Genomic DNA, 55,244 nt, shown 5'->3' with positions numbered 1-55,244 from the left:
TGGAGACCGTCTTCGCCTGGCCCGGTGTGGGCCGGCTGATGACCGACGCGATCGCCGCCCGGGACTACTCCGTCGTGCAGGCCTGCGTGATCACGGTCGCGGCCATCTTCATCGTCATCAACCTCGTGGTCGATCTGCTGTACGTCCGGCTGGACCCCCGGGTCCGCGAGAGCGTCTGAGGAGATGGTCGACATGACCGGCGCCGTCCCCGGCACCCCGCTGCCCGACGTGGCGCCCGCAGCGGCGGAGGCCACCCCGACCGGCACGCCGCCCCCCGCCCGTCGCCGCCGGCTGCGGCTCTGGATCCCGCTGGGCGTCATCGCGGCGTACCTCGTCGCCGGGGTGTTCGGGCCGATGGTCGCGCGGTACGACCCGATCGCCACCTCGGTCACCGACCGGCTGCTGCCGCCGGGCAGCCGGCTCGCCGACGGCGGCCTCGCCCTGCTCGGCACCGACCAGGTCGGCCGGGACCTGCTCGCCCAGATCATGCAGGGCGCCCGGGTGTCCATGCTGGTCGGCGCGGCCACCCTGCTGATCGCCGGCACGATCGGTTCCGCGCTGGGCGTGCTCTGCGGCTACCGGGGCGGCGTGGTCGACACGGTGGTGATGCGGCTGGCCGACATCCAGCTCGCCTTCCCCTCCATCCTGCTCGCCGTCTTCGTCGCCGGTGTGCTCGGCGCCAGTGTCACCAACGTGGTGCTCACCCTCTCCATCACCACCTGGCCGGTCTTCGCCCGGGTGGCGCGGGCGCAGACCCTCGCCACCCGGTCCCGCGACTTCGCCAACGCCGCGCGCACGCTCGGCGCCGGGCCGTGGCACGTCGTGCGCCACTGCGTGCTGCCGGCGGTGCTCAGCCCGGTGCTCGTCGTGGCCACCGTCCAGCTGGGCTTCGTCATCGTCGCCGAGGCGTCGCTGAGCTTCCTGTCGCTCGGCATCCCGCCCGGCACCCCGAGCTGGGGCACCACCATCGCCAACGGTCGGGACCACCTGGCCGGCGCCTGGTGGATCGCCACCCTGCCCGGTCTGGTCCTCGCGCTCTTCGTGGTCTGCGCGGGCGTGCTCGGCGACGAACTGCGGGACCGCTCCGACCCGAACCTCTCCACCCGGTAATCCCCCTCGCCAGCGGAACGGACGACACATGAGAAACCCGAAGACCCGCCTCGGCGCGCTGGCCCTCGCCAGCGTCCTCGCCCTCACCGCCTGCTCCTTCGACAGCGACACCGGCGGCGACACCACCGCCGGCCGGACCACCCTGCGGGTGGCCAACCCGACCCCGGTGGTCTCGCTCAACCCGTACGCCGCGAACTCGGCCGACCAGCCCACCCTCACCGTCGTGCAGGAGGCCTTCGAGACCCTGGTGTCCCGCCGCGACGGTGAGATCGTGCCGAACCTCGCCGAGAAGTGGACCAACCCGGACCCGCTGACCTGGCAGTTCACCCTGCGCAGCGGCGTCACCTTCGCCGACGGCACCCCACTGACCAGCGCCGACGCCAAGGCGTCCGTGCAGGCCCTGATCGACGGCAAGGGACCGCTGGCCGGACTCTGGGCCGCCGTCGCCGCGATCGAGACCCCGGACGAGCGCACCCTGACCATCCGCACCAGCGAGGCGCTCGGCACCGTGCTGAGCAACCTCACCCTGGTCTGGATCGCCCCGGCGGCCAAGCTCGGCGACCAGAGCTTCTTCACCGCCCCGTACGGCACCGGCCCGTTCAAGGTCGCCTCGTTCACCGCCGGACAGAGCGTCGAGCTGGTGCGCAACGACGCGTACCGGGGCGAGCGTCCGAAGCTGGAGAAGATCTCCTACCGGTACATCCCGGAGATCTCCGGCCGGGTGACCGCGCTGGAGAACGACGAGATCGACGTCACCTGGGGGCTGCCGCCGGACCAGCTGACCGGGCTGCGCGACGACGACCGGCTCACCGTCACCTCGTTCCCCACGTACGCCAACTACTACATCTGGTTCAACAGCTCCCGGAAGCCGTTCACCGACCCCCGGGTCCGGCAGGCCATGTGGCACGCCCTGAACCTCGACACCATCAGGAAGTCCCTCTTCGACCAGGCCGGCACCCCCGCCGCCGGGCCGCTGCCCGAGGCGGTGTTCGGGGCGGCGAAGCAGAACCCGTACGGCTACGACCCGGCCCGGGCGAAGCAACTGCTCACCGAGGCCGGCTTCCCGAACGGTTTCACCACCACCATGATGTGGAGTACCGGCTGCTGCACCAACGGCAACTCCTTCGCCGACGCGATGATCAGCGACTGGGCCAAGGCCGGCATCGTGGTCAAGCCCCAGGAACTGGAGCGGGCCACCTGGCTCGACCGGCTGCTCAAGCTCGACTGGGACAGCACCATGACCACCGGCAGCACGGTCACCGGGGACGCCGACTTCACCCTGGCCCGGCTCTACCTCTCCACCGCCAAGCGCAACGGGTACGCCAACCCGGCGCTGGACAAGATCCTGCTGGAGGCCCGCCGGGAACTCGACCAGGACCGCCGCGCCGAGCTCTACGCCCAGGCCGGAAAGATCGTCTGGGCCGACGCGGTGGGCATCTTCCCGCTCGACCTCAGCGGCAACGTGGTGCTGCGCAAGGGCGTGCAGGGCTTCACCCCCACCCCGAACGACCTGCCCGACTTCGCCGGCGTCTCGCTCGGCTGACCCGCCCGGACCCGGAGGACCTGCGATGGTGGCACCACCACCCACCCGGCAACCGCTGTTGAGCGTCGACGACCTCGTCGTCTCCTTCGACGGCCCGCTCGGCACCCACCCGGTGCTCAACGGCGTCTCGTTCCACGTGGACGCCGGGGAGACCCTGGCCATCCTGGGTGAGTCCGGGTCCGGCAAGTCGGTCACCGTCCGCGCGGTGATGGCGCTGCTGCCCCGGCACAGCGCCACCATCGCCCGCGGCACCATCCACTACGACGGCGAGGAGCTGACCGCCCGGCCGGTACGGCGCACCCGCCAGCTGTGCAGCACCGAGTTCGCCATGGTCTTCCAGGACTCGCTGAGCGCGCTCAACCCGGTGGTGCGGGTCGGCGAGCAGATCGCCGAGCTGTTCCGGGTACGGCGCGGCGTGTCCCGCCGCGAGGCGTGGGCCCGGGCGGTCGCCGGCCTGGAACAGGTCGGCATCCCGCACGCCGCCCAGCGCGCCCGGGACTACCCGCACCAGTTCTCCGGCGGGATGCGCCAGCGCGTGGTGATCGCCATGGCGCTCGCCCTCGGTCCCCGGCTGCTGATCGCCGACGAGCCGACCACCGCCCTGGACGTGACGGTGCAGGCGCAGATCATGGACCTGCTGCGCGACCTGCGCCGGGCCCACGGGATGGCGATGATCCTGATCACCCACGACCTCGGCGTGGTGGCCGACGTGGCCGACCGGGTCGCGGTCATGTACGCCGGTTCCGTCGTCGAGACGGGCCCGCTGCGTACCGTCTACGACACCCCCGCCCACCCCTACACCCGGGGGTTGATGAATTCGATCCCCACCCCGGAACACCCCGGTGCCCGGCTGACCCCGATCGAGGGCATGCCCCCCGCGCCGCACCGGATGCCCGCCGGGTGCGCCTTCCATCCCCGCTGCCCGCTGGCCCGGCCCCGGTGCCGCACCGACCGGCCGGCGCTGCGGGAGATCACCCCCGGCCAGCTCTCCGCCTGCCACTACGCCGAGGAGGTGGTGACCGGTGTCCGTACCCCAGACGCGGCTTGAGGTCCGGCAACTGCGGGTCGCCTACCCCGGCGGCCGGCGCGGGCTGCTGCACAAGGCCCCGCCGATCGGTGCCGTCGAGAGCCTCGACCTGACCGTGACCACCGGCCGCACCCTGGGGCTGGTCGGGGAGTCCGGCTGCGGGAAGTCCAGCCTGGCCCGCACGATCGTCGGCCTGCGTCGCCCCAGCGGCGGCGAGATCTGGTACGGCGGTGAACGCATCGACACTGCCGACACGACGCGGCGTCGCCGCCTCACCCGCGAGATCCAGATGGTCTACCAGGACCCGTACTCCTCGCTGAACCCCCGCAAGACGGTCGACTTCATCGTCAGCGAGGGCTGGCGGGCCCACCGGGGGCTGCTGCCCCGTGACCGGTGGGCCGAGCGCACGGCCGAACTCCTCGCCCGGGTGGGCCTCGCCGCCGAGCTGGGCGGCCGCTACCCGCACCAGCTCTCCGGCGGCCAGCGGCAACGGGTCGGCATCGCCCGGGCCCTGGCCCTGTCGCCGCGGATCGTGGTCTGCGACGAGCCGGTCAGCGCGCTGGACGTCTCGGTCCAGGCACAGACGCTCAACCTCCTGGCCGACCTCCGCGACGACCTCGGGCTGGGTTACCTGTTCATCGCGCACGACCTGTCGGTGGTGCGCCACGTCAGCGACGACGTCGCGGTGATGTACCTGGGGCGGATCGTGGAGACCGGACCGGCCGCCACCGTCTACGACGAACCGGCCCACCCGTACACCCGGGCGCTGATCTCGGCGGCCCCGGTGCCGCGCCCCTGGGCCGGCCCACCGACCGAACGCACCGTGCTGCGCGGAGAGGTGCCCTCACCGGCCGCCCCGCCGTCGGGATGCCGGTTCCGCACCCGGTGCCCGCTCGCCCAGCCGTACTGCGCCGAGGCCGTCCCCGAGCTGCGATCGGTCGCCGGACGGAAGGTCGCGTGCCATTTCGCCGAGGCGAGTCTGGCCGGTCGGACGGACGTCGCGCCGGAGCCGCCGCGGTGAGCGGCGCACCGGCCGTCCGGATCGGCGTCGACCTGGGGCAGGGCGGTTGCCGTGCCCTCGCCCGCCACGACGGGCGCAGTGGCCATGGCCGTACCCCCGGGTTCTGGTCGGGACAGCCCGCCGCACGGGTGGCCGACGCGGTCGGTGCGGCCCTGGCCGACCTCGGTCCGGTGCCCGACGGCCCGGTCGCGGTCGGGCTCGGCATGACCGGGCTCAACGGCCAGTCACCCCCGGTCGACGACCTCCGCGCCCGGCTCCGGGAGCGGGGACTGCGCGGGACGTTGGACGTCGCCGACGACAGCGTCACCGCCTACCTCGGCGCCCTCGGACCGGTGCCCGGCGCGGTGGTCGCGGCCGGCACCGGTGTGGTGGTGCTGGCCGCCGCGCCCGACGGGCGGACCGCCCGGGTCGACGGCTGGGGCGCCGCCCTGGGCGACCGGGGCTCCGGCCACTGGATCGGGCGGACCGCGCTCCGGTTGGCCCTGCGGCAACGGGACCGGGACCGCGCGGGAGCGCTGCTCGACGCGACCGTGGCCGCCTTCGGTCCGGTGGAGACCCTGCCGGCCCGCTGGCGGGAGCGCCCGCCCACCCCCGAGCGGCTCGCCGGGTTCGCCGGCACCGTGGCGGAGCTGGCCCGGGCCGGCGACCCGGACTCCCGGTCGGTCTGGCGGCGGGCCGGCGTGCTGCTGGCCGACTCGGCGGTGGCCGCGCTGCGCCAGGCCGGTCTGGCCGGCGCGGACGTGCCGGTGGCCGGAACCGGTGGCGTGTTCGCCGCCGCCGATCTGCTGCTGCCGACCTTCACCCGCGCGTTGCGCGTCGGAGCGCCGTGCGCCCGTCCGGTCGGCGCGGCGGCCGACCCGCTCGCGGGTGCCCTGGCGCTCTGCGCCGGCCCCGCCGGGCGGACGCTGTTCACCGGACTGGTCGTCCACTGTGATATCGAGGAAAGGGCAGGAAAGCGATGAACGTGGCCGAGGCCATCCGGGGACGGTTGGTCGTCTCGTGCCAGGCGCAGGACCCCCGGAGCCCGTTCCTGGACACCGCGCACATGATGGCGATGGCGAGCGCGGCGGTTCTCGGCGGCGCGGCCGGGCTGCGCGGTCAGGGGGTGGCGCACGTGCGGGGAATGGTCGCCCTCGGGGTGCCGGTCGTCGGGCTGGTCAAGCGGAAGGTCCCGGGCAGCCCGGTCTACATCACCCCGGGCCGGGCGGACGTGGTCGCGTTGACCGGGGCCGGCGCGCAGATCGTGGCCGCCGACGCCACCGGCCGGCCCCGGGCCGGTGGGGAGAGCCTTGCCGACCTGATCGCCGCCACCCACGCCGGTGGGGCGCTGTTCATGGCCGACGTGGACAGTGTGGACGCCGCCCTCGCCGCGGTCGACGCGGGAGCCGACCTCGTCGGGACCACCCTCGCCGGCTACACCGGCGCGACGGTCCCGGACGGTCCGGACGTCGACCTGGTCGCCGCGCTCAGCCGGCGGTGTCCGGTTCCGGTGATCGCCGAGGGACGGTACCGTACCCCTGCCCAGGTCGCGGCCGCCTTCGACGAGGGCGCGTGGGCCGTGGTCGTCGGCACCGCCATCTCCGACCCGGTGGACACCACCCGCCGGTTCGTGTCCGCATGCCCGCATGCCCCCGTGGAGTCACGATGACCACCAAACTGAGCCAGATCCGGACCGTGCTGCGCAGCCGGGTGGCGGACATGAAGGCCCACACCGCCCTGCCCCGGGAGCGGGACCTCGCCGAGGAACTCGGCGTCAGCCGGACCACGCTGCGACAGGCGCTGCGGGAACTCACCACCGACGGTCTGATCTACACGATCCGGGGCCAGGGCACCTTCGTCTCCGACACCCGCATCGCCAAGGGCACCAGCCTGAGCGGGTTCACCGAGGACATGCGGGCCCGGGGACTGACCCCGAGCAGCAAGATGCTCGACGCCGACGCGGTGGTTGCCCGGGACGCCCTCGCCAACGAGCTCGGCCTGCCGGAGGGCTCACTGCTCTACCGGGTCGAGCGGCTGCGGATGGCCGACGGCGCGCCGATGTGCCTGGAGGAGGTGCACCTGCCGGCGGACCTCTTCCCCGGCCTGCTGGTGGAGAACCTCGACGGCCCGCTCTACGAGACCATGCGCGACCGCTATAACGTCCAGGTCGTCGTCGCCCAGCAGATGATCGCCGCGGTGGTGCCCACCCCGCGCCAGTGCGAGCTGCTGGAGATCCCGCCGGTGGCCGCGTTGCTGGAGGTGCGGCGGATCGGGTTCGACGGGCGGGGGAGAGCGGTCGAGTTGGCGGTGTCGTACTACCGCGGCGACCGTTACCACTTCGCGCTGACCGCCCGGCGCGGGGACGACGGCTGATGACCGCGACGATCGTCCCGGCTCCCCGCCGGGCCCGCAGGACGACCGGGGAGACCACCGACGTGCTCGTCGTCGGCGGCGGTGTGGGCGGCATCGCCGCCGCGCTGGCCGCCTGCGAGGGGGGTGCCCGGGTGGTGGTGGTCGAGCCGTACCGGTGGATCGGCGGCCAGCTCACCTCACAGGCGGTGCCGCCGGACGAGCACCGGTGGATCGAGACCACCGGCTCGACGGCGACCTACCGGTGCTTCCGGCGCGGGGTACGCGGCTACTACCGCGACTGGTACGCGCTCGACCAGGCCGCCGACGGTGCCCTGCTCAACCCCGGCAACGGCTGGGTCAGCCCGCTCTGCCACGAACCGCGCGCCGCGCTGGCCGTGCTCCGGGCCATGATCGCCCCGTGGTGCGCGGCCGGCCGGCTGGTCGTGCACACCGAGGCCGAGTTGCTGGCCGCGCACACCGACGGCGACTCCGTCCGGGCGGTGAGCGTCCGACTGTCCGACGGCACGGTACGGGAGATCAGCGCCCGGTTGGTGCTGGAGGCGAGCGAGACCGGCGAGCTGCTGCCGCTCGCCGGGATCGAGTACCGCACCGGCACCGAGTCGCGGGACCAGACCGGTGAACCGAGCGCGCCCGAGCGGGCCGACCCGCTCAACATGCAGGCCGCCACGGTCTGCTTCGCGCTGGAGCACGTCGACGGGGACCACACCGTGGACCGGCCCGACGGCTACGGGCGGTGGCGGACGCTGACCCCGCCGGGCTGGCCGGACCGGCTGTTCAGCTGGAGCTACCCGGACCCGCGCACCGGCCGGCCGGTCACCGGCCGGTTCACCCCCAACCCGGAACAGGCGGCGGCGTCCATGGAGGAGGCGCTGCGGGCCCCGGAGCTGTGGACCTACCGGCGGATCCTCGACCGGCGGGCGTTCCGCCCGGGGCTGCTGCCCAGCGACGTGACCATCGTGAACTGGCCGATGACCGACTACCTGGACGGCCCGCTGTTCGACGTGCCGGACGCCGGGTGGCACCTGCGCCGGGCCCGGGAGTTCAGTCTCGCCTTCCTGTACTGGTTGCAGACCGAGGCGCCCCGGCCGGACGGCGGTCGCGGTTACCCGGGCCTGCGGCTGCGGCCCGACGTGACCGGCACGCCCGACGGCCTGGCGCAGGCGCCGTACATCCGGGAGGCCCGCCGGTTGTGCGCGGTGACCACCCCCACCGAGCAGGACCTGTCGGTGGCGGTGCGGGGCGCGGCCGGCGCGGTGCGGTACCCGGACACGGTCGGCACCGGCCACTACCGCATCGACCTGCACCCGAGCACCCGCGGGGACGGCTACCTGGACGTCGCGGCGCACCCGTTCGAGATCCCGCTGGGGGCGCTGCTGCCGCAGCGGGTGACCAACGTGGTGGCGGCGGGCAAGGCCCTGGGCACCACCCACGTCACGAACGGCTGCTACCGGGTGCACCCGGCCGAGTGGTCGACCGGTGAGGCGGCCGGGGCGCTCGCCGCGTTCTGCCTGACGACCGGGAGTGCCCCGCACGCGGTGCGGGAGCGGCCCGGGCTGTTGGCGGACTTCCAGGACGCGCTGGTCCGGCGGGGTGTCGACCTGCGCTGGCCGGAGGGGACCGCCCTGCCGGAGGAGTGCACCGGGACGCCTCGCGCCTGACCGGCGCCGCCGGTGGGCGGTGCCGGTCAGGCGCTGGCTGCCAGTGGCGGGGTGGTGGCCGGCGTCACGGACATCACCGGCCGGGCCCGGGCCGTCCGCACGGTCGTCCCCGGGGGCACCGCCGCGACCGGCGCGGAGGCTGCCGGTGCGGTTGTGCCGACCAGCCGGACCGGACGGGGTGTCTCGTCGGGGACGGGGATCGCCGACCGGCGGCAGAACTCGGCGCGCAGGGCCCTCGGCAGCCGCTCGTACGCTACCCGGGCCAGCGTCCGGTCCGCCACCTCGTACCCGTGTCGGGCGGAGCGCCACGCCAGCAGGCCCCGTTCCGCCAGGGCCCGCAGCACCGGCCGCAGTTGCTCCGGATCCCCGTCGAGCAGGTGGGCGAGCCGTTCGGCGGTGACCACCCCGAGCGCCGCGCCGGCCATCACCACCGCCCGTCCGGTCCCGTCGAGCCGGTCGAGGCGGGGGGCGACCATCCGGCGGACCGCCTCCGGCACCGGCGGCTCACCGGACGGGTGGCCGTCGTCACCGGCCTGTGCGGCGTACGCCCGGGCGTAGCCGGGGTTCCCCGCGACCAGGGGCAGCAGCCGGGTCACCGCCGCCGACTCACCGAGCAGGTAGCGCAGCAGCCGTCCGGTGTCGACCGTACCCAGGGGCGGCACGGTCAGCCGGTGCCGGCGGTCGGTCGGACCGAGGGGGAGCAGATCACCCCACTCCGGAGGGTGGGTGACCACCACGACCAGCGGCAGCGCCCGCGCGGTCGCCGCGGCGAAGAGCTCGTGCAGGAAGAGGAGCATCTCGGGGGCCGCCCGGTCCACGTCGTCCACCGCCACCACCAGCGGGGTCCGCTCGGCGACGGCGAGCAGCACCTCCCGCCACCGCCCCGCGGCCTTCCCGGCGTCGGCCGGGTCGTCGCCGGGGGTGATCCCGGTGTGGTCGCGCAGCAGCGCCGCGAGCGGAGCGGTCGGGACGTCCGGGTACGGCGGGCACTGCGCACCGCACCAGCGCACCGGCACCCCGTCGACCGGCCGTACGGTCCGGGCCAGTTCCGCCAGCAACCGGCTGCGGCCGATGCCGTCCGGGCCCACCACCGAGACCCAGCGCGCCGACCGCTCCCGCACCGCCCGGACGACCTGGTCCCGCAGGGCGGCCAGTTCCCGTCGCCGGCCGATGAACGGCAGGTCACCGCCGGTCGGCCGGGTCAGGGCGATGCCGTCGGCCCGCCAGACGGCGACCGGCAGCGGCTTGCCGGCCATCGTCGCCGGCGGCAGGTCCCGGTAGTCGATCAGGTCGGCGGTGGCCCGCCGGGTGGCCGCGCAGACGATCACCGTGCCCCGGGGAGCGTGTTCCTGGAGCCGGGCGGCCAGGGTGACCACCGCGCCGCTGACCGCGCCGTGGCCGGCGTCGCGCGCCGCGGCCAGGTCGACCACGGCCTCGCCGGTGGCGACGCCGACCCGCAGCCGCACCACCGTCCCGCCGGCCAGCGGACGCCCGTCCAGGACCCGCTGGATCTCCAGACCCGCGCGCACCGCCCGGTACGCGTCGAACCCGTCGGACTCGACGCCGCCGAACAACGCCATGACGGCGTCGCCGACGTACTTCTCGACCACCCCGTTCCACCGGCGCAGGACCGCCGCGACGGTGCCGAAGTACTCCTGTTGCAGGGCCCGGACGTCCTCCGGGTCGAGCCGGTCGACCAGCGCGGTCGAACCGACGATGTCGACGAAGAGGACGCTGACCGTACGCCGCTCCTCCGGTACCGGCCAGTGCCGCGTCGCGGCCATCGCCGATGCCGGCTGGGTGACTCTGCTGACCTGCATCGCGTTCACCTTTCCCCCGTGGTGCCGGACGACATCTCGGAGATTCGCACCACCGGACCGACGGCGGATCTGCCGAACGACGTATGTCGCCGTCCGGCAACTTTCCGTCGCCATCTCGACGCGAGGAGTACCACAGGACCGATTTACCCTTATGAACGCCCCAGCCGCCCCTATTAGGCTGCTTGCCATGGCCAGCGATGTGGACGCCGCCCCGCTGGTCGGCCGTGCCGACACGGTCGCGATGGTGCGCGCCGCCCTGCTCGACCGGGTTCCGCAGGGCCACACCGCCGCGGTCTTCGTCAACGGGGAGAGCGGGGTGGGCAAGAGCCGGCTGCTCGGCGAGGTGGCGGCCGGACTGCGCGCGACGGGAGCGGTCGTGCTCACCGGAAGCTGCCTCGACATCGGCGACGCCTCCCCACTGCACCCGCTGCTCCAGGCGCTGCGCCGCTTCGAGGCCGAGGCGTCCCACGCCCGCACCTGCTCGGCCGTGCGCAACCTGCTCAACATGTTCGCCGACGAGACCCCCGGCCGGGAGGGTGCCGGCACCCTGCTGGAGCGGGTCTCCCGGGGGTTGCACCTGATCGCCCAGGGCCGCCCGCTGGTGCTCGTCCTGGACGACCTCCAGTGGGTCGACCGCAGCACCCGGCAGCTCCTGCTCTACCTGCTGGCGGGGCTCGGTGACATGCAGCTCTCGGTGCTCGCCGCGATCCGGGCCGAAGCGTTGCAGGGCGCCCATCCGCTGCGTCGGGTCCTCACCGAACTGCGGCGGCTGCGGTCGGTGCGGGTGCTCGACCTCCCCCCGCTGGACCGCGCCGGGACCGACCAGCTCGCCACCGCGATCGTCGGACGGCCGCTGCCGCCGGAGGCCGCCGAGCAGCTCTGGAGACGCAGCGGCGGCAACCCGTTCGTGGTGGAGGAACTGGCCCGAGACCTGCGCGACGGGCGGGACGGGCTCTCCGACACCCTCCGGGAGATCTTCCTCGACCGGGTGGACGCGTTGCCCCCGCACGCCCACGAGGTCGTCCAGGCGATCGCCGTCGGGGTGGAACCGGTGGAGCACGACCTGCTCGCCCGGGTGGTCCGGCTCCCCGACGAGCAGCTGATCGAGGCGGTGCACGCGGCCATCGCGCACCGGCTGCTGGTCTGCACCGACAACGCGTACCACCTCCGGCACCGGCTGGTCGCCGAGGTGCTGGAGCACGAACTGCTCCCGGCCGAGCGGGGTGCCCTGCACCGGCGTTACGCCGACGCGCTCGGCGCCGAGCCGGCACCCCTGCGCCACGCCCGGTCGGCCCACCACTGGCGACTGGCCGGGGAGCCGGTGCGGGCGCTGCGGGCCGCGATGGCCGCGGCGGAGGAGGCCGAACGGCTGCACGGCTACGCCGAGGCGCACCGGCACTGGTCGCTCGCCCTGGCGGCGGCAGCCGACACCGGTCTCGGCGGGCCGGAGCGGGTGGCCCTGCTGGAGAAGGCGGCGGAGGCCGCCCACCACTGCGGCGAGCACGCGCGGGCCCTGGCCCTGCTCGAGGAGCAGGCCACCCTGGCTGGCGGCTCCACCTGCGCCCTGCACATCCGTCGGGCGCGATACCTCGCCCACGCGGGGCGCTCCGCCCTGGCGGAGGCGGAGTACCAGCACGCCCTGGCCGCCCCGGACTGCACCCCCCGCCAGCGGGCGACCGCCGCCGCACACCTGGCCGAGCTGCTGCTGCACCTCGGCCGGTACGCCGAGGCCGGCCGACGCGCACGGGAGGCGCTCGCGCGTTCGGCAGCGGTCGAGGGCTCCATCTCGGAGGTGGTGCTGGCCAGCGCCGCACTCGGTTTCAGCGAGGCGTACCTGGAGGACCCGGACGCCGGCCTGCCGGTGATGCGCGAGGCACTGGCGACCGCCGAGCGTTCCGGCCGGCCCGAGGACGTCGCCCTCGCCTACCTGCACCTCGCCGAGCTGCTGACCGGTCCGCTCAACATGATCGAGGAAGGCGTGGTGGTGGCCCGCCGGGGCGCCGAACGCGTCACCGAGCTGGGGCTGGGCCGGACGTTCGAGACCCGCCTGCTGGCCGTCGCCGCCAACGGGCTGTTCCGGGTGGGACAGTGGGCCGAGGCGGAGAAGGTCATCGCCGACGCGTTGCGGCACCGCCCCTCCGGTGCCGACGCCGCCGAGCTGCTGCTGGCCCGCTGCCGGCTCTCCGTCGCGTACGGGGAGGTCGGGGCCGCCGACCGGGACCTGGAGGCGGTGACCACCCTGCTGGCCGGTGGCGGTGCCCGGCACGTCCTGCCGTTGCTCACGCTCCGGGCAGGGCTGGCCATGTGGCAGGGCCGGCACGACGAAGCCCGCCAGGCCGTCGCGCACGGGCTGACCGAGACCCGCTCCGACGACCTGGTCCTGCTGGCCACCCTCGCCTGGCACGGGCTGCGCGCGGAGGCCGAGGCGTACGCCAGCCGCACCGGCCGGGTCGACCTGACGGCGGTGCGCCGGCTGCGTGAGGTCACCAACCGGGTCCGCCGCGCCAGCGTCCAGGCGGCCCGGCCGGTCCGGGACGTGGTGGACGCCTTCCTCGCCCTCTGCACCGCCGAGGTCGGGCGGCTCGACGGCCCCGGCGACCCGGTCCTCTGGGCCCGGGCGGCCGACGTCTGGGACCGGCGCAGGCATCCTTACCCGGCCGCCTACTCCCGGCTGCGGCAGGCCGAGGCGCTGCTCGCCCGGCGGGGCCGGGACGCCACCGCGGCCGCCCTGCTGCGCCAGGCGTACGAGACGGCGCAGGGGCTGGGGGCGCGGCCGTTGAGCGAGGAGATCGCCGCGCTGGCGGCCCGTGCCCGGGTGCCGGTGCCGGACGGGGCGTCCGACCAGGACGGCGGTCGCGCCGGGGAAGCCGGCGGAGCCCCTGACGAGCTGTCCGCGCTCACCCCGCGCGAGCGCGAGGTCCTGGCGCTGGTGGCCGAGGGGCTCACCAACCGGGAGATCGGTCAACGGCTGTTCATCAGCGAGCGGACCATCGGCGTGCACGTCTCGCACATCTTCGACAAGCTCCAGGTCCGTACCCGGGTCCAGGCCAGCGCGATCCACCTGCGGCACCGGCCCCGTTGAGGGGCGCGCCCAAGGTCCGGCGGCAGCGGGATACGTCGTTCTACTGATTTCCGGGCGCCCTCCGGCTGCCACGCTGTGCACCGGCGGCGACACGGGGCGCCGCCGGGACCACAGGGGAGGAAGACATGACCGAAGCGGTCTGGGGGCCCGTCCACCAGGACGTCGCCGATCTGCTCGCCCACCACCCCGCCGACGTGCCGGCGGTGGTCGACCACCTGACCAAGCTCCAGGACGTCCTGGTGCGGCTGCCGCCGTTGCAGGCCAGCTGCCCCCTGGCGGATTTCAACGGGCTCTACCTGACGATCACCGGGAAGGTGCTGGAGCGGCTCTACGACGGCCGCTTCGCCGACCCGGTGTTCCTGTCCCGGTTGGACGTGGAGTTCGCCGCCCGCTACTTCGACGCATTGCGGTTGTGGACCGAGTCGAGCCCGTGCACGCCCCAGGCCTGGGCGTGCATCTTCGAGCGGATGCAGGGGCCGGACGTCCGGCCGTTGCCGGCCGCGGCGGCGGGGGTGAACGCGCACATCAACTTCGACCTGCCGTTCGCCCTGGTGACCACCTTCGACCACCTGGAGTCCGAGCCGGTCGACGGCGGCGACCAGCACCGGGACTATCTCCAGATCAACGCCATCTTCGCCGAGTCGATCCCGACGTTGCGCCGGGGCTACCTGGACCGGTGGCAGCTGATCATCGACACGCTCAATGGTGACCTGGACGACTGGTACCAGGGCGAGCTGGTGGAGTACACCCGGGGCGTCGCCTGGCGCAACGCGCAGCGGATCTGGCGGGTGCGGCACGACACCCACGCCCGGGAGGGCGAGCGCGACCGGCTCGACGACACCGCCGCCCGGCTCGGCCGGCTGCTGCTCTCACCGCTGGGCGCGCTGCTCCAGTAAGCGCCAGTCCATCTTCCTAGGATGCCTTACGGAGTGTGCGCGAGCGCGGGATCGACAAGTTCGTCGAGCAGGCCCTGCGGAGCGGTCTCGCTGAAGGAGAGGGCGAGGTTCGTGGCGGCTTCCTGCGCGGCCCGCGCGCTGCGTGGGAACAGCGCCCTCTCGTACTCGGTGAGCGCGGTCTCGATGTCGCCGGGATGCTCGGCGATGGCCTTGCCCAGCTCGGCACCGTCGAGCATCGCGAGGTTGGCGCCTTCGCCGGCGAAGGGAGACATGACGTGTGCGGCGTCGCCGAGCAGTGTCACGCCGGGCACGCGGTTCCAACGGTGCTCGACCGGCAGGGCGTTGACGGTGCGGGGAGTCATCGCGCCGTCGGCTTCGGTGATCAAAGCCTTCAGCGGCGGCGCCCAGTCGGCGAACTGCTCGAGAAGGACCGCTTTGATCCTGTCGGTGTCGGTGAAGTCCAGTGCGGCAAGCCACCCGGGTGACGCGGTGATGGCTATGTACAGGTGCAGGCTGCCGTCGGGTTCGCGGTGTCCGAGGATTCCCTTGTCGGGCCCGAGCGCGAACAGCATGCCGCTGCCGACAACGGCAGCCGCGGCGGGGTGGCGTCGGTCGGCGTCGTGCAGGTCGGTCTCGACGAAGGAGATCCCGGAGTAGGCCGGTGTGGCGCCGGAGACCAGGGGCCGGATCTTGGACCATGCCCCGTCCGCGCCGACCAGTACCTGTGTGGTCACCGTGGTGGTGTCGGCGAAGACGAGTTCGTGTCGCCCGCCGCCGAGCGGGCGCGCCCGGGTGACCTTCACACCCCAGCGGATGGTGCCGTCGGGAAGCGAGTCGAGCAGGATCTGTCGCAGTTGCCCTCGTTCGACCTCCGGGCGAGCCCGGGTGCCGTCGTCGGTGTCCTCGTACAGCAGGGTGTTGTCCTTGTCGAGGACTCGGGTGGCCTCGCCCCCGGCGTGGACGATGGCGCGGAACCGGTCGTACAGGCCAGCCGCGTGTAGTGCCACCTGGCCGTTGTCCTCGTGGATGTCGAGCATGCCGCCCTGGGTGCGGGCGGACGGCGAGTCTTCGAGCTCGTAGACGGTGGCGGCGATGCCGTGCGTGTGCAGCACCCGGGCGAGGGTGAGGCCGCCCAGTCCGGCGCCCACGATGGCGATTGATGGCGTGGTCATGGCTTCTCCTGGAAGTAGGGGCTGGCGGGGGTCGAGGTCGCACCGTGTGGCGATTGCGTTCGTGACGAACGCGTTCCAGCCAGGTGCGAGGTGGCGGCGACAGTCTCGCGCGTGGTGTTCGTCGGCTCGCGGGATGCCCGGCTGAGGTTGCGCTGTCCGGCTTATTCGTTGGCGGTGAGGCCGTTGACTTCGTTGGCGGTGAGGCCGTTGACGATCTGGCGGAAGGCCCAGCGCATGCGCTCCAGGCCGGTGCCGGAGAACAGTTCGCCGCGGGCGCGGACGATGTGGGGGTAGTCGTCGGATGTCGCCTCGGCGACCACGGAGACGAGTTCCTCCTCTTCGCCCTGCGCTTCGACGGCCTCCTTGCGGCTGCCCTGTTCGGCGGCGGTCGCGGTGGCGTGCTGCAGCAGCAGGTCGACACCCCAGGCGGCCTGCCGGGTCGGGATGCCGGCACCGTGGAGCAGGCCGAGGATCGAGTCGATCAACCTCAGGTAGTGCGGCCCGCAGGGGCGCAGGGTGAGCACCGAGCGGGCCAGGCTCGGATAGGCGAACAGCAGCCTCGTGTAGGCGGTCATGAGATCGATCAGCTGCTCGCGCCAGGCGGCGCTCGCGTCGTCGGCGGGCAGCTCCAGGTCGGTGAGCAGCTCGTCCAGCAGCGCTCCGTGCAGTTCGGCGGTGTTGCGGACGTAGACGTACAGCGAGGCGGGGCCGGTGTCGAGCTCGGCCGCCAGCCGTCGCATGGTCACCCGCTCCAGGCCTTCCTCCCGCATGACGCGCAGGGCGGTCGCGACGACGCCGTCGCGGCTCAGCGGCGGTTTGGCCGGCCGGTCGCGACGACTGACGGGTACGCGGCGAGGAGTCATAACTCGATCGTAGCGAACGCGTTCGTCATCGGGTAGGGCGGGGACGGGTCTGTAACGAACGCGTTCGTGCCAGGTTGCCTCCCGGGTAGCTCGCCACCATGCCGGCCTACACGAGACCGTCCCCGGCGCCGGTCACATCACCACCCGCACCCACCCGAAAGAAACCTGAGCCGCATCGACGCGTTCCTCGCCTGACCTCGGTCTTTCGTCTCGACTCGCGGGTGTGTAGGCCAGGGGAGTGCATGGATCGACGTCTGCGGATCGCGTCGCCGACCGGTGGCCTGCCCCAGATCCGGGGCAGCTCGACAGCTTCGGAGAGGACCCTCCCACGGACGCGAATCGGCGCGTGGGTGTCGATGCCGAGGACGGTGCCGGACGGTTCTCCGCCCTGCCCGCGGTGTGCGGTATGGCGTGCACTCGAAGCCGGGGTGCGCCGACACGACGGGCCCGCGTCCACCGGAGACGGTGGGCGCGGGCCGGAGCGGGAGAGCGGGGCCTACTCCGACGGCTGGGGTAGTTCGCAGTCGACCTTCGGGTTGGCGCCCACGTAGTTGAGCGGCCCGGCCACGACGGTGACCAGGATGGTGCCGGCCTCGGCGCAGTTGGTGTCGTCCCCCTTGAAGTAACCGCGCTGCGCCGCGGCGATCGCGCCGATGATGAGCCAGATCACCACGAGAACTCCGAATATCGACGGGCCACGCCGCATGGCTGCCTCCCTGGTAACGGTGGGTCGAGTGAGGCGAGTTGTACCCAGACGCGGCGAACGGCTAACCGCGCCGGGGCGTGACGGCGAGACCGCCGGCGGCCGCCGCGCGCACCGGTCCGCGTCCCTCGCGGACCGGTGACGACGAGGGACGCGACGGGGACCGGACGCCACAGCGGCCCGACCGGTGGGCGCGGCGGTGGGGCGGTAGCGGGTCAGGCGGTGGGGGCGGGGAAGACCTTGTCGGCCTCGGCCGGAGCGTCGGCGAGGATTCGGGCCTGCTGGGGCCAGCTCGCCAGGCCCGGGGCGGAGCGCAGGCCCGCGCCCCGGATCACCTCGCGCAGCCCCGCCTCGTCCCGCTCGGCCAGCTGCCGGTAGGTGCGGATGCCGGCGGCCTGGAGGGCGGCGGCGATCTTCGGCCCGATGCCCTGGATCCGCCGGAAGTCGTCGTCAGCGGGAACGTCGTCGGCGTCCCGCGGCGCGGGCACCGCCGTGACGTTCTCCTCGGCTACGGCCGGCCCGGTGCCCCCGGTCGGCTCGACCGTCGTCGGCTCGATCTCGGCCGGCTCGACAGTCGTCGGCTCGACTTCGACCGGCGGGATCTCGGCCGGCTCGACAGTCGTCGGCTCGACTTCGACCGGCGCGTTCTCGGCCGCGTCGGGCTCGATGCTGGTCGCCCGGGCCTGTGCGGCCTCCGCCACCGGCGCGGGCAGGGGCTGGGTCTGCTGCGTGGTCGACCGCGGGACCGGGGTCAGCTCCGGCTCGGCGGGTTCCGGCTGCGGGGTCACCGGCTCGGTCTGCTCCTCGACGGGTTCGAGCTGCGCGTCCACCGGCTCGACCTGCAGCCCCGCCGGCGGGGCCGGCGGCTCGACCGGGACCGTCACCGGTTCGGCCTGGGCGTCCACCGGCTCCAGTTGAGCGTCCACCGGTTCGGCGTGCGCGGCAGGGGGCGGCGTGGGACCGGCCGGAACCGGCTCCGTGGCGAGGTAGCGGTCCGGCGTGTCGTCGGACCGGCCGGGCGTCGCGGGTACGTCGACCGTCTCCGATTCGACGGCGGGGTCCGTGCGGCGGTCAGCGGTGTCGGGCGTCGGGGCGGTGCGGGTGACGGTGGCCGGCCGGACCGGGTCCACCCGGGACGCCGGGCGTCCGGGGGCCCGGCGGCCGCGCAGCGCCCATCCGGCGGCCACGCCGCCCGCCACCGCCAGGATGAGTAACAACGAGTGTCCGAACGTCCACGCCACGGCGTACCTCCCAGTGCGTACGGCGAAAGTGCGAGAAAAGTCCGCCGCAGCTTCGCATACGCGTGTCTCTGGCCTCAGCCTGGCCGGGAGGGATCCCGTCGCCGCCGGTCGGAGCGGGCGGCTCGGGTATGGGTCGACGTGGGGTGTCGGGGCGGTTCGTGGCGCACCGTGACGGCGGCGCCGCCGGGGGAGGGGACTCAGTCCTCCGCGCCCCGGTAGGCGTAGAGGTCGTCGACGAACTTGCGGCGCAGCTTCGGTACCCGGCTGGTCACTCCGAAGTAGCCGCGGGCACCGAGCAGCGCCAGCCGTCCGACGACGGGGCGGTAGAGCGGGTCGTCGCCGTTGGTGCCGTTGTTCTTCAGCGAGTCGGCCACCCGGGCGAAGCCGTACGGCAGCATCTGCGCCTCGTAGTCGCCGACCGCCTCCAGCAGCGGCTTGTCGCCAGCCACTGCGGCGGTGAGCTGCCGGCGGAGCAGGGCGGCGTCGCGCAGCGCGGTGTTCGCACCGACCCCCCGTCCCGGGGTCATGGTGTGGATGGCGTCGCCGAGCAGGGTGACGGTGCTGGGCTTCCACGGCGGGACCGGCTCGGAGGTGGCGACCTTGATCGGCAGGCAGCTGCCCGGGTCACTCCGTGCGAGCAGTTCGCGCAGGTTGGGGTGCCAGCCCCGGGTCAGCTCCAGGGCGAGGCGGACGAGGTCGTCGCCGCGCCGCCGCATCACGTCGGCCGGGAACCGGCGGGCGGTGCTCCAGACGATGATGTTGATGTAGTCGCGGGTGTTGTCGTAGAGCAGGCCGGGCCAGCGTTCCAGCAGGTCGGCGTCGGCGCCGCCGACACCGGACTTGAGCCCGCCACCGCTGTCCCACTTGAACTCCATCACGTGGAGGATGCCCATCATCCCGCGGGTGCCGAAGATGAGGGAGATGCCCTCGAGGACGCGTGGCGGCAACAGGCTGCGGGTGTGCTCGGTGAGCGGGATCTTCACCGCGATGTTGATGCTGCCGGCGTCCCGGGTCACCGCGTGCGGCAGGTACTGCCGGCGTACGGCGGAGTGGGTGCCGTCGGCGGCCACCAGCAGGTCCCCCAGGGCGGAGCTGCCGTCGGCGAAGTGGGCGGTGACCGTGCCGTCGTCGTGCTGCTCGTACCGGGTGAAGGTCCTGTCGAAGTGGACGACGTCCTCCATGCCGGTGAGCAGGACCTGCCGCAGGGTCATCCGGGAGACCGAGCGGTCGGTGTTCACCGGGTCGGTGTCGGGCCGCAGCTCGAAGGAGGCGGTCTGGCGCAGCCGCTGGGTGATGACGTTGAAGTAGCGCGGGGAGCGGGCGCAGGTGGCGACGAAGGTGTCGAACAGTTCCGGCGACAGGCATTCGCGCAGCGCCCGGCTGCCGGTCGGCCCGATGCCGACCCGGTAGCCGAGCAGTCCGTCGGTACGGGTGCGGTGGCGTTCGTAGACGGCGACGCTGATCCCGGCCCGGCGCAGGCCATGGGCCAGGCACATCCCGCCGGTGCCGGCACCGATCACCAGGACGTGTGGGCGGCTGGAGGACATCACGGCTCCTTGCGCGGGTCAGTCGACGGTGCCGGCGGCCGGGGCGGTGGCGGCGTCCCAGCGGTAGAAGCAGCCGGCGATCGCGTCCCGGGGCGAGCGCCAGTTCGGCAGGTACGGGGAGGTGTGCGTGGCCAGCCGCTCGTTGACCCGCAGGTAGAGCGGGTGGGTGCGGGCAGCGGCGACCGCACCGGGGTCCACGTCGGTCTCCATCAGGTGGATGCAGAGGTCGTGCAGGCAGTACAGGGAGCGGTGCCGGACGCCGGTCATGGCGGGCAGTTCGGTGGCGTCGGACTCGGCGAAGATCTCCGCCACCTGCTCCTCCGTGCCCGGGACGATCCTGCTGACGATCAGAAGCCGACTCATCGGGTCCCCTTTCGCGGCCGGCATCCCGCGAGCCCGTGGGACACCCTGGTGGGCCCACCCTGCCGGCGCGCCTGTCACGACACCGTCACCGTGGGTCGGTGGGCGGTGACGGTCCGGGTGCCGGGCGGGTGGGGTGTCGGGCGCCGGGTGGTGCGACGCGGCGGCGGATCGGGGCGAGGGTGTCGTCGAGCAGCGCGCACATCGCCGCCGAGGGTTCCAGGTCGAGTTCCCGCAGGATCAGGTCGCGGTAGACGTAGAAGGCGTGCAGCGCCTCGAAGGCGTTGCCCTCGGCGAGGTGGATCTGCACCACCAGCCGGTGCGGGGTCTCCCGCAGGGGCTCGGCGGCCATCGCCTCCAGGGCCGCCTGGAGGGCCTCGCCGTGTCGACCGTCCTGGAGGTGGGTGCGGGCGAGGTGTTCCAGCATGTGCAGGCGGAGCTGGCGCAGTCGTTCCCGCTCCAGCAGGACCCAGTCGTCGTACCAGCCGGGGAGCAGGTCGTGCCGACCGGCGGCGAGCGCCGCGGCGGCGCCGCGCGGGTCGCCGCCGTCGCCCACCCGGGCGGCGGTCCGTACCAGCTCGTCGACGTCGACGTGGACGGCCGGGTCGAGTCGTACGGTGTCGCCGGTGGTCAGCATGGGACAGCAGGGGGCCTGGCGCAGTCGCCACAGGGCGGTGCGCAGTGACGACAGGGCGCGGTCCTCGGGTGCGTCGGGCCAGAGCAGCCCGGCGACGTGGCTGCGGGTGGCACCGGGGCGCAGCCCGATCACTGCGATGACCCGTTGCAGTCCACGGGGGACGACCACCGGCTGGTCGTCGTGCAGCAGGCGGAAGCCGCCGAGCAGCAGCAGACGCATCCGGGGAGTGGTCGTCGGCGTGCTGGTGTCAGAGGCCACAACCGCGCACCCCCCTGCAGCGGAACCCTCGTCCCGTCGTCCACGGTGCCCGTCGGCGGGTGCCCGCGACGTCGGTGTCCCGTCGCGGGGCGAGCGCCGCCGCCGGGCTGACAGCGACGAAGATTATCAATAGCGGTTACGCTGGGTCAACCGAGTGGTCGTCATTCCGACCTTCTCGGCGCGTCCCCGAAAATGCCTCTGAGCTGCATTGATCCGTCATCTCCTCCCGCTGTGCGGGCAGGTGCGCCGCACATTGTGCCCGTCCGCCGTCAACCAAGCGTCACGACTGCGGGGTGTCAGTGGACGGTCCGTGGTGACGGCGTGGTGACGGCGGTCTCGGCATCGTGTCGGCAGTCGTCCGGCCGCGCGGGCCGACGTCCGCCGTGGGGAGACATCGATGGACCGTACGTTGATCGTAGCGAAGGTGCTGCCGACCGCGGAGTCGCGGGTCGCCGAGATCTTCGCCGAGTCGGACGCGACCGAACTGCCGCGCCTGGCCGGGGTGCACCACCGGTCGCTGTACCGGCTGCACGACCTCTACGTGCACCTGCTGGAGACCGAGTCGGCGGGCCAGGGGGCGGTGGAGACCGCCCGCCGGCACCCCGAGTTCGTCCGGGTCAGCGACCGGCTGCGGCCGTACATCTCGCCGTACCTGCCGACCTGGCGATCCCCCCGTGACGCCATGGCGCGCTGCTTCTACCGCTGGGACGCCTCCCGCACCGGGCGGCAGCCGTGACCGCGACCGCACCACCCACACCCGTACCGGCCCGGCGCGGATGCCCCCGCCGCAGCTCCGGCCGCAGCTGAGGAGGACCACCATGACCGTCACCCGAGGACCGGCCGGAGCGGCCCTGACCAACGAGATCACCGACATCCTGGTCGTGCACTGTGGGCTCGACCCCGACGCGGCGGCCCGCGCCCCGGACGCCTCCCTGGCGGAACTCGGCATGGACTCCCTGGCCCTGCTGGAGTTGCAGGCCGTGGTCGCCGACCGGTACGGCGCGCGGATCCCGACCGAGACGGGGCACCTGAGCATCCCCGCCGTCGCCGACCTGGTCGTCGAACAGACCGACCCGCTCGACTCCCCGGAGCCGACCGGCCGGCACGGTCACACCGAGAACAGCATCGTGATCGACGCGCCGCGACGGCTGGTCTGGGACCTCACCAACGACGTGGCGAACTGGACCGACCTGTTCACCGAGTACCGGTCGGTGGAGGTGCTGCACCGGGAGGGGAACACGGTGCGGTTCCGGTTGACCATGCATCCCGACCCGGACGGGACGGTGTGGAGCTGGGTCAGCGAACGCACCGTCGACCCGGCCACCTGGCAGGTGCACGCCCACCGGGTGGAGACCGGCCCGTTCGAGTACATGCGCCTGCACTGGCGCTACGACTTCGAACCCGACGGGGGCACCCGGATGACCTGGATCCAGGACTTCCACCTGCGGCCCGACGCGCCGGTCGACGACCGGGGCATGGAGGCCCGGCTGAACGCCGGCACCCGGGAGCAGATGGCCATCATCCGCGACAAGGTCGAGCGGATCGCCCGGCAGCGGGGTCTGGAGGCGGACGACGATGAGTGAGACCACCGACCGGGTCGTCGCGGCCCGCGACGTGGCCGCCGACCGGCGGCGCGGCGCGGAGCTGCGGGTGCTGCTCGGACCGAAGACGGTCGGCTCCACCTCCGGGTTCATGGGGGTGGCGGCGCTGCTGCCCGGGGAGCGCATCGCCGAGCACTACCACCCCTACAGCGAGGAGTTCCTCTACGTCACCCGGGGCGCGATCACCGTCGACCTCGACGACCGGCCGGTGCGGCTCGCCGCCGGGGAGGCGCTGTTCGTGCCGGTCAACACGCGCCACCGGTTGCGTAACACCGGCGACGAGGCGGCCGAGGTGGTGTTCCACCTCGGGCCGCTGGCACCCCGACCGGAGCTGGGTCACGTCGACACCGAGGTCGCGGAGGCGACGTCATGAGCGGGCGCCGCACGGTGGTGACGGGTGTCGGGGTGGTCGCCCCGGGCGGCGCCACCCGGGACCGGTTCTGGAAGACGATCACCGAGGGGCGTACCGCCACCCGCCGGATCACCTTCTTCGACCCGTCCCCGTTCCGGTCCCGGATCGCGGCGGAGTGCGACTTCGACCCGGACGCCGCCGGGCTCACCCCCGCCGAACGACGTCGCGCCGACCGGTACGTCCAGTTCGCCCTGGCCTGCTCCACCGAGGCGCTCGCCGACAGTGGTCTGGACCTCACCGATGCCGTACGGGACAACGCCGGGGTCGTGCTGGGCTCCGCGGTGGGCGGCACCACCGCACTGGAGCAGGAGTACGTCCGGGTCAGCGACCACGGCACACACTGGCTGGTCGACCCGGGTCGCGCCGGCCCGTACCTCTACCAGGCGCTGGTGCCCAGCAGCCTGGCCGCCGACGTGGCGTGTCGGCACGGGCTGCACGGCCCGGCGCAGGTGGTCTCCACCGGTTGCACCTCGGGCATCGACGCCATCGGCTACGCCCACCAGCTCATCGTCGACGGCGAGGCCGACGTGCTGCTCGCCGGGGCGTCCGACTCGCCGATCTCCCCGGTCACCGTCGCCTCGTTCGACGCGATCCAGGCGACCAGCCCGGACAACGACGACCCGGCGCACGCCTCCCGGCCGTTCGACGCCGACCGGCGCGGGTTCGTCCTCGCCGAGGGAGCGGCGGTGCTGGTGCTCGAGGAGGCCGAGCACGCCCGGCGTCGGGGCGCGCACGTCTACTGCGAGGTGGTCGGTTACGCCAGCCGCAGCAACGGCTACCACATGACCGGCCTGCGCCCGGACGGGCTGGAGATGGCCCTGGCCATCACCGACGCGATGCGGCAGGCCCGGCTGGCTCCGGCCGACGTGTCGTACGTCAGCGCGCACGGCTCCGGCACCCGGCAGAACGACCGGCACGAGACCGCCGCGTTCAAACGTGCCCTCGGCGAGGCCGCGTACCGGGTGCCGATCAGCTCGATCAAGTCGATGGTGGGGCACTCGCTCGGCGCGATCGGCTCGATCGAGATGGCCGCCTGCGCCCTGGCCATCGAGTACGGGGTGGTGCCGCCGACGGCGAACTGGGCCAGTCGGGACCCGGAGTGCGACCTGGACTACGTGCCGAACGTCGCCCGGGAGGTGCCGGTCGACGTGGCGCTCTCGGTGGGTAGCGGGTTCGGCGGTTTCCAGTCCGCGTTGATCTTCCGTCGGCTGTCCGGGTCGGTGCGGGAGTGAGCCCCCGGGCGGTGGTCACCGGCATCGGGGTGGTCGCCCCGAGCGGCATCGGCGTGGACGCGCACTGGCGCACGGTGACCGCGGGCACCCGGTCGACCGGGCCGATCACCCTCTTCGACCCGGACGACCGCTACCCGACCCGGGTCGCCGGTGAGGTGCCCGGCTTCGACGCCGCCCGGTACGTCGACAACCGGCGGTTGGTGCAGACCGACCGCTGGACGCACCTGGGGTTCGCGGCCACCGCGCTGGCGCTGGCCGACGCCGGACTGCCCGAACGGGCCGGAGACCCGTACGGGTACGCGGTCACCCTGGCCAGTTCCTCCGGCGGCAACCTGTTCGGCCAGCGGGAGCTGCAACGACTCTGGAACGGGCCGTCCCGCACCGTCGGGGCGTACCAGTCGATCGCCTGGTTCTACGCGGCCAGCGTCGGCCAGATCTCCATCCACCATCAGCTCAAGGGGCCGTGCGGGGTGCTGGTCACCGAGTCCGCCGGTGGGCTGGACAGCCTGGCGCACGCGGCGCGGACCGTCCGGCGCGGCACCCCGGTGGTCGTCGCCGGGGCCACCGAGTGTCCACTCAGCCCGTACGCGTTGGCCTGCCAGCTGCGCTCCGGACTGCTCAGCGCGGTCACCGACCCGGAGCGCGCCTACCGGCCGTTCGACGTCGACGCCAGCGGGTACGTGCCGGCCGAGGGCGGCGCGGTCTTCGTGGTCGAGGAGCGGGGGCACGCGGTGGCCCGGGGCGCGCGGATCTACGGCGAGGTGACCGGTTGGGGGGCCACCCACGACGCGGCGCACACCACGGCGGAGAGCACCGGGGACCCGGTCCACTACGCGCGGGCCGTGCGGGTGGCCCTGGGGCGGGCCGGCGTGCACCCGGAGGAGGTGGACGTGGTGCTGCCGGACGCCCTCGGCACGGTCCGCCACGACCGCGCCGAGGCGGCGGCCCTGCGGGCGGTGTTCGGCCGCCGGCCGCCGCCGGTCACCACCCAGAAGCCTCTCACCGGGCGGGCCCACCAGGGCGGGTCGGCGTTGGACGTCGCGACCGCGCTGCTCGCCCTGCACCACGGCCAGCTGCCCGTCTCCGCCGGGCCGGCGCGCCCGGCGGACGGCTGCGAGCTGGACTTCCTGCGCCGGCCACGGCGGCCGGAGACCGGGGTCGCGGTGGTGTGCGCCCGCGGCTTCGACGGCTTCAACAGCGCACTGGTGCTGCGCCGGGCGCAGCCGTCTGGGGAAGGGAGCGGGGGACCATGATCGAACGACGGGCGCGTGTGCTGTTCCTGGTACGGGTGGCGGTGGAGCGGACGGCGGACTTCCTCCGGGCGTACGAGCTGGTGCGGCACCAGGTCAGCGGGGTGCCGGGGCACCTGGTCGACCAGGTCTGCCGGTCGGACGTCGATCCGGAGCAGTGGTTGGTGACCAGCGAGTGGGCGACCCTGGCCGACTTCGAGGCGTGGGAGCGCAGCGCCGGGCACCGGGAGCTGCTGCGGCCGATGCGGGAGTGCTTCACCGAGGCGAGATCCCTGCGGTTCCTGGTGCACGCCCAGACTCCCGCACCGGAGGCCGTCTGCTCGGTCCCGGCGGAGGTCGACGTCGCGCACTGGTGAGGTGGACACCGGCGGGTCGGGGCCCGGCGGTCGGGACGACGGTGTCGTCCGGCCGCCGGGCCCGTCGGCGTGCCCGGCCGGCGACCGGACGGCCCACCGGCGTCGGTAGCCCCGGCTGGCGTCCGCCGCTGACGATCAGGCCGACGAACGATACGGCATGTCGGCACGTAGTGGAGGGTGGCCGCGCCCACCAGCGGCCGAGTGGACCGGCCCGGACCACGGCACAGCCTGGACGCAGGGACCGCCAGGTGTAAGTATGTCGAGCTATCGATCAACCGGGATCGGTTCGGCCTCCCAGGAGGAACCCGTGAGACTCACCCGACGCGCGATGATGTCCGCCGCCGCCGCGACCATGATGCTGGGCGCGGTCGCCGTGTCGCCGGCCCAGGCCGCCCCGCAGATCCTGACCGCCGAGCGCGCCGCCACGCTGGCCGCCTCCCTCGGGGCCGACCGCACCGCCGGCTCGTTCGTCGACGCCGCCGGCCGTACCGTCGTCACCGTGACCGACGCCCGCGCGGCGGCCTCGGTCCGCGCCGCCGGCGGGGTGGCCCGAGTGGTCGAGCGCAGCGCCCGTGCCCTGGAGCGCGCCCAGTCCCAGGTGGACCTCGGCGTCACCGGCACCGCCCTCTACGTCGACCCGGCCACCAACCAGGTCGTCGTCGGCGTGGACAGCACCGTCACCGGCGCGAAGCTGACCCGGGTCAAGGCCGCCGTCGCCGCCTCCGGCGGAGCGGCCCGCCTCACCGAGCTGGGTGGCACGCTCAGCACGCGGATCTCCGGTGGCGACGCCATCTACGGCGGCGGCTACCGCTGCTCGCTCGGCTTTAACGTGCGCAAGGGCAGTGAGTACTTCTTCCTCACCGCCGGCCACTGCACCGACGCGGTGAGCGCCTGGTACGCCAACTCCGCGCAGAGCACCAAGCTCGGTGACCGGACCGGCACCAGCTTCCCGGGCAACGACTACGGCATCGTCCGGTACACCAACACCTCGATCGCCATCGACGGCAGCGTCGGGTCGCAGGACATCACCTCCGCCGGCAACGCGGTCGTCGGCCAGTCGGTGACCCGGCGGGGCAGCACCACCGGCACCCACAGCGGCACCGTGACCGGCCTCAACGCCACCGTCCGGTACGCCGAGGGAACCGTGCGCGGCATGATCGCCACCAATGTCTGCGCCGAGCCGGGCGACAGCGGCGGCCCGCTCTACTCGGGCAGCACCGCCCTCGGCCTCACCTCCGGCGGCAGCGGGAACTGCCGGACCGGCGGGACGACCTTCTTCCAGCCGGTCACCGAGGCGCTGAGCAAGTACGGCGTCGCGGTCTTCTGATTCGTCGAGGACGCCGGGCGGCGTGGCTACGGCCGCACCGCCCGGCAACGACCAACTCCGGACGTGGCAGGCAAGGGCCTCCGGGCAGCTGCCGCCCCGCCTCGGTTCAGAGAACCCGGGTGACCTGTTCGGCGGCGGCCAGTGCGGCGCGGCGCTCGGGGGAGCAGTTGGCGCAGACCACCACGGACGCGCCGGCCGCCAGCGGGGCGAGCAGCCACTTCACCGGCTCGTCGTGGACGGCCGCGTCGACCAGGATCCGGTCGCCCGGTCGCAGTCCGCCGGCCTCCGCGACGGCGCGGGCCACCTCGCCCCACTGGGCGTAGCTGGTGCCGTCGACGCTGGCGGCGTCCGACCGCCGGACCACCGCGACCGGGGGTGGGGCGGCGGAGCGCAGGTCGAGTTCGGTGACGAAGTCCAGGTAACCGGTGGGTGGGGGCGGCGTCGGCGCCCCGAGCGGCCCCAGCCCGAGCACGAACCGGTGGGTGGCCTCGGGTGGGTTGTCCAGCCAGTCGTCGATCCGGGGCCGGTGCACGAAGCTGGCGTCCAGCGGCTCGTGCCCGCCAGGGCCGAGCGTGGGCAGTCCGGCGGTGGCCCGGCCCCGGTACGACACCGCCACCCCGGCGGCCCAGCAGCCCAGCAGCACGGCAGCGGTCTGCCAGTGCGGCGGCAGCAGCACGGCCGCCCGGTCGCCGGCCCGCAGCCGGCAGCCGTCGCGGAGCAGCCCGGTCGTCCGGGCGGCCCACGCACCCAGTTCCGTCGCGGTCAGTGTGGTCCGCTCGCCGGTCGCGTCGTCGTAGTACGTCAGCAGCGGCTGGTCCGCTCCGGCGGTCGGCAGGCCGGGCAGGTCGACAGCGGGCATGGTCATCGGGGACTCCAGAGCGGACGTGGAACGGCGGTCCCACCCTATCCGTCCGCCACCCTCGCCGACCCGCCCCGGCTCGCCAGCCGGGCCGAGCAGCGCGTCGGGCGAGTCCGATCGTGGGGTGAGTGGTCACCGGGTCGGTGGTCAGGCGGTGGCGGTGGCCTTCTCCGGGGTGCCGAGACGGGCCGAGGGAGGGCCGGTGAGCAGCGGCACGGCGGTCACCCCGAGGCAGACGACGCCCGAGAGCAGCAGGGTGGGCGTCAACCCGAGCATGCTGACCCCGCAGCCGGCCAGCAGCGCGCCGACCGGCAGTCCGGCGAAGCCGACCGCCCCGGCGATGCCGATCACCCGGGTCTGCAACGCCGGGGGCACCCGCTCGTAGAGGGCGACGCCGAGCAGCGGGTTGATCGCGCCCACGCCGATGGCCGACACGAAGGTCACCCCGAGCACGACGGTCAGGTCGTCGGTGGCGGCCAGGGCGAACAGTCGGGGCGTACCGCTGAGCGCGGCGCCCAGCACGAACGTGGCGAACGCGGGCAACCGGGGGCCGAGCCAGGTGAAGAGCAGGCTGCCCAGCAGCGCCCCGCCGCCGAACGCGCCGAGCACCAGGCCGAGCCCGGTGGGGGAGCGGAGCACCTCGTCGACCCAGATCGGCACGAAGACGGCGATGCTGGCGTTCGCCACCATGTTCAGCGCGAAGACGACCAGCAGCATGTTGCGCAGCAACTGGTCGGTACGCAGGTAGCGGAAACCGCCGCGCAGCGCCGTCCAGTAGCCCTCCCGGGTCGGCGCCGCGTCGCCGGCCGGTGCGGCCGGGGCCGGAAGCGCCACCAGCAGCCCGATCAGCAGGGCACACACGGCGAACGTGGCCGCGTCGATCAGCAGCGCGGTGGCGGTGCCGAACCAGAAGATGAGCAGCCCGCCCAGACTGGCGCCGAGCAGGGTCACCACCCGGTTGAGCCCCTCTTCCCGGCCGACGGCACGGCCCGGCTGCCCACCCTCAAGGCGCTCGACGAGTGGGGCCGGGTGGTCTACCTCGGCTCGTTCGCCAAGACCGTGCTGCCCGGCGCCCAGGTCGGCTACGTCCTGGCCGACCAGCGGGTCTGGGGTGCCGACGGGACGGTGGGGCTGCTCGCCGACCAGCTGGCCAAGATCAAGAGTATGGTCACCGTGAACACCTCGCCGATCGCCCAGGCGGTCGTCGGGGGCCGGCTGCTGGCGCACGGGTGCAGCCTGGCCCGGGCGAACGAGCGGGAACGCGCGGTCTACGCCGGCAACCTGCGGCACCTCACCGCCGGCCTGGCCCGGCGGTTCCCACCGCCGTCCCCGGTGCGCTGGAACGTCCCCGCCGGCGGCTTCTTCGCGGTGGTGACCGTACCGTTCCCGGTCGACGACGCGCTGCTGGCCCGTTCGGCACAGGAGTGCGGCGTGCTCTGGACGCCGATGGCCCACTTCTACGACGACACCGCCGCGGTCGACGCGCTGCGGCTGTCGGTCAGCGCGGTCACCCGCGAGCAGATCGACCTGGGCCTGGACCGGCTGGCCGCCCTGCTCGCCGATGAGATGGACCGACGCGGCGTGTCGGTGACCTGACGGCGGGCGCGACACGTCCCCGGCGGTCGGCGGGCTCCGCTGTGGACGGCGATAATGGAGCGATGGTCGCCTGGGAGTACGCACTACTGGTCCGCCGCTACCAAGGGCAGGGGCGCAGTTTCGAGGTCACGTTCATCTGGTACGGGCCGGACGGCTCACGCCGGGACGTCACCCCGTACGGCGACACCGCCATCGCCCACCTGAACCGGGTCGGCCGAGAGGGGTGGGAACTGGTCGCCGCCGCCGAGGACGTCAACAACGTCCAGGGCAGCACCGAGGTGCACCGCTACCACCTCAAGCGGCCGATCACCATCTGACGCGCGGCGGGGGCGGTGCCGGACCCGGCACCGCCCCCGCGCGTCCGCCGCGTCAGCCCAGGTCGACGGTGGGGTAGAGCGGGAAACCGGCGACCAGGTCGCTGGCCTGCTTGGCGATCCGCTCGGACACCGCCGGCTCCAGGGTGTACTTCGCCTTCGACGGCGTGCCGTCGGCGTTCGACCCCGGGCGGGTCTGGCTCAATACGGTGTGGATCAGTTCGGCGGTCTCGTCCATCTGGTCGGTGCCGAGGCCCCGGGTGGTCAGTGCCGGGGTGCCGATGCGGACGCCGGAGGTGTACCACGCGCCGTTCGGGTCCTGCGGCACGGCGTTGCGGTTGGTCACGATGCCGGAGTCCAGCAGGGCCTGCTCGGCCTGACGGCCGGTCAGCCCGTAGCCGGTCACGTCGATGAGCACCAGGTGGTTGTCGGTGCCCCCGGTGACCAGGGTGGCCCCCCGCCGCAGCAGCCCCTCGGCGAGGGCCTGGGAGTTGGCGACGATGCGCTGCGCGTAGTCGGCGAAGTCCGGGCGGCGGGCCTCGGCCAGGGCGACCGCCTTGGCGGCCATCACGTGCGGCAGCGGGCCGCCGAGCACCATCGGGCAGCCCCGGTCCACCTGCTCGGCCAGCTCCGGGCCGCAGAGCACCATGCCGCCGCGCGGTCCGCGCAGCGACTTGTGGGTGGTGGTGGTGACGATGTGCGCGTGCGGCACCGGGTCGAAGTCACCGGTGAAGACCTTGCCCGCGACCAGCCCGGCGAAGTGCGCCATGTCCACCATGAAGGTGGCGCCCACCTCGTCGGCGATCTCCCGCAGGATCCGGAAGTTCACCTTCCGGGGGTACGCGGAGTAACCGCCGACCAGGATCAGCGGCTTGAACTCCCGGGCCGCCTCGGCGACCTTGTCGTAGTCGACCAGCCCGGTGGTCGGGTCGGTGCCGTAGCTGCGCTGGTCGAACATCTTGCCGGAGATGTTCGGCCGGAACCCGTGGGTGAGGTGGCCGCCGGCGTCCAGCGACATGCCGAGCATCCGCTGGTTGCCCAGTTCGCGGCGGAGCGTGAACCAGTCGGCCTCGGTCAGGTCGTTGACGTGCCGGGCCTGCGCCCGCTTCAGCGCCGGGGCCTCCACCCGGTCGGCCAGGATCGCCCAGAAGGCGACCAGGTTGGCGTCGATGCCCGAGTGCGGCTGCACGTACGCGTGCGCGGCCCCGAACAGCTCCCGGGCGTGCTCGGCGGCGAGCGCCTCGACCGTGTCGACGTTCTGGCAGCCGGCGTAGAACCGGCGGCCGACGGTGCCCTCGGCGTACTTGTCGCTGAACCAGTTGCCCATCGCCAGGAGTGTGGCCGGGGAGGCGTAGTTCTCACTGGCGATCAGCTTGAGCGACTCCCGCTGGTCGGCCAGCTCGGCACCGATCGCGTCGGCGACCCGGGGCTCGACGGCGCGGATCACCTCAAGGGCGCTGCGGAATGCGGTGGACTCGGCGTTCGACGACGACGGCATGCGACCTCCAGTACGGTGCGGAAGGCCCAGGCGCTCGGCGTGCGTCCTCATGACGGGGCCGCTTCCCGATGGTGCTCCATCCCCACGCGCCAGTCACGGCCCACCGGTGATCCTACCGGGTCGGCCCGCCGGCCTCCGGCGCGCCTCCGCCGGGGCTGGAACGGGCCACGAGCGTCGACGCCGGGCGCGCGTACGCGGGGACGCTGGCCCCACGGGGGTGTCCGTAAGATCGGGGCCATGGTGGGGGAGGACGGCGGCAGTCTGGTCGCGATCAGTGATCTGCACGTCGGGTACGCGGACAACCGGGGGATCGTCGACGAGCTGCGTCCGGAGTCGCCGCAGGACTGGCTGCTCGTCGCCGGGGACGTGGGCGAGACGGTCTCGCACATCGAGCGGACGCTCGCCCAGCTGCGCGAGCGCTTCGCCAGGGTGATCTGGGTGCCCGGCAACCACGAGTTGTGGACCCCGGCCACGGACCCGGTGACCCTGCGGGGTGAGGAGCGCTACCGGCACCTGGTCGACCTGTGCCGCCAGCTCGACGTGGTCACCCCGGAGGACCCGTACGAGATCTGGCGTGGCCCGGACGGGCCGGTCCGGATCGTGCCGCTCTTCCTCGGCTACGACTACACGTTCCTGCCCGAGGGGATGGACCGGGAGGCGGCGCTCGCCGAGGCGCACCGCACGGGCATCGTCTGCACCGACGAGTACCTCCTGCACCCGGACCCGTTCCCGAGCCGGCAGGCGTGGTGCGAGGCCCGGCTGGCGCAGACCCGGGCGCGGCTCGACGCGCTCGACCCGATGCCGACCGTGCTGGTCAACCACTATCCCCTGGTGCGGGAGCCGACCCGGATCCTGCGGTATCCGATCTTCGCCCAGTGGTGCGGCACGACCGCGACGGCCGACTGGCACCTGCGCTACCGGGCCGCCGTGGTCGTCTACGGCCACCTGCACATCCCCCGCACCAGCGTTCACGACGGGGTGCGGTTCGAGGAGGTCTCCCTCGGGTATCCGCGCGAGTGGAAACGCCGCCCGAACCCCCCTCGACTGCGGCAGATCCTGCCCACCCCGCCCGGCGACCTACCGGAGTGGCCGGCGATCCAGCCACTCCGGTAGCCGGGCTCAGGCTAGGCGGTCAGCGCGTCGAGCGCCTTCTTCAGCGCCTTCGGCGCGGTCGGGGTACGCGGGGCGTCGGGGCGCAGCGCCAGCATGCGCTCACCGATCTCCTGCAACTGCTTACGGCCGAGCGCCTCGCGCACTTTCGGGAACCACTCCTGTTCCTCCTCCTCGACGTGGTGTGTCACGTTCTCGATCAGCACCGTGGTCTTGGCGACGAAGCGCTCGTCGTCGGCGTCCATGGTGGCCAGCTCGGCGCAGAGCACGTCGGCGACGTGGTGCTCCTCGTACGACTCCAGGATGTCGTCCTCCAGGTCGGGCAGGAGCCGGCGGATCTCCGGGTACATCACCTCGTTCTCGAGGTACGTGTGCACGGTCAGCGCCTCCAGGATCCGGGCCACCAGCTCCTGCCGTCGGCGCGGTGGTCCTTCCTGGGCGTCCTGGAACTCCCGGAACAGGCGACGCATCTCCTTGTGGTCTTCCTTGAGCAGCACGATGGCATCGGTGGACACCGTTGACCTCCTCGGATGGGCTGGTGACCACCCTGCTACCCCCTCACCCGGCCGGGCGAAACAGACCTCACCCGGACGGGTGAGGGCCCGGCGCGTTCCCGCGCCGGGCCCTCACGTGCTGCGACCCCGCTGTTACCGGACGGCCGCGTGAGCGTCGACCATGCCGGCGCCGTAGAAGCCGTTACGCGCCCCGCCGGAGCAGGTGGCGTCGTACTCGCTGCCCAGCAGCGGCACGGGGTTGTACACCCCGGCCGGGCAGGACAGCGGGGTGGCGGTGCGCTCCACGAACGCCGCCAGCTGACCCGGGTTCATCTCCGGGTGCGCCGAGGCGGCCAGGGCGGCCACGCCGGCCGCGTGCGGGCTCGACATCGAGGTGCCCTGCTTGTAACCCCAACCGTTGGTCCGGGTCGTCACGTTGAACGTGGTCGACAGGATCGCGTCGGAGATGGTGGAGGGGACACCCTGGGTGCGGAAGCGGGTGTCGCCGCCGGGCGCGGTCACGTCGACCACACCCTGCCCGTACGAGGAGTAGTAGCTCTTCGCCCCGGTCGGGCCGACCGCCGAGACGGTCACCACGCCCGGCGCCTCGCCCGGCAGGACGAGGCAGGCGCTGTTGACCTCACGCACCTCGGGCGTCCCGTTGTTCGGGCTGCCCGAGTCGACGTTCTTGTGCGCCAGGTCGTAGTTGGAGTTGCCGGAGGACGCCACGTGCAGTACGCCCTTGCTCTGCGAGTACCGGATGGCCCGCTGGACGGCCTGCCACACCGGACGCTGCCGGGCGTCGTTGCGGCAGTTCAGCTCCCACGGGTCGATGTAGTAGCTGTTGTTGGTCACCTGCATGCCGTGCTCGGCGGCCCAGAGAAAGCCGCAGACCGCCGCCTCGGGGAAGATGTAGCCGTCGTCGTTGACGACCTTGACGGCCGCCACCTTGACGCCCGGGGCGACACCGGTGACGCCCACGCCGTTGACGGCGGCGGCGATGGTCCCGGCCACGTGCGTGCCGTGGTCGGAGGTGGTCGGGTTCCAGGACGCCTCGGTGGTGTCCGGGGCACCGCCGACGCAGCTCGCGCTCTTGTCCCGCGCGATCTGGCTGGCCAGGTCCGGGTGGCTGCTGGAGATGCCGCTGTCCAGCACCCCGACCACGACGTTCGGGCTGCCGGCGGTGACCGCGTGGGCCTGCGGCACCTTGATCATCGGCATGTCCCACTGCTGGGCGAAGAGCGGTTCGCCGGTCGGGTCCGCGGTGGTCGCGGCGAGCCCGGTCAGCTCCACCGTCTCACCCTCGTCCAGCGCGGCACCCAGGCCGGCGGTGGAGGCCACCGACTCGACCCCGGCGCCGGCCACCTGCCGGACGAAGTCGGGGTTGGTCGAGCGGACCACCAGCACACCGATCTGGTCGTACGTGGCGACCACGGTGCCCTGCGCGGCGGTCGCACGGGCCACGGCCCGGTCCGTCGACGCGCCCTGCGGTGCGAGCACCAGGAACGTCGTCTCGGGACCTGCCGCGGACGCCGGAGCCAGCCCACCGGTGACGGCGAGGCCGACACCGAGCGCCACGGTCGAGGCCGCGGCAAGTGTCTTGCGACGGATGAACTTCACACACACTCCCAGGGGCTGTTCCCGCCGGTCGCGCTCCGCGTGCGAACGCGTCCGGCGGGGGCGGGCGGAATGCCCACTCTCGACTGACCAGAGTAGGGAGGCAGATGTGGCGTTACACACATCCGTTCGGTCAGGCGCGACCCGTCAGACGGTGACCGGTCCTCAGACGGTTGCCAGCACCTGCGGGATCTCGTCGAGCAGCTCCCGGGCCAGGAAGCCGATCCGGCCGTACCGGGGGATCAGCCGCTGCCCGCTGACCGCGTGCGCGAACGCCGCCCAGCAGGCGGCCTGTTCCGGACCCGCGCCCCGGGACAGCAGCCCGGCCAGCAGCCCCGCCCGGACGTCACCGCTGCCGGAGGTGCCCAACCCGGCGTCGCCGCTCTCCTCCCGCCACCGCCGGCCGTCCGGACTGGCGATGTGCCCGTACAGCGACACCACCGCCCGGTAGCGCCCGGCCAGCTCGGCGGCCTCGGCGTCGAGGTCGTCGCCGGGGTCGCGGCCGAGCAGGTGGCAGGCCTCGGTGAGGTTCGGGGTGAGCACCGCGGTCCGGTCCGCCCCGGTGAGCAGCTCCGGTTCGTGACTGAGGGCACCGAGGGCGTACGCGTCGAGCACCAGGGCCGTCCGGGGTCCCGCCGCGTCCAGCACCCGGTGCAGTACCGCCTGGGTCTCGTCGATGTCGTGCAGTCCGGGCCCGACGGCGACCACGTCGGCCTCGGCGACCAGTTCGTCCAGCCGCTGCGCGCGCGCTCCGGCGACCGCGCCGTCGCGGGTTTCCGGCAGTCCCACCACCAGTGCCTCCGGCACCTGGATGCTCAGGGCCGCCGCGGTCGACTCGGCGGCGGCCAGTTGCAGCACCCCGGCCCCGGCCCGCAGCGCGGCCACCCCGGCCAGCAGCACCGCCCCGGGGGTCACCCGGGACCCGCCGACCACCAGGACCGTGCCCCGGGTCTCCTTCCCGCCGGTCGGCACGGGCAGCGCCCAGTTCCGCAGCAGCCCTGGCGTGATCACCTTCGGCTCAGACCGGTTCGGCATCGACGCCCTCCTCCCGGGTCGGTTCGGTGCCCTGTTCCCGCAGGTGAGTGACGTCGTTGAAGACGGTCAGGTCGAGCCCGCCGTCCGGGCCGCGCCGCCATCCGGTGACCGAGCAGTTGCCCAGCCGGTGCCGGCGGGTCAGCTCGACCAGCTCCGGCTCGGAGATCGGTTCCAGCAGGTAGCGGAGCAGGAAGACCAGCGCCTCGTGGCCGAAGAGGGCCACCCGTCTGTCGGCGTGGTCGCGGCGCAGGTCGCCGAGGAGCGCGCGCAGCCGCAGTGCCACGTCGGCCCAGGACTCGCCGCCGGGCGGACGGTAGTAGAACTTGCCCAGCCGGGCCCGCCGCTCCGCCTCCTCGGGAAATCGGCTGGCCACCCCGTGCGAGGTGAGCAGGTCGAGTACGCCCAGTTCCCGGTCGCGCAGCCGTTCGTCCCGGTGCACCGGCACGTCCAGCCCGGCCAGGGCCAGCTCGGCGGTCTGCGCGGCCCGTCGGTACGGCGAGACCACCACGACGTCGGGGCGCTCGTCGTCGGGCAGCGCGGCCAGCCAGCGCCCGGTGGCCTCGGCCTGCTCCCGCCCGGTGGCCGACAGCGGCACGTCCGCGTCCCGTTCGGTGATGTCGACCAGGTCGGTCCCGGCCGCCTCGGCCCGGGCCGCCGCGACGTTCCCGGTGCTCTCCCCGTGCCTGATGATCCAGAGCCGTTGCAGTTCCGCCATGCGCGCCTCCCTACCCGGCGATCCGCCGCGGTAACCGGGCCGGATCCGGTGGCGGTCCGCGCGGCGCACGCGTGAACGGCCGGCCGGCGGGTAAGCGCGGGCCGACCGTTTGCGGCCAACCAGGGGAGGTGCACCGTGGCGACCATGATCAGGGAGCCGATGAGCCCGGTCAAGGACAAGAACTACGACCTGATCCACACGCTCCAGCTCTCGCTCGAGCACATCTGGCGGATGGAGAACTACATCGCCGACGCCGAGGAGCGGGGCGACAAGGAACTCGCCTCCTGGTTCCGCGGGATCCAGGAGAACAACCGCAAGGCGGGGGAGCAGGGCAAGCAGATGCTCATGGAGCGGATGCAGAAGGAAAAGGGATAGCACCGTACGCGACGGCGCGGGCCGGGACTGCCCGTGCCGTCGCGTGCGCCGGATCAGCCGCCGACGGTCAGGTGCACGGTCACCACCTCGCCCGGCTCGATCCCCTCCGCGCGGCGAACCGCGTCCCGCAGTGGCACGAGGTAGCCGCCGTCCTTGGGGAACAGCGAGGTCGTCCACCGGGTGTCGCCGACCCGCGCGGTCACCGGGATCATCCCCCAGCCGTAGGTCACCGCCGCCGAGGCGGCCTTCAGCGCGGCGCTCTCCGGCGCCGGCACTCCGACGAAGTGGTAGGGCGTCGGGCCCCGCCAGTACCGCACCTCGCCGCTGAACTCCAGCTCCATCCGGCCAGGATAGGGACCGGGTGCGACACGGTTCAGGCCCACGGGCTGTGCGTGCCGTCGAACTCCTCGAAGACCAGCCAGGTACGGGTGGACTTCACCCCCGGGATGCTCTGCACCTGGCCCAGCACCACGTCCCGCAGCGTCGCGTTGTCCGGCGCGCGGACCAGCGCCAGCACGTCGTGGTCGCCCCCGAGCAGGGCCGCGTGCGCGATGTAGCGCACCCGGGCCAGCTGCGCCGACACCTCCCGCCAGGTGTTCTGCTCGATCGTCAACGCGACGTACGCCGAGGTCCCCAGCCCGGCCTGCTCCGGGGCGACCTGCGCGGCGAACCCGGTGATCACCCCGTCGCGCAGCAGCCGCTCGACCCGCGCGTACGCGTTGGTCCGCGACACGTGCGCCCGTTCGGCGAGCGTCCGGATCGACATCCGGCCGTCGCGCACCAGCTCAGCGACGATCTGGCGGTCCACCTCGTCCAACGGTCGGGCCGTTCGTCCCGCGTCGGCGGGCAACTCCGCGTCCGGTCGGTCATTCTGGCTCATGATCGGGCCTCCTGGCGGCCAAACGTCTCGGCTTTTCCGTTGATCTTGAGTCAACCATCCGCACGGTCGAGCATAGGGCCACCACACGTCCAGGAGGTTCCGCCGTGACGACCACATCTCGGGCGGTCCGCCGGGCACCGTCGCCCTCCCGTCGCGCGGCCACCCCGCCCGACCCGGCGCGCGAGCTGCTGCCCAGCGCGGAGCCGGTCCGCATGCTCGACCCCAGCGGTACGCCACTGCCCACCACCCTCGCCGAACCCGCCGTCGACCAGCTGCGGGAGATGTACCGGCGGATGGTCGTCGGCCGCCGGTTCGACGCCCAGTCCACCGCCCTGACCAAGCAGGGCAAGCTCGCCGTGTATCCCTCCTCCCGGGGGCAGGAGGCCTGCCAGGTGGGGGCGGTGCTCGCCCTGCGGGACACCGACTGGGTCTTCCCCACCTACCGCGAGTCGACGGCCCTGGTCTCGCGGGGCATCGACCCGGTCGAGGTGCTCACCCTGCTGCGCGGTGACTGGCACTGCGGGTACGACCCCGCCGTCCGGCACACCGCACCCCAGTGCACCCCGCTGGCCACCCAGTGCGTGCACGCCGCCGGTCTGGCCTACGGCGAGGCGCACCAGGGGCGGGACACCGTCGCGCTGGCCTTCATCGGCGACGGCGCGACCAGTGAGGGTGACTTCCACGAGGGGGTCAACTTCGCCGCCGTCTTCAAGGCCCCGGTGGTCTTCTTCGTCCAGAACAACAAGTACGCGATCAGCGTCCCGCTGTCCCGGCAGACGGCCGCCCCGTCGCTGTCCTACAAGGGCGTCGGGTACGGCGTCCCGGCCGAGCAGGTCGACGGCAACGACCCGGTCGCCGTGCTCGCCGTGCTGACCCGCGCGGTCGCGCACGCCCGCGCCGGCAACGGCCCCTACCTGGTCGAGGCGCACACCTACCGGATGGAGCCGCACACCAACGCCGACGACGCCACCCGCTACCGGGACGGCGCCGAAATCGAGGTGTGGCGTGACCGGGATCCGATCGTGCGCCTGGAGGCGTACCTGCGCGCCCGCGGGGTGCTCGACGACCAGGCGGTCGCCGCGGTGGCCGCCGAGGCCGAGGCGTACGCCGCGGACCTGCGCACGCGGATGCACGACAGGCCCGGCGTCGACCCGCTCAGCCTCTTCGACCACGTCTACGCCGAGCCCACGCCACAGCTACGGGAGCAGCGTGAGCAGGTTTGTGCCGAGCTGGCCGCCGACGCCGACCGGCGGGGGGAGAACTGATGGCCGCCACCACGATGGCGAAGGCGCTCAACGCCGCGCTCGCCGACGCGATGGCCGACGACGACCGGGTGCTCGTCTTCGGCGAGGACGTCGGCCAGTTGGGCGGGGTCTTCCGGATCACCGACGGGCTGCTGGCCCGCTTCGGTGACAAGCGCTGTTTCGACACCCCGCTGGCCGAGGCCGGCATCGTCGGCTTCGCGGTCGGCCTGGCCATGTCCGGCCTGCGGCCGGTGGTGGAGATGCAGTTCGACGCGTTCGCGTACCCGGCGTTCGAGCAGATCGCCTCGCACGTGGCGAAGATCCGCAACCGCACCCGCGGCGCGCTGAGCGTGCCCATGGTCATCCGGGTGCCGTACGCCGGGGGCATCGGGGGAGTGGAGCACCACTGCGACTCCAGCGAGGCGTACTACGCGCACACCCCCGGGCTGAAGGTGGTCACGCCGGCCACCGTGGAGGACGCGTACGCGCTGCTGCGCGCGGCGATCGACGACCCCGACCCGGTGGTCTTCCTGGAGCCGAAGAAGCTCTACTTCTCCAGCGCCGAGGCGGCGCTGCCGGCGACCACCCCGCCGATCGGTCGGGCGGTGGTCCGCCGGCCGGGCCGCGACGCCACCCTGGTCGCGTACGGCCCGTCGGTTCCGGTCGCCCTGGAGGCCGCCGAGGCCGCCCGTGAGGAGGGCTGGGACCTCGAGGTGGTCGACTGCCGCAGCATCGTCCCGTTCGACGACGAGACGGTCACCGCCTCGGTGCGGCGCACCGGCCGCTGCGTGGTGGTCCAGGAGGCGCAGGGCTTCGCCGGGGTGGGCGCGGAGATCGCCGCCCGGGTGCAGGAACGCTGCTTCCACGCCCTGCACGCGCCGGTGCTGCGGGTCACCGGGCTGGACATCCCGTACCCGGCGCCGATGCTGGAGCACACCCACCTGCCGTCGGTGGACCGGGTGCTCGACACCGTGGCCCGGTTGCAGTGGGACGACCAGCCGGACGCCCGCTGGCTGCCCCGACTGGAAGGCAGCGCGGCATGACCACGGTGGACAGCACCCGGGTGTTCCTCCTGCCCGACCTGGGGGAGGGGCTCACCGAGGCGGAGATCGTGCAGTGGCGGGTCGCCGTCGGCGACGAGGTGACCGTGGACCAGGTCGTGGTCGAGGTGGAGACCGCCAAGGCGGTCGTGGACGTGCCCTGCCCGTACGCCGGTCGGGTGGTCGCCCTGCACGGGGCGGCGGGGGAGGTCCGCCCGGTCGGCCAGCCCCTGGTCACCGTGGCGCCGCTGGACGCCGCCCCCACCGAGCCGGCCGGGCACGCGACCTACCGGGAGGAGGAACGCGCCGGGTCGGGCAACGTGCTGATCGGGTACGGCACCGGGCACGGTCCGGGCCGGCGGCGTCGCCGCTCCCGGCTGACCGTGGCCCCGGAACCGACCCGGCCGGCACCGGTACCGGCGGCGGCCCCGGTCGCCACCACCCCGGCGGTGCCCGGTGGGGGTGACCCCAGCACCCGCGGTGGGTCCCCGGTCATCTCGCCGATCGTCCGGCGGCTGGCCCGGGAGCACGGCATCGACGCCACCGCCCTGCACGGCACCGGCCCCGGCGGGGTGGTCCGCCGGGCGGACGTGGAGGCCGCGCTCGCCGCCACCGGACCGGCCGCCGGCACCGGGTCCCCGACCACGGTCACCGCCGTGCCCGACCCGGGTCCGGCCACCGGCGTCGAGGACCTGGTCATCCCGCTGACCGGGGTCCGCAAGGTCATCGCCGACAAGCTCTCCCGCAGCCGGCGGGAGATCCCCGAGGTGACCATCTGGGTCGACGTGGACGCCACCGGTCTGCTGGCCACCCGGGCCGCCATCAACGCCGCCAGCCCGGACCAGCCGGTCAGCATCCTCGCCCTGATGGCCCGGATCTGCCTGTCCGGGCTGCGTCGCTTCCCGCAGCTCAACGCCCGGGTCGACGGCGAGGCGCAGCGGATCGTCCAGTCCGCCGGGGTGCATTTGGGGATCGCCGCGCAGACCGACTGGGGGCTGGTCGTCCCGGTGCTGCGCGACGCCCAGCGGCTCACCACCGCCGAACTCGGCGCCGCACTCGCCGAGACCACGGCGGCGGCCCGCGCCGGAACCCTCCCACCGGCCCGGCTCACCGGTGGCACCTTCACCCTGAACAACTACGGGGTGTTCGGCGTGGACGGCTCCACCCCGATCATCAACCACCCGGAGGCGGCGCTGCTCGGGATCGGCCGGATCGTGGACAAGCCCTGGGTGGTCGACGGGCAGCTCGCGGTCCGCAAGGTCACCCAGCTCAGCCTGACCTTCGACCACCGGGTCTGCGACGGGGGCGTGGCCGGCGGTTTCCTACGGCACGTCGCCGACTGCGTCGAACAGCCCGCCCTGCTGATCGCCAACGTCTGACCACCCCACAGCCGCCCGGTCGGCCCGGCACCGCGTCCGGGCCGACCGGGCGGCTCCGTCCACCCGCTCCCCGCCCGAGTCGGTTCGCGCCGTGGCGCGGGTGCGGCGAACCCGCCGGAGTCGGTCCGTGCCGGCGGGGCGTGGGTGCGGCGAACCGCCAGCCGACCATCGGCGGGACGGACGGGACGTTCCTCGCGCGCCGGGCACTCGGCGGGCCGACCAACCCGTTCGCCCCATTCGGTAAATCACGCCCAATGACGGTGAAAAATTGCGCGGACGATTCTGTGGAAATTGCGCCAGTGGGTGAGTCGAGATGGTGACAATGTGCCAGAGGGAAACGGTGACGGGGGGAGCATCATGGAGTGGAGGCGGCGGCTCACGTTGCCTGCGGCGACCTTGACGGCGACCGCGCTGGCACTCGGCGGGTGCACGGCGGACCGGGCACCAGCGAAGAAGGAGGCGGTGGCCAGGGCGCCGTTGGACCTGACGGTGACGCCCGCCGACCAGGCCCGGGACGTGCCGATCAGCGCCGAGGTCGGTGTCGCGGTCCGCGGTGGCAAGGTCAGGGACGTGCGGATCCGGGACGACCGGGGGACGCAGGTCCGCGCCGAGCCCCGCGAGGACGGGTCGGCCTGGGTGCCGGCCGAGCCCCTGGCACACCGCCGGACGTACACCGCCGAGGTGACCGCGACCGGTGACACCGGCCAGACCGTCACGCGCACCACGACCTTCACCACTGCCGCGAAATCGAACGCCCCGACAATTACCAGCACGCTCTACTTCGCCGGCAACCGGACGTACGGAACCGCCATGCCGGTAACCGTGGCATTCGACCCGCCGATTCCGGAAGCGGCCAGGGACGAGGTCCAGCGTCGACTGTTCGTCACGACCGACCCGCCACAGCCGGGAGCCTGGTCGTGGCTGGAGGACGGCAGCCAGGTCTACTACCGGGCACCGGACTTCTGGCGACCCGGCACCAGCATCAGCGTCCGCGCCGCGTTGGAGGGCCTGCCGATCGGGCGCGACCGCGTGGGGGACGCCGACCGGCGGGCCACCTCCCGGATCGGCCGCCAGGTGTCCCTGGAGATCGACAACGCCACGAAGCAGATGTCGGTGTTCCAGGACGGGCGGTTGCTGCGCAGGATCCCGGTCAGCCTCGGCAAGCCGAGTACGCCCAGCTCCAGTGGCCGCATGGTGATCATGGAGAAGCACGAGCGGACCACCTTCGACACCCGGGGCGAGCCGGACGGCGGGTACGTGGTCGACGTGGACGACGCCCAGCGCTACACCTGGGGCGGCGAGTTCATCCACTCCGCCCCGTGGTCGGAGGGGGACCAGGGCTACACCAACGTTTCGCACGGCTGCGCCAACGTCTCCGCCCGCGCCGCCGACTGGTTGATGGGGATCACGCAGGTGGGGGACCTGATCACCGTCAAGGGCACCGAGGTGCGGCTCCAGCCGGGCAACGGCTGGACCGCCTGGAACGTCAGCTGGGAGGAGTTCGTGAAGGGCAGCGCCCTGCCCGTGCCGGGAAACCTGCGGCCCGTGCCGGCACCGACCGGCAGCCCGGTGGCACCGGCGGCCGGCGCGACGCCCGCGCCGACCCCGACCGGCAGCGGCGGCTGATCCGGTCCGGCGGCCCGGTGCGGGCCGGCGATGCCGGCCCGCACCGGGCTTCCGCCGCAGGGCCGACCGGGTGGCGGACCTGCGGTGACGCCTCCGGTGCGGCATGATGATCTCATCCGGTACCACCCGGAGGGAGCCCGTCATGAGTGTCCGTGCCGTCGGTGCCGTCGACCTGATCTGGGACGAACAACCGCCCTACGACGACCGCGCGGGCGGCCGGCTGGCCCGGGTCGTCGTGACCAAGGAGTTCCAGGGCGACCTCCAGGCTTCCAGCGTCGCCCACCTGCTCAAGGCCGAGTCGGCCCGGCCTGGCTCGGGCGGGTACGTCGGCCTCGAACGCGTGGTGGGCACGCTGCACGGCCGACCGGGCAGCTTCGTCCTCCAGCACTGCGGTGTGATGGACCGGGGCAGGGGCTCGCTGACCATCCAGGTGGTCCCGGACACCGGCACCGGGGAGCTGACCGGGCTGACGGGCACCATGGAGATCCTGCTGGCCGACGGTGAACACGGCTTCACCTTCGACTACACCCTCGGAGGCTGACGTCGCGGCGGTCCGGCCGGCGGTCGGGCCTCCTCCTCCGGGAGGGTGAGGGGTTTCCCCGGACCCGACCCGGGGCGTACCCGGGGATCGGCCCGCGGCAGGAGGAAAGTGTCGGTCCCACCGCATAGATTCGGGGTCATGAGGCAGCGCAGTGACCGGCTCGAGGTCGAGGTCAGCATCGGTGAGCGGGCGGTCGACGTGCGGGTGGCCGGCGAGATCGACATCGCCACGGTGGCCCAGTTCCGGTCGGTCCTCTGGGCCCAGCCACCCCGGCCGGTGCTGCGGCTCGACCTCTCCGCCGTGCCGGTCTTCTCGGCCCCCGCGATCCGCACCCTGGTCGCCGCCCACCTGGGCGTCCGGGCCCGGGGCGGGGAACTGGTGCTGGTCGATCCGCACCCGATGATCCTGCGGGTACTGCGCGGTGCCGGCCTGCACCGGGTCATCCCGGTGGCCGAGGCCACGCCGCGACTCACGCTGCCGGCCGGGCGACCACCGGCGGAGGCCGTGGACGCGTCGCGGGAAGGCCGGCGTGCCGACGTCCCGACCCCGGCCGACGCCGTGCCCTCCGTCCCGGGTCCGGGACGGCGGTCCTGGGCGGCCACCGACGTGTCCCGCTCCCGGACGCCGGTCGACCGGCGACCGGCGGACCCGACACCGGTGGGCCGGACGTACCCGGCCCTGTCGTACCGACCCCTCGCGGCGGTCTGACCGGCGGCCCACCCCGACCCTGCGGACGGTCGGGGCCACCGGCGTGCCGACGGCCCCGACCCCCAGGTCAGCGGACGCCGAGCAGGTCGACCACGAAGACCAGCGTCTCGCCCGGCTTGATGACGCCGCCGGCACCCCGGTTGCCGTAGCCCAGGTGCGGCGGGATGGTGAGCCGGCGCCGGCCGCCCACCCGCATCCCCACCACGCCCCGGTCCCAGCCGGCGATGACCTGGCCGGCGCCGAGCCCGAAGTCGAAGGTCTCGCCACGGTTCCAGGACGCGTCGAACTCGCGACCGGTGGAGTGCGCCACCCCGACGTAGTGCACGCTGACCAGCTGCCCGGGCTCCGCCTCGGGGCCCTCGCCCACCGTGATGTCCTCGATGACGAGATCGGCGGGCGGGGCACCCTCGATCGGGCCTACCTCGGGCTTGTTCATCCTGGCTCTCCTGCCTCGCGGGATCACTGTCCCGGTCGATCCTGCCGGATCGTCAGCAGCCGATATCCGGCAGGACGGTGGGACACGACGCGGCGGACGTCACCGGGTGGTGACGTCCGCCGTGGTGCCGGTCTGCGGTCAGCGCAGCCAGGGGAACCGCTGGACGAGGGGGAGCTTCGCCCAGGCCCGGCCGAGGCCGAGGGTGTCACCCGGCGGCGACCAGCGCGAGACCGGCGAGCAGGGCCGCGTTGATCAGGTGATCGTCCATGAAGGGGTTGTTCTCGGGAGGCAGGACGACGGTCCACATCATCACGTAGAGCAGGCCGCCGGCGACTGCCGCGATCCGCATCCCGATGCCGAGCAGCAGGGCCACGCCGAGGCCGAGCAGGCCCGCCATGAACAGCCAGTCGGCCCAGACCGCACCGGCGATGTCGTGGTAGAGGCCCTGGAACGGTCCCTCGGCGCCGAAGGCCAGGAAGCCCTTGGTCGGGCTGCCACCGTCGATCCAGGCGTTCTTCGCCTCGGTGGCGAAGCCGAGACCGAAGGTCTTGTCCAGGAAGGCCCAGAGGAAGGTCCAGCCCAGCGCGATCCGGATCCCGGCGAAGACGTACCGCGCGGCCCTGGTCCGGGCGGTCCCCGGCGTCGGCGTCCCGTCCTGGTGGGTTCGGGTCGGCGTCACCGGAGTGGTGGTGCGGGCGGTGTCCCGTTCGATCGTCGCGGCCATGGTGTCCACGTCCTTCCTCGTGCCTCGCACCGCTTCCCGGTGGCATCTCCATTCCACTCCGGCCGGGGTGTCGGGAGCAGGGGCGACCGGTCCCTGGCCGGGCGGGACCTTCGCCCTCTTCGCACGGGACCTCCGCGGGCCGGAGGTCCCGGTGTCCTGCGGTCCCTTCGCCTCTGCCCGCCCCCGGGCGGCCGCCGTAGCGTCGGCACGGACGACAGGGAGGTCGCAATGAGGACGTGGCAGGTGAGCGACGTGATGACCGCGGAGGTCGCGGCGGTCGGCGAAGAGACCCCGTACCGGGAGATCGTTGATCTGCTGATCCGGCGGGGGATCAGCGCGGTTCCGGTGGTGGATGGGTTCCGCCGGGCGTCCCTGCCGGCCGCTGCCCGGCTGATGGATCGCGAACAGGTCAAGCGACTGCCGGTGCTGGACGACCTTGGCCGGCTCGTCGGCATCGTCACCCGTTCCGACCTGCTGCGCGTGCACCTGCGCCAGGATGCGGAGATCCGCGAGGACGTGGTGCAGGAGGTGCTGCGCCGGGTGCTCGCCGTCCAGGACGGGCTGGTCACCGTCCGGGTGCGGCACGGCGAGGTGACCCTCGACGGTCGGGTCGACCGGCGCAGCTCCGCCGACCTGGCGGTCCGCCTCGCCGGGCAGGTCAGCGGGGTGACCCGGGTGAACAGCACGCTCGGCTACGAGCAGGACGACACCGTCGTCCTGGAGCAGGAGGCCGGGATCACCCCGGTGGCGTGACCGTCGTCCGGCCGCGCCCGCGCCGGACACCTGGGCGGCGGTCGACCGGAACGGGCTCGACGAACCGGCTCGCCCGACGGATCAGGCGGGTCGAAGCCGGCTCGGCCGACCGGCCGTGCCGGCCCCGTCGACCGTTCGCCCCGGGTGCGTCATCCGCCGGGTGAGCTGGGCCGCGAGCACCTCGGGTGCCTCGGCCAGCGACGGCCCGTACCAGGTCAGGTGCCGGCCGGAGAGCAGCGCGCAGGGCACGCCCGGGAATGCCTCCGGGCCGTCCTCGGCGGTGAACCGGTACGGCTCGTCCGGCAGCACCACCAGCTCCGGCCGGTGGTCGCGCAGCTCCTCCAGACCCGGCCGCGGGTAGCGTTCCGGATGGTCGGCGTAGACGTTGCGCAGGCCGAGCCGGTGCAGCACGTCCCCGGCGAAGGTGTCACCGCCCAGCACCACCCAGGGCCGGCGCCAGACCGGCACGACCACGCGGAGGATCCCGACCGGGGCGGGTGGCGTCGCCCAGGCGTGGCGGGGGGCGGCCAGCCACGCCGGTTCGCCGGGCGCGCCGAGGGCGGCGAGCAGGTCGCCCAGCTCGGTGAGAGCCTTCGGTACGGTCCGCGGGTAGGTGACCCGTACCGGCACGCCGGCCGCGACCAGCGCGTCGGCGTCCTCGTGGCGGTTCTCCTCGACGTTGAGCAGCACGACGTCCGGACGGAGTGCGAGCACCCGGTCGAGGTCGGGGTACTTGCTGCCGCCGACCCGGGTGACCGCCAGACCGGCGGGGTGGGTGCACCAGTCCGTCGCGCCGACCAGGACCCCGGGCAGGGTGAGCGCCACCGCCTCGGTGAGCGACGGCACCAGGGACACCACCCGCACGCGCGTACCTCCCGAATCCCGACCACTCGCCAGGTTCGATGATGCCCGATCCGGCTGTGGCCCGTTGCACCGCTTCTACAACGTTGTAATACTCCCGGTGGCACCCCGAGGAGGCGGTATGCGACACGAAGCGAGTACGACGTCCACGGCCCCGGCGCGCGACGCCGAGGAGGTCGACGAGACACCGGTGGAGGCGCTCGGCGACCTCTACCGCGACGGGATCACCGCCTGTCGGGGCGCGTTCCCGGCTGAGTGGGTCGACCAGGTCCGCGAGGACGTCGACACGGCGTTCGCCGAGGCCCGGTCCCGCCCCGACGGCGCGGTCGGCCGTGGCCCGCAGCGCTGGTACGTGGAGATCCATCCCGAGCAGCTGCGCGGCTTCGTCGACCTGGTCACCCATCCCTGGGTGGTGGGGGTCTGCCGGGCGGTGCTCGGGCCGCGCTACGAGATCGTCGAGCTGGGCTCCGACACCCCGTTCCCGGGGGCCGCCTACCAGCCCTGGCACCGGGACTTCCCGATGCCCGACGAGACCCGGCGGCAACGGCGGCTCACCTCACTCGCCTTCAACCTCACCACCGTCGACACGGTGGAGGAGATGGGCCCGTTCGAGATCGCCCCCGGCACCCAGTGGGACGACCACGCCGACTTCGACCACGGCATGTTCCCGCCCCGGGAGCGCTATCCCCGGTACGAGCGACGCGCGGTGCGCAAGTACCCGAAGCGCGGCGACGTCTCGGCCCGGTCGGCGCTGACCATCCACCGTGGCACCCCGAACGTCTCCACGGTCGCCCGACCGGTGCTGGTGATCGGCGTCGACGCTCCCGGCGCGGGCAACGCCGCCCGGCACGACATGGCCGTCACCCGGGGCTACTGGGAACGCCTGCCGCCGCTGGTCCGCGAGCATCTGCCCTGCCCGGTGGTGGAGACCCTGACCCCGATCCGGCAGAAGCACACGATCGAGGGACTGGTGATGGGCGTCTGAGCCCAGGACCGGCGGCCTCCGCCACCGGACGGCATCACTGATCCCTTTCCGGTCGCCGGCCGCCGGCGGGCGCGGCGGGGTCTCGATCCCCGGGCGCCGGGCCGTGTGGGGAATGAGCCGGATCGGCTCGTCCCGGGCCGGTCGGAGCGGTGACGGGAAAGGACATCGTCCGTAATCGACATCTTTCCCGGGAACGGGAATGCCGCTCACGGTCGCCGGTGCCTTCCGGTCGGCGCTCCCGCCGTTTGCCGCCTGGCGGATCCCGTGGTCGACGCGGATATCCCGCCACGGTGGACCCACGACCGCACCGACCACGACGCCGTCCGGACCCGTCGTCCGCCGGTGGCCGACCGCCGACGCCGACGCCGGTGCGGCGGCGACCGCGCCAGGTCGGCCCTGGTCAGCACACGTGGAAAGCGGGGGCGCGGGTTCGGGGGCGGGCGGAAGGGTGGCCCGGCCGGCGCTGGTGATTTCCCAGCGTGACGCCCGGGCTCCGGATGGTAATCGATGGTTGGTCAGCGGTTCTTGTACGCCTCGACGACCGACACCGGGATGCGGCCACGCTCGGAAATCTCGTAGCCGTTCTTCACCGCCCATTCGCGGATCGCCCGGTTCTGCTCACGATCCATTCCGGACGTTGCCGGACGACCCGGACGCCGAACTCCCCGGTTGCTCTCCACGACGCCCCGACCGATGCGACGGCCAGCGGTGATGTACGGGTCCAAGGCCTTGCGCAGAACCCCGGCGTTTTCGTCCGACACATCGATGGTGTACATGACACCGTCGAGCCCGAACTCGACCGTCCGGTCGGCCTTTCCGCCGTCGAGGTCGTCGGTGAGAACTGTGATTACTTTCCTGGCCATCGTCCATTACTCCTTGTGCGTGGCGGGGTGTGGCTAAGAGTTTGACGTATCGCACCGCAAATCCGCAACAATGCGTGGCCCTCGGCATTCCATGGCGCACACCAAGCGGGTGAAAACTCGCCCTGACATGGAAATTGCCAGTCGGGCGGTCGGGCCCGGCTGTCGCCGAACCCACCGGACGCGCCGCCGACGGTCGTCCGCTGCACGGTTCGTTCCGGGGCGCGCCGTTCCCCGGCGGTCGTGGCGTGGGTCACACGGTGGAACAGGGCGGACGTGGCGCGACTTGAGTCAGGCACGCTCAAGTCAACGCTTTGGCAGGTGTGCGATGGCAACTCTTCCGGTACTGCCCCTGACCGACACCGTCCTGCTGCCGGGCATGGTCATCCCGGTGACCCTCGACCCGACCACCCAGGCCGCCGTCGACGCGGCCCGCGCCACCGGCGACCAGAAACTGCTCGCCGTGCCCCGTATCGACGGCGAGTACGGCCCGGTCGGCGCGGTCGCCACCATCGAGAAGGTCGGTCGGCTGCCCAGTGGGGAACCGGCGGCCGTCATCCGGGGCCTGACCCGGGCCCGGATCGGCTCCGGCGTCCCCGGACCCGGTGCCGCCCTCTGGGTCGAGGCGACCGAACTGCCCGAACCCGCTCCCGCCGGCCGGGCCCGGGAACTCGCCCGCGAGTACCGGGCGCTGATGACCTCGGTGCTCCAGCAGCGCGGCGCCTGGCAGGTCATCGACGCGATCGAGCGGATGACCGACCTGTCGGAGCTCGCCGACTCCGCCGGCTACGTCTCCTGGCTGACCCTGGCCCAGAAGACCGAACTGCTCGCCGCGCCGGATGTCACCGCCCGACTCGACCTGCTCGTCGGCTGGGTCCGCGACCACCTCGCCGAGCAGGAGGTCAGCGAGCGGATCAACAACGACGTCCGCGAGGGGTTGGAGAAGTCCCAGCGGGAGTTCCTGCTCCGCCAGCAGCTCGCCGCGATCCGCAAGGAACTCGGCGAGGACGAGCCGGACGGCTCGGCCGACTACCGGGCCCGGGTCGAGGCCGCCGAGCTGCCCGAGAAGGTCCGCGAGGCGGCGCTGCGCGAGGTCGGCCGTCTGGAGCGGGCCAGCGACGCATCCCCGGAGGCCGGCTGGATCCGCACCTGGCTGGACACCGTCCTGGAGATGCCGTGGACGACCCGTACCGAGGACGACACCGACCTCGCGGCGGCCCGTGCGGTGCTCGACGCCGACCACGCCGGCCTGGCCGACGTCAAGGACCGCATCCTGGAGTACCTGGCGGTGCGCAACCGGCGCGCCGAGCGCAACCTCGGCGTGGTCGGCGGACGCGGCTCCGGCGCCGTACTCGCCCTCGCCGGCCCGCCCGGCGTCGGCAAGACCAGCCTCGGCGAGTCGGTGGCCCGTGCCCTCGGGCGACGGTTCGTCCGGGTCTCCCTCGGTGGTGTCCGCGACGAGGCCGAGATCCGTGGCCACCGGCGCACCTACGTCGGCGCGCTGCCCGGCCGGATCGTCCGCGCCCTGCGCGAGGCCGGCTCGATGAACCCGGTGGTGCTCCTCGACGAGGTCGACAAGCTCGCCGCCGGTTACGCCGGCGATCCCGCCGCCGCCCTGTTGGAGGTGCTCGATCCGGCGCAGAACCACACCTTCCGCGACCACTACCTCGAAGTCGACCTCGACCTGTCCGACGTGCTCTTCCTGGCCACCGCGAACGTGGTCGAGAACGTCCCCGGCCCGCTGCTGGACCGGATGGAGCTGGTCACCCTGGACGGCTACACCGAGGAGGAGAAGGTCGCCATCGCCCGGGACCACCTGCTGCCCCGGCAGCGGGACCGGGCCGGACTCACCGCCGACGAGGTGACCGTCACCGACACCGCTCTGGCCCGGATCGCCGCCGAGCACACGCGCGAGGCAGGTGTCCGGCAGCTCGACCGGGCCCTGGCGAGGATCCTGCGCAAGGTCGCCGTGACGCTGGCGACCGAGGCGGGACCGGTCCACGTCGACGTCGACGACCTGGCCCGTTACCTCGGCCGGCCCCGGTTCACCCCCGAGTCGGCGGAACGGACCGCCGTCCCGGGTGTGGCCACCGGCCTGGCGGTCACCGGAGCCGGGGGTGACGTCCTCTTCGTCGAGGCGACCAGCATGGACGGCGAACCGGGGCTGACCCTCACCGGACAGCTCGGCGACGTGATGAAGGAGTCCGCGCACATCGCGCTGTCGTACCTGCGCTCGCACGGCCGCCAGCTCGGCCTCGACCCGAACGCCCTCGCCGGACGGCGGATCCACCTGCACGTGCCGGCCGGCGCGGTGCCGAAGGACGGGCCGAGCGCGGGCATCACCATGGTCACCGCGCTCGCCTCGCTGGTCAGCGGCCGACCGGTTCGTCCCGAGGTCGGGATGACCGGCGAGGTGACCCTCTCCGGTCGGGTACTGCCCATCGGCGGGGTGAAGCAGAAACTGCTCGCCGCGCACCGGGCCGGCCTGACCGAGGTGGTCGTCCCGGCCCGCAACGCGCCGGACCTCGACGACCTGCCGGACGAGGTCCGCGAGGCGCTGACCGTACACATCCTGGCCGACGTGGCGGACGTGCTCGCCGTGGCGTTGCGCCCTGCCGACGCCGACGCCGACGCCGACGCCGACACCCGCACCGGTCCCGCCCTCGCCGCCGCCTGACGCGGGTGGGGTGGTAGCAGGGGACCCCTGCTACCACCCCACCCCGGGGGTCAGCGGTTGTCGCGGTCGCGGCGCACGGTTGCCTTGCGCCCCTTGATGGTGCTGCCACGCAGCCCGGCGATCACCTCGTCGGCGACCGACTGCGGCACCTCCACCAGGGAGAACCGGTCGGCGATCTCGATCGAGCCGATGTCCCGTCCGCTGATCTGGGTCTCCCCGGTGATCGCCCCGACCAGGTCCTGCGGGCGGACCCCGGCCCGCCGGCCCAGCCCGATGAAGACCTGGGTCGTGCCGCCCGTGCGGGGACGGGCCGGTCGGCGCTCGCCGCGTCCCTCGTACCCCGGCCGGACCTCGCGGGGAGCGCGGACCGGGACCTGCGGGATCTCCTCCTCGTCGTCGGCTCCCGGCCCGGCGGCCTCGTGCGCGAGTTTCACCGCCGCGAGCGCGACCTCCATCATGTCGAACTCGTCGCTGAGCGACTCCACGATCACCCGGAACGGCTCCAGATCGTCCTCCAGCAGGCTCTCCCGCAGCGCCGCCTGGGTCAGCTCCAACCGGCGGGTACGCAGGTCGGCGACCGTGGGAATCTTGTCGATGACGATCCGCTGGCCGGTCACCCGTTCGATGGTCTTGAGCATCCGGTGCTCACGCGGCTCGGCGAGGGTGATCGCCACGCCTTCCCGTCCCGCCCGGCCGACCCGGCCGATCCGGTGCACGTACGACTCGGGTGCCGACGGGACGTCGTAGTTGACCACGTGGGTGAGCTGCTCGACGTCCAGCCCCCGGGCCGCGACGTCGGTGGCCACCAGCAGGTCGGCGGTGCCGGCGCGCAGCCGTCCCATCACCCGGTCCCGCTGCTCCTGGCTCATCCCGCCGTGCAGTGCCTCGGCCCGGTAGCCCCGGCCGTTCATCGTCTCGGTGAGGCGGTCGACCTCCTCCCGGCTACGGCAGAAGACGATCGCCGCGGTGGGGGACTCCACGTCGAGGACACGCCCCAGCGCCGCCGGCTTGTGGGCCCGCGCCACGATGAACGCGCGCTGGCGTACCAGGGGCGTCTCCCCGGCCACGGTGGGCTCCCGGGCGATGAGGATGCGGACCGGGTCGGTGAGGTGCTGCCGGGCCATCCCGTCGATGCGCGCCGGCATCGTGGCCGAGAAGAGCACCGTCTGCCGCTGCGCGGGCGCGTGCTCCAGGATCGCCTCGATGTCCTCGGCGAAACCCATGTCGAGCATCTCGTCGGCCTCGTCGAGCACCACCGTGGCCAGCCCGCCCAGGCGCAGCGTGCCCCGGGCGATGTGGTCCAGCGCCCGGCCGGGCGTCGCCACCACCACGTCCACCCCGGTGTCCAGGGCCCGCAACTGCCGCCCGATCGGCTGCCCGCCGTAGATCGGCAGTACCCGGACCCCCAGTTCCCGCCCGTAGCGGTGCAGCGCCTCGGAGACCTGCACGGCCAGCTCCCGGGTCGGGGTCAGCACCAGCGCCACCGGGTCACCCGAGGTTCGCTCGGCCGGGAGCCGGTTCAGCAGGGGCAGCGCGAACGCGGCGGTCTTGCCGGTGCCGGTCGCCGCCTGGCCCAGCAGGTCACGACCGGCCAGCAGGGGTGGGATCGCCTCCCGCTGGATCGGGGTGGGCTCCTCGTAGCCGAGGGAAGCCAGCGCGCCCAGCAGTTCGGGCCGCAGCCCGAGGTCGGAGAAGGCGCTCGCCGGATCGGAATCGCCCGGACCGGTCGGAGCGGACGTTGGTTCGGGCAGTACAGGTGCGGAACTCATGTGCCAAGCCTTCCATCACCCCCGGTGTCAGGTTGCGGCGACCGGGCACATCGAGGGCGCCGTCCGCCGGGGACCCGGGTACGCCGGTGCGGACGACGCCCGACCGGGCGTCGTCCGCACCGTCCGGCCCCTTCGACGGGGCCACGGCGTCCCGCTGCCATCCGGATCACCGCGTGGGTCCGGACACCCCCGATCGGCAGTCGGGACGGACGGCTCAGAGAGTCAGCAGGACCGTGACCCCCACGGCGGTGTCGAAGACGGCGCACCACTCGGCGTACCCGCGTGGCACCACCCGGTTCAGGCGGTGGTGCACGACGTCCCACGCCGAGTGGGCCAGCCAGCGGCCGCCACCAGCCAGGTGGCGAGCGGCTCGGCGGCGGTCGCCGCGGCCGCCGCCAGGCCAACCCAGGCGAGCATCCCGGCCACCTGCACGGCGAGCATCCGGCGGTCACCCAGCCGACGCCGGTACGCGCCGATCACCAGGTAACCCGCCGGCAGCACCAGCACGAACCACGGATTGGGCACGACCGGCGCGAACACCATGTCGACCGTCACCAGCAAGGCCAGCAGGGTCGGCCAGCGTCGCCGCAGCAGCCGGAGCAGGGGCCCCGCCGCCGGGGCCGGAGCGCCCGCGTGAACGTGCTCGCCACGGCGGTGCCACACCACGGCGACGGTCGCCGGCACCATCAGCAGGTGCGCGCCGAGGGTCAGCACGTCCGCGTCGACCAGCCCGGCCCACCACGGTACGGCGAGCAGCGTCAGCGGCAGCACCATCGCGGCCACCATCTCGCCCACCCCGGACCACGGGTGCCCCCGGTGCCACATCCACACCGTCATCCCGATCGCCATGTCGAGGGCCATGACCAGCATGCCCACGTCCGGCCGGGCGAGCAGGTCGGGTCGGCCGAGGCGGTCGGCGGCCCCCGCCCAGAGCGGGTCGAGGAGCAGCATCCCCGCCACCATGGCGGCGAGCATCTCCAGTACCGGCCGGAGCAGCCGGCGTCGACCCGCCACCGGCTCGGCCACGGGGGGCGTCCCGGTCGTCGTCCGGGCCACGGGAGGCGTTGCCGTCGTCGTTTCGCTCATGTGTCGAGCCTGCGGCGTACCGGACCCGGAACCCATCCGCGCGGTGTCACCGGTGGGCCGTGCGAAACGCCCGGCGTACAGGTGCGTGCCGGGCCTGACGGGCGGGCCGTCGTTCTCCTAGCATCGGGGCCGTGCCGACCACTCCCCCCGACCCGGACCGCTGGCTGCGCCGGCACGGACGGTCACCCTGGTGTCGTTGGCCGGCGGGCTGTGGGCCGGTCTGCTCCTGCCCGCGATCGGGATGTTCCGCGAGACCGACGGGCTCCGGGGTGGCCGGGGGAGCGGTCGGCATCGTCCTCTTCGCCGTTACGCAGGGCGTGGCGGTGCATGCCGCCGTCACCCCCTGGCTGGACGACCGGGCCCGTCGCCGTCGCCGTCTCGCCTTCGTCGGCGCGGCGGTGCTCAGCGTGCCGCTGGTCGCGCCGTTGGCCGCCGGCTCCTGGCCGAGCTGGGCGCAGGCCGCCGACGGGCCGGCCGCAGTGACCGCCGCCCGGGCTCACCGCCCCGACGTGGCCGTGGTCGACCTGGAGATGTCCGGCCTGGACGGGTTCGGCGTCACCGCCGAACTGGCCCGGGTGCTGCCCGACTGCGCGG

At 73.5% G+C, this 55,244-nt stretch carries 53 protein-coding genes, 2 pseudogenes and 1 riboswitch (2 of these 56 running past the window's edge); of the genes and pseudogenes, 32 read left to right on the top strand and 23 right to left on the bottom strand.

From position 1 onward, the window contains the following. The 9 genes in view from GA0074694_RS23930 to GA0074694_RS23890 are tightly spaced (at most 28 nt apart) and all read left to right on the top strand, a layout consistent with a single transcriptional unit that may run on beyond the window. A protein-coding gene (locus GA0074694_RS23930; RefSeq protein WP_091462150.1) for an ABC transporter permease crosses the window boundary here: on the top strand, positions 1–179 show its 3' portion. Its footprint begins 745 nt before the window's first position; only the last 179 of its 924 coding nucleotides appear in the window; the start codon falls outside the window, past its left edge; it ends in the stop codon at positions 177–179. Between the two features lie 13 nt (positions 180–192). Then, positions 193–1,110 (top strand): ABC transporter permease, encoded by a 918-nt coding sequence (locus tag GA0074694_RS23925; protein ID WP_091463812.1) that lies wholly within the window; start codon positions 193–195, stop codon positions 1,108–1,110. Positions 1,111–1,138: 28 nt separating this feature from the next. Then, positions 1,139–2,653: an ABC transporter substrate-binding protein gene (locus GA0074694_RS23920; RefSeq protein ID WP_091462147.1), complete on the top strand. Its 1,515-nt coding sequence runs from the start codon at positions 1,139–1,141 to the stop codon at positions 2,651–2,653. 25 nt (positions 2,654–2,678) lie between these two features. Next, on the top strand, positions 2,679–3,701 hold the full coding sequence (locus GA0074694_RS23915; RefSeq protein ID WP_091462144.1) for an ABC transporter ATP-binding protein: 1,023 nt from the start codon (positions 2,679–2,681) through the stop codon (positions 3,699–3,701). Beyond that, complete coding sequence (locus tag GA0074694_RS23910; RefSeq protein WP_091462141.1) at positions 3,676–4,701, top strand: ABC transporter ATP-binding protein; 1,026 nt, start codon at positions 3,676–3,678, stop codon at positions 4,699–4,701. The genes GA0074694_RS23915 and GA0074694_RS23910 overlap by 26 nt, the downstream gene beginning before the upstream one ends. Beyond that, positions 4,698–5,663 carry an N-acetylglucosamine kinase gene (locus tag GA0074694_RS23905; RefSeq protein ID WP_176738094.1) on the top strand — a complete coding sequence of 322 codons (966 nt, stop codon included), beginning with the start codon at positions 4,698–4,700 and terminating at the stop codon, positions 5,661–5,663. The genes GA0074694_RS23910 and GA0074694_RS23905 overlap by 4 nt, the downstream gene beginning before the upstream one ends. After that, on the top strand, positions 5,660–6,349 hold the full coding sequence (locus GA0074694_RS23900; protein ID WP_091462136.1) for an N-acetylmannosamine-6-phosphate 2-epimerase: 690 nt from the start codon (positions 5,660–5,662) through the stop codon (positions 6,347–6,349). Before GA0074694_RS23905 ends, GA0074694_RS23900 begins: the two co-directional genes overlap by 4 nt. Next, positions 6,346–7,053: a GntR family transcriptional regulator gene (locus tag GA0074694_RS23895; protein WP_176738093.1), complete on the top strand. Its 708-nt coding sequence runs from the start codon at positions 6,346–6,348 to the stop codon at positions 7,051–7,053. The genes GA0074694_RS23900 and GA0074694_RS23895 overlap by 4 nt, the downstream gene beginning before the upstream one ends. Further along, positions 7,053–8,711 (top strand): FAD-dependent oxidoreductase, encoded by a 1,659-nt coding sequence (locus GA0074694_RS23890; protein ID WP_091462130.1) that lies wholly within the window; start codon positions 7,053–7,055, stop codon positions 8,709–8,711. Before GA0074694_RS23895 ends, GA0074694_RS23890 begins: the two co-directional genes overlap by 1 nt. Before the next feature lie 26 nt (positions 8,712–8,737). Here the strand turns inward: GA0074694_RS23890 and GA0074694_RS23885 are convergent, their stop codons facing one another. Further along, the gene (locus GA0074694_RS23885; protein WP_091462127.1) at positions 8,738–10,531 is read right to left on the bottom strand and encodes an adenylate/guanylate cyclase domain-containing protein; all 1,794 of its coding nucleotides are present in this window, start codon (positions 10,529–10,531) and stop codon (positions 8,738–8,740) included. Positions 10,532–10,718: 187 nt separating this feature from the next. Between GA0074694_RS23885 and GA0074694_RS23880 the strand changes: the two genes are divergently transcribed. Beyond that, positions 10,719–13,613, top strand: a complete 2,895-nt coding sequence (locus GA0074694_RS23880) for a helix-turn-helix transcriptional regulator (RefSeq protein WP_091462124.1) — start codon at positions 10,719–10,721, stop codon at positions 13,611–13,613. 125 nt (positions 13,614–13,738) lie between these two features. Continuing rightward, on the top strand, positions 13,739–14,509 hold the full coding sequence (locus tag GA0074694_RS23875; RefSeq protein WP_091462120.1) for a DUF5995 family protein: 771 nt from the start codon (positions 13,739–13,741) through the stop codon (positions 14,507–14,509). 26 nt (positions 14,510–14,535) lie between these two features. Here the strand turns inward: GA0074694_RS23875 and GA0074694_RS23870 are convergent, their stop codons facing one another. The 7 genes from GA0074694_RS23870 to GA0074694_RS23840 form a co-directional block, all read right to left on the bottom strand. Continuing rightward, positions 14,536–15,681 (bottom strand): FAD-dependent oxidoreductase, encoded by a 1,146-nt coding sequence (locus tag GA0074694_RS23870; RefSeq protein ID WP_091462117.1) that lies wholly within the window; start codon positions 15,679–15,681, stop codon positions 14,536–14,538. Positions 15,682–15,842: 161 nt separating this feature from the next. Then, on the bottom strand, positions 15,843–16,544 hold the full coding sequence (locus GA0074694_RS23865) for a TetR/AcrR family transcriptional regulator (protein ID WP_091462113.1): 702 nt from the start codon (positions 16,542–16,544) through the stop codon (positions 15,843–15,845). Between the two features lie 496 nt (positions 16,545–17,040). Continuing rightward, on the bottom strand, positions 17,041–17,250 hold the full coding sequence (locus GA0074694_RS23860; protein ID WP_091462109.1) for a hypothetical protein: 210 nt from the start codon (positions 17,248–17,250) through the stop codon (positions 17,041–17,043). A 212-nt stretch (positions 17,251–17,462) separates the two neighbouring features. Next, complete coding sequence (locus GA0074694_RS33980; RefSeq protein ID WP_342670942.1) at positions 17,463–18,488, bottom strand: hypothetical protein; 1,026 nt, start codon at positions 18,486–18,488, stop codon at positions 17,463–17,465. A gap of 197 nt (positions 18,489–18,685) precedes the next feature. Then, positions 18,686–20,035: an FAD-dependent oxidoreductase gene (locus GA0074694_RS23850; protein WP_091462107.1), complete on the bottom strand. Its 1,350-nt coding sequence runs from the start codon at positions 20,033–20,035 to the stop codon at positions 18,686–18,688. Between the two features lie 18 nt (positions 20,036–20,053). Next, positions 20,054–20,398, bottom strand: a complete 345-nt coding sequence (locus tag GA0074694_RS23845) for a TcmI family type II polyketide cyclase (protein ID WP_091462065.1) — start codon at positions 20,396–20,398, stop codon at positions 20,054–20,056. An 85-nt stretch (positions 20,399–20,483) separates the two neighbouring features. After that, complete coding sequence (locus tag GA0074694_RS23840) at positions 20,484–21,251, bottom strand: AfsR/SARP family transcriptional regulator (protein ID WP_091462064.1); 768 nt, start codon at positions 21,249–21,251, stop codon at positions 20,484–20,486. A 436-nt stretch (positions 21,252–21,687) separates the two neighbouring features. Here GA0074694_RS23840 and GA0074694_RS23835 point away from each other — a divergent pair, with 436 nt between their 5' ends. The 7 genes from GA0074694_RS23835 (at position 21,688) to GA0074694_RS23805 (ending at position 27,468) form a co-directional block, all read left to right on the top strand. After that, positions 21,688–22,026: a TcmI family type II polyketide cyclase gene (locus GA0074694_RS23835; RefSeq protein ID WP_091462060.1), complete on the top strand. Its 339-nt coding sequence runs from the start codon at positions 21,688–21,690 to the stop codon at positions 22,024–22,026. 82 nt (positions 22,027–22,108) lie between these two features. Beyond that, positions 22,109–22,873, top strand: a complete 765-nt coding sequence (locus tag GA0074694_RS23830) for an SRPBCC family protein (protein ID WP_091462057.1) — start codon at positions 22,109–22,111, stop codon at positions 22,871–22,873. Continuing rightward, a complete protein-coding gene (locus GA0074694_RS23825; RefSeq protein ID WP_091462054.1) occupies positions 22,866–23,264 on the top strand; it encodes a cupin domain-containing protein in 399 nt (132 codons plus the stop codon). Before GA0074694_RS23830 ends, GA0074694_RS23825 begins: the two co-directional genes overlap by 8 nt. Beyond that, complete coding sequence (locus GA0074694_RS23820) at positions 23,261–24,535, top strand: beta-ketoacyl-[acyl-carrier-protein] synthase family protein (RefSeq protein WP_091462051.1); 1,275 nt, start codon at positions 23,261–23,263, stop codon at positions 24,533–24,535. The genes GA0074694_RS23825 and GA0074694_RS23820 overlap by 4 nt, the downstream gene beginning before the upstream one ends. Then, positions 24,532–25,788: a beta-ketoacyl synthase N-terminal-like domain-containing protein gene (locus GA0074694_RS23815; RefSeq protein ID WP_091462048.1), complete on the top strand. Its 1,257-nt coding sequence runs from the start codon at positions 24,532–24,534 to the stop codon at positions 25,786–25,788. Before GA0074694_RS23820 ends, GA0074694_RS23815 begins: the two co-directional genes overlap by 4 nt. Next, positions 25,785–26,141: an antibiotic biosynthesis monooxygenase family protein gene (locus GA0074694_RS23810; RefSeq protein ID WP_091462045.1), complete on the top strand. Its 357-nt coding sequence runs from the start codon at positions 25,785–25,787 to the stop codon at positions 26,139–26,141. Before GA0074694_RS23815 ends, GA0074694_RS23810 begins: the two co-directional genes overlap by 4 nt. A gap of 328 nt (positions 26,142–26,469) precedes the next feature. Then, positions 26,470–27,468 (top strand): S1 family peptidase, encoded by a 999-nt coding sequence (locus GA0074694_RS23805; RefSeq protein WP_245715030.1) that lies wholly within the window; start codon positions 26,470–26,472, stop codon positions 27,466–27,468. A 106-nt stretch (positions 27,469–27,574) separates the two neighbouring features. Here GA0074694_RS23805 and GA0074694_RS23800 read toward each other — a convergent pair whose 3' ends face one another. Both GA0074694_RS23800 and GA0074694_RS31125 read right to left on the bottom strand, forming a co-directional pair. Continuing rightward, on the bottom strand, positions 27,575–28,333 hold the full coding sequence (locus tag GA0074694_RS23800; RefSeq protein WP_245714872.1) for a TIGR03089 family protein: 759 nt from the start codon (positions 28,331–28,333) through the stop codon (positions 27,575–27,577). A 141-nt stretch (positions 28,334–28,474) separates the two neighbouring features. Continuing rightward, on the bottom strand, positions 28,475–29,278 hold the full coding sequence (locus tag GA0074694_RS31125) for an MFS transporter (RefSeq protein ID WP_425413667.1): 804 nt from the start codon (positions 29,276–29,278) through the stop codon (positions 28,475–28,477). A 15-nt stretch (positions 29,279–29,293) separates the two neighbouring features. On the opposite strand from GA0074694_RS31125, the pseudogene GA0074694_RS33200 reads away from it, so the two are divergent. Together GA0074694_RS33200 and GA0074694_RS23790 are read left to right on the top strand one after the other, a co-directional pair. Continuing rightward, positions 29,294–29,923: pseudogene (locus tag GA0074694_RS33200) on the top strand (aminotransferase class I/II-fold pyridoxal phosphate-dependent enzyme); the annotation flags it as partial. Positions 29,924–29,985: 62 nt separating this feature from the next. Further along, positions 29,986–30,240 carry a hypothetical protein gene (locus GA0074694_RS23790; RefSeq protein ID WP_091462037.1) on the top strand — a complete coding sequence of 85 codons (255 nt, stop codon included), beginning with the start codon at positions 29,986–29,988 and terminating at the stop codon, positions 30,238–30,240. A gap of 52 nt (positions 30,241–30,292) precedes the next feature. Here the strand turns inward: GA0074694_RS23790 and GA0074694_RS23785 are convergent, their stop codons facing one another. Then, positions 30,293–31,735: a glycine hydroxymethyltransferase gene (locus GA0074694_RS23785; RefSeq protein WP_091462035.1), complete on the bottom strand. Its 1,443-nt coding sequence runs from the start codon at positions 31,733–31,735 to the stop codon at positions 30,293–30,295. Between the two features lie 17 nt (positions 31,736–31,752). Then, positions 31,753–31,842: riboswitch (ZMP/ZTP riboswitch) on the bottom strand. 130 nt (positions 31,843–31,972) lie between these two features. On the opposite strand from GA0074694_RS23785, the gene GA0074694_RS23780 reads away from it, so the two are divergent. After that, entirely contained in the window at positions 31,973–32,848 is an 876-nt protein-coding gene (locus GA0074694_RS23780) for a metallophosphoesterase family protein (RefSeq protein WP_091462033.1), read from the top strand. A gap of 11 nt (positions 32,849–32,859) precedes the next feature. Here the strand turns inward: GA0074694_RS23780 and GA0074694_RS23775 are convergent, their stop codons facing one another. The 4 genes from GA0074694_RS23775 to GA0074694_RS23760 form a co-directional block, all read right to left on the bottom strand. Continuing rightward, positions 32,860–33,360, bottom strand: coding sequence for a hemerythrin domain-containing protein (locus tag GA0074694_RS23775; RefSeq protein WP_091462030.1), 501 nt, complete (start codon positions 33,358–33,360; stop codon positions 32,860–32,862). Positions 33,361–33,492: 132 nt separating this feature from the next. After that, entirely contained in the window at positions 33,493–34,959 is a 1,467-nt protein-coding gene (locus tag GA0074694_RS23770; RefSeq protein WP_091462027.1) for a S8 family peptidase, read from the bottom strand. A gap of 162 nt (positions 34,960–35,121) precedes the next feature. Next, positions 35,122–35,991, bottom strand: coding sequence for an NAD(P)H-hydrate dehydratase (locus tag GA0074694_RS23765; protein ID WP_091462023.1), 870 nt, complete (start codon positions 35,989–35,991; stop codon positions 35,122–35,124). Further along, on the bottom strand, positions 35,975–36,706 hold the full coding sequence (locus GA0074694_RS23760; RefSeq protein WP_091462019.1) for a histidine phosphatase family protein: 732 nt from the start codon (positions 36,704–36,706) through the stop codon (positions 35,975–35,977). Before GA0074694_RS23760 ends, GA0074694_RS23765 begins: the two co-directional genes overlap by 17 nt. 144 nt (positions 36,707–36,850) lie before the next feature. Here GA0074694_RS23760 and GA0074694_RS23755 point away from each other — a divergent pair, with 144 nt between their 5' ends. After that, the gene (locus GA0074694_RS23755) at positions 36,851–37,081 is read left to right on the top strand and encodes a hypothetical protein (protein WP_091463805.1); all 231 of its coding nucleotides are present in this window, start codon (positions 36,851–36,853) and stop codon (positions 37,079–37,081) included. 53 nt (positions 37,082–37,134) lie between these two features. Here the strand turns inward: GA0074694_RS23755 and GA0074694_RS23750 are convergent, their stop codons facing one another. Both GA0074694_RS23750 and GA0074694_RS23745 read right to left on the bottom strand, forming a co-directional pair. After that, complete coding sequence (locus GA0074694_RS23750) at positions 37,135–37,422, bottom strand: DUF1905 domain-containing protein (RefSeq protein ID WP_091463801.1); 288 nt, start codon at positions 37,420–37,422, stop codon at positions 37,135–37,137. 32 nt (positions 37,423–37,454) lie between these two features. Further along, a complete protein-coding gene (locus GA0074694_RS23745; RefSeq protein ID WP_091462016.1) occupies positions 37,455–37,961 on the bottom strand; it encodes an Lrp/AsnC family transcriptional regulator in 507 nt (168 codons plus the stop codon). A gap of 104 nt (positions 37,962–38,065) precedes the next feature. Between GA0074694_RS23745 and pdhA the strand changes: the two genes are divergently transcribed. The 6 genes from pdhA (at position 38,066) to GA0074694_RS34335 (ending at position 44,499) form a co-directional block, all read left to right on the top strand. Continuing rightward, the gene (pdhA, locus tag GA0074694_RS23740) at positions 38,066–39,226 is read left to right on the top strand and encodes a pyruvate dehydrogenase (acetyl-transferring) E1 component subunit alpha (RefSeq protein WP_091462014.1); all 1,161 of its coding nucleotides are present in this window, start codon (positions 38,066–38,068) and stop codon (positions 39,224–39,226) included. Continuing rightward, complete coding sequence (locus tag GA0074694_RS23735; protein WP_091462011.1) at positions 39,226–40,248, top strand: alpha-ketoacid dehydrogenase subunit beta; 1,023 nt, start codon at positions 39,226–39,228, stop codon at positions 40,246–40,248. The genes pdhA and GA0074694_RS23735 overlap by 1 nt, the downstream gene beginning before the upstream one ends. Beyond that, positions 40,245–41,624 carry a dihydrolipoamide acetyltransferase family protein gene (locus tag GA0074694_RS23730; RefSeq protein ID WP_091462008.1) on the top strand — a complete coding sequence of 460 codons (1,380 nt, stop codon included), beginning with the start codon at positions 40,245–40,247 and terminating at the stop codon, positions 41,622–41,624. The genes GA0074694_RS23735 and GA0074694_RS23730 overlap by 4 nt, the downstream gene beginning before the upstream one ends. Positions 41,625–41,981: 357 nt before the next feature. Continuing rightward, on the top strand, positions 41,982–43,250 hold the full coding sequence (locus tag GA0074694_RS23725; RefSeq protein WP_091462004.1) for a L,D-transpeptidase: 1,269 nt from the start codon (positions 41,982–41,984) through the stop codon (positions 43,248–43,250). Positions 43,251–43,392: 142 nt separating this feature from the next. Further along, positions 43,393–43,791 carry a DUF3224 domain-containing protein gene (locus GA0074694_RS23720; RefSeq protein WP_091462001.1) on the top strand — a complete coding sequence of 133 codons (399 nt, stop codon included), beginning with the start codon at positions 43,393–43,395 and terminating at the stop codon, positions 43,789–43,791. A 138-nt stretch (positions 43,792–43,929) separates the two neighbouring features. After that, the gene (locus GA0074694_RS34335; RefSeq protein WP_091461999.1) at positions 43,930–44,499 is read left to right on the top strand and encodes an anti-sigma factor antagonist; all 570 of its coding nucleotides are present in this window, start codon (positions 43,930–43,932) and stop codon (positions 44,497–44,499) included. Positions 44,500–44,566: 67 nt separating this feature from the next. Here the strand turns inward: GA0074694_RS34335 and GA0074694_RS23710 are convergent, their stop codons facing one another. Next, on the bottom strand, positions 44,567–44,935 hold the full coding sequence (locus tag GA0074694_RS23710; protein WP_091461995.1) for an FKBP-type peptidyl-prolyl cis-trans isomerase: 369 nt from the start codon (positions 44,933–44,935) through the stop codon (positions 44,567–44,569). Between the two features lie 138 nt (positions 44,936–45,073). After that, positions 45,074–45,668: pseudogene (locus GA0074694_RS23705) on the bottom strand (hypothetical protein). 219 nt (positions 45,669–45,887) lie between these two features. Here GA0074694_RS23705 and GA0074694_RS23700 point away from each other — a divergent pair. Next, positions 45,888–46,412 (top strand): CBS domain-containing protein, encoded by a 525-nt coding sequence (locus GA0074694_RS23700; protein WP_091461993.1) that lies wholly within the window; start codon positions 45,888–45,890, stop codon positions 46,410–46,412. Positions 46,413–46,493: 81 nt separating this feature from the next. Here GA0074694_RS23700 and GA0074694_RS23695 read toward each other — a convergent pair whose 3' ends face one another. After that, positions 46,494–47,276: a helical backbone metal receptor gene (locus GA0074694_RS23695; RefSeq protein ID WP_091461989.1), complete on the bottom strand. Its 783-nt coding sequence runs from the start codon at positions 47,274–47,276 to the stop codon at positions 46,494–46,496. Between the two features lie 118 nt (positions 47,277–47,394). Here GA0074694_RS23695 and GA0074694_RS23690 point away from each other — a divergent pair, with 118 nt between their 5' ends. Beyond that, positions 47,395–48,258: a phytanoyl-CoA dioxygenase family protein gene (locus GA0074694_RS23690; protein WP_091461986.1), complete on the top strand. Its 864-nt coding sequence runs from the start codon at positions 47,395–47,397 to the stop codon at positions 48,256–48,258. A gap of 515 nt (positions 48,259–48,773) precedes the next feature. On the opposite strand, the gene GA0074694_RS23685 is transcribed toward GA0074694_RS23690, so the two are convergent. Further along, positions 48,774–49,121, bottom strand: a complete 348-nt coding sequence (locus tag GA0074694_RS23685; RefSeq protein WP_091461984.1) for a histone-like nucleoid-structuring protein Lsr2 — start codon at positions 49,119–49,121, stop codon at positions 48,774–48,776. 325 nt (positions 49,122–49,446) lie between these two features. On the opposite strand from GA0074694_RS23685, the gene lon reads away from it, so the two are divergent. After that, positions 49,447–51,795, top strand: coding sequence for an endopeptidase La (lon, locus tag GA0074694_RS23680; protein ID WP_091461982.1), 2,349 nt, complete (start codon positions 49,447–49,449; stop codon positions 51,793–51,795). 50 nt (positions 51,796–51,845) lie between these two features. Here lon and GA0074694_RS23675 read toward each other — a convergent pair whose 3' ends face one another. Then, positions 51,846–53,564 (bottom strand): DEAD/DEAH box helicase, encoded by a 1,719-nt coding sequence (locus GA0074694_RS23675; RefSeq protein ID WP_091461978.1) that lies wholly within the window; start codon positions 53,562–53,564, stop codon positions 51,846–51,848. A gap of 297 nt (positions 53,565–53,861) precedes the next feature. Next, positions 53,862–54,650: a hypothetical protein gene (locus GA0074694_RS31950; RefSeq protein WP_176738092.1), complete on the bottom strand. Its 789-nt coding sequence runs from the start codon at positions 54,648–54,650 to the stop codon at positions 53,862–53,864. 269 nt (positions 54,651–54,919) lie between these two features. On the opposite strand from GA0074694_RS31950, the gene GA0074694_RS23665 reads away from it, so the two are divergent. Then, positions 54,920–55,244: the 5' portion of a response regulator transcription factor gene (locus GA0074694_RS23665; protein ID WP_245714871.1), read on the top strand. 374 nt of this gene lie beyond the right edge of the window; 325 of the gene's 699 nt are visible here — the first part of the coding sequence; its start codon is at positions 54,920–54,922; its stop codon lies beyond the right edge, outside the window.

This window comes from Micromonospora inyonensis, from assembly GCF_900091415.1.
In the GTDB taxonomy this organism is placed as follows: Bacteria; Actinomycetota; Actinomycetes; order Mycobacteriales; family Micromonosporaceae; genus Micromonospora; species Micromonospora inyonensis.
This window is presented reverse-complemented; position numbering and strand designations above follow the sequence as displayed.

Bases quoted from the DNA above. Each gene is read 5' to 3' on its own strand.
- GA0074694_RS23925 (WP_091463812.1), top strand. From the start codon at position 193: ATGACCGGCGCCGTCCCCGGCACCCCGCTGCCCGACGTGGCGCCCGCA.
- GA0074694_RS23920 (WP_091462147.1), top strand. From the start codon at position 1,139: ATGAGAAACCCGAAGACCCGCCTCGGCGCGCTGGCCCTCGCCAGCGTC.
- GA0074694_RS23915 (WP_091462144.1), top strand. From the start codon at position 2,679: ATGGTGGCACCACCACCCACCCGGCAACCGCTGTTGAGCGTCGACGAC.
- GA0074694_RS23900 (WP_091462136.1), top strand. From the start codon at position 5,660: ATGAACGTGGCCGAGGCCATCCGGGGACGGTTGGTCGTCTCGTGCCAG.
- GA0074694_RS23895 (WP_176738093.1), top strand. From the start codon at position 6,346: ATGACCACCAAACTGAGCCAGATCCGGACCGTGCTGCGCAGCCGGGTG.
- GA0074694_RS23890 (WP_091462130.1), top strand. From the start codon at position 7,053: ATGACCGCGACGATCGTCCCGGCTCCCCGCCGGGCCCGCAGGACGACC.
- GA0074694_RS23885 (WP_091462127.1), bottom strand. From the start codon at position 10,531: ATGCAGGTCAGCAGAGTCACCCAGCCGGCATCGGCGATGGCCGCGACG.
- GA0074694_RS23880 (WP_091462124.1), top strand. From the start codon at position 10,719: ATGGCCAGCGATGTGGACGCCGCCCCGCTGGTCGGCCGTGCCGACACG.
- GA0074694_RS23875 (WP_091462120.1), top strand. From the start codon at position 13,739: ATGACCGAAGCGGTCTGGGGGCCCGTCCACCAGGACGTCGCCGATCTG.
- GA0074694_RS23870 (WP_091462117.1), bottom strand. From the start codon at position 15,681: ATGACCACGCCATCAATCGCCATCGTGGGCGCCGGACTGGGCGGCCTC.
- GA0074694_RS23865 (WP_091462113.1), bottom strand. From the start codon at position 16,544: ATGACTCCTCGCCGCGTACCCGTCAGTCGTCGCGACCGGCCGGCCAAA.
- GA0074694_RS23860 (WP_091462109.1), bottom strand. From the start codon at position 17,250: ATGCGGCGTGGCCCGTCGATATTCGGAGTTCTCGTGGTGATCTGGCTC.
- GA0074694_RS23850 (WP_091462107.1), bottom strand. From the start codon at position 20,035: ATGTCCTCCAGCCGCCCACACGTCCTGGTGATCGGTGCCGGCACCGGC.
- GA0074694_RS23845 (WP_091462065.1), bottom strand. From the start codon at position 20,398: ATGAGTCGGCTTCTGATCGTCAGCAGGATCGTCCCGGGCACGGAGGAG.
- GA0074694_RS23840 (WP_091462064.1), bottom strand. From the start codon at position 21,251: ATGCGTCTGCTGCTGCTCGGCGGCTTCCGCCTGCTGCACGACGACCAG.
- GA0074694_RS23835 (WP_091462060.1), top strand. From the start codon at position 21,688: ATGGACCGTACGTTGATCGTAGCGAAGGTGCTGCCGACCGCGGAGTCG.
- GA0074694_RS23830 (WP_091462057.1), top strand. From the start codon at position 22,109: ATGACCGTCACCCGAGGACCGGCCGGAGCGGCCCTGACCAACGAGATC.
- GA0074694_RS23825 (WP_091462054.1), top strand. From the start codon at position 22,866: ATGAGTGAGACCACCGACCGGGTCGTCGCGGCCCGCGACGTGGCCGCC.
- GA0074694_RS23820 (WP_091462051.1), top strand. From the start codon at position 23,261: ATGAGCGGGCGCCGCACGGTGGTGACGGGTGTCGGGGTGGTCGCCCCG.
- GA0074694_RS23810 (WP_091462045.1), top strand. From the start codon at position 25,785: ATGATCGAACGACGGGCGCGTGTGCTGTTCCTGGTACGGGTGGCGGTG.
- GA0074694_RS23805 (WP_245715030.1), top strand. From the start codon at position 26,470: ATGATGTCCGCCGCCGCCGCGACCATGATGCTGGGCGCGGTCGCCGTG.
- GA0074694_RS23800 (WP_245714872.1), bottom strand. From the start codon at position 28,333: ATGACCATGCCCGCTGTCGACCTGCCCGGCCTGCCGACCGCCGGAGCG.
- GA0074694_RS23790 (WP_091462037.1), top strand. From the start codon at position 29,986: ATGGTCGCCTGGGAGTACGCACTACTGGTCCGCCGCTACCAAGGGCAG.
- GA0074694_RS23785 (WP_091462035.1), bottom strand. From the start codon at position 31,735: ATGCCGTCGTCGTCGAACGCCGAGTCCACCGCATTCCGCAGCGCCCTT.
- GA0074694_RS23780 (WP_091462033.1), top strand. From the start codon at position 31,973: ATGGTGGGGGAGGACGGCGGCAGTCTGGTCGCGATCAGTGATCTGCAC.
- GA0074694_RS23765 (WP_091462023.1), bottom strand. From the start codon at position 35,991: ATGCCGAACCGGTCTGAGCCGAAGGTGATCACGCCAGGGCTGCTGCGG.
- GA0074694_RS23760 (WP_091462019.1), bottom strand. From the start codon at position 36,706: ATGGCGGAACTGCAACGGCTCTGGATCATCAGGCACGGGGAGAGCACC.
- GA0074694_RS23755 (WP_091463805.1), top strand. From the start codon at position 36,851: ATGATCAGGGAGCCGATGAGCCCGGTCAAGGACAAGAACTACGACCTG.
- GA0074694_RS23750 (WP_091463801.1), bottom strand. From the start codon at position 37,422: ATGGAGCTGGAGTTCAGCGGCGAGGTGCGGTACTGGCGGGGCCCGACG.
- GA0074694_RS23745 (WP_091462016.1), bottom strand. From the start codon at position 37,961: ATGAGCCAGAATGACCGACCGGACGCGGAGTTGCCCGCCGACGCGGGA.
- GA0074694_RS23735 (WP_091462011.1), top strand. From the start codon at position 39,226: ATGGCCGCCACCACGATGGCGAAGGCGCTCAACGCCGCGCTCGCCGAC.
- GA0074694_RS23730 (WP_091462008.1), top strand. From the start codon at position 40,245: ATGACCACGGTGGACAGCACCCGGGTGTTCCTCCTGCCCGACCTGGGG.
- GA0074694_RS23725 (WP_091462004.1), top strand. From the start codon at position 41,982: ATGGAGTGGAGGCGGCGGCTCACGTTGCCTGCGGCGACCTTGACGGCG.
- GA0074694_RS23720 (WP_091462001.1), top strand. From the start codon at position 43,393: ATGAGTGTCCGTGCCGTCGGTGCCGTCGACCTGATCTGGGACGAACAA.
- GA0074694_RS34335 (WP_091461999.1), top strand. From the start codon at position 43,930: ATGAGGCAGCGCAGTGACCGGCTCGAGGTCGAGGTCAGCATCGGTGAG.
- GA0074694_RS23710 (WP_091461995.1), bottom strand. From the start codon at position 44,935: ATGAACAAGCCCGAGGTAGGCCCGATCGAGGGTGCCCCGCCCGCCGAT.
- GA0074694_RS23700 (WP_091461993.1), top strand. From the start codon at position 45,888: ATGAGGACGTGGCAGGTGAGCGACGTGATGACCGCGGAGGTCGCGGCG.
- GA0074694_RS23690 (WP_091461986.1), top strand. From the start codon at position 47,395: ATGCGACACGAAGCGAGTACGACGTCCACGGCCCCGGCGCGCGACGCC.
- GA0074694_RS23685 (WP_091461984.1), bottom strand. From the start codon at position 49,121: ATGGCCAGGAAAGTAATCACAGTTCTCACCGACGACCTCGACGGCGGA.
- lon (WP_091461982.1), top strand. From the start codon at position 49,447: ATGGCAACTCTTCCGGTACTGCCCCTGACCGACACCGTCCTGCTGCCG.
- GA0074694_RS23675 (WP_091461978.1), bottom strand. From the start codon at position 53,564: ATGAGTTCCGCACCTGTACTGCCCGAACCAACGTCCGCTCCGACCGGT.
- GA0074694_RS31950 (WP_176738092.1), bottom strand. From the start codon at position 54,650: ATGAGCGAAACGACGACGGCAACGCCTCCCGTGGCCCGGACGACGACC.